This is a genomic window from Streptomyces sp. NPDC048507 (assembly GCF_043199995.1).
GTDB lineage: Bacteria > Actinomycetota > Actinomycetes > Streptomycetales > Streptomycetaceae > Streptomyces.
On the sequence record NZ_JBICWZ010000021.1, the window covers coordinates 56,252 to 108,992 of the forward strand.

The 52,741-nt window shown below is 74.5% G+C and carries 46 protein-coding genes and 2 pseudogenes (1 of these 48 only partly in view); 25 read left to right on the top strand and 23 right to left on the bottom strand.

Annotation, left to right across the window (positions count from 1 at the left end):
- On the top strand, positions 1-1,149 hold the 3' portion of the coding sequence (locus tag ACGFXC_RS33770; RefSeq protein ID WP_393718713.1) for an SWIM zinc finger family protein. 282 nt of this gene lie to the left of the window's left edge; 1,149 of the gene's 1,431 nt are visible here — the last part of the coding sequence; its start codon lies beyond the left edge, outside the window; the stop codon is at positions 1,147-1,149.
- The gene (locus ACGFXC_RS33775) at positions 1,146-3,776 is read left to right on the top strand and encodes a DUF6493 family protein (RefSeq protein ID WP_393718714.1); all 2,631 of its coding nucleotides are present in this window, start codon (positions 1,146-1,148) and stop codon (positions 3,774-3,776) included. The genes ACGFXC_RS33770 and ACGFXC_RS33775 overlap by 4 nt, the downstream gene beginning before the upstream one ends.
- A 77-nt stretch (positions 3,777-3,853) precedes the next feature.
- On the opposite strand, the gene ACGFXC_RS33780 is transcribed toward ACGFXC_RS33775, so the two are convergent.
- Entirely contained in the window at positions 3,854-4,702 is an 849-nt protein-coding gene (locus ACGFXC_RS33780; RefSeq protein WP_393718759.1) for a hypothetical protein, read from the bottom strand.
- 152 nt (positions 4,703-4,854) lie between these two features.
- On the opposite strand from ACGFXC_RS33780, the gene ACGFXC_RS33785 reads away from it, so the two are divergent.
- Positions 4,855-5,436: a TetR/AcrR family transcriptional regulator gene (locus ACGFXC_RS33785; RefSeq protein WP_393718715.1), complete on the top strand. Its 582-nt coding sequence runs from the start codon at positions 4,855-4,857 to the stop codon at positions 5,434-5,436.
- A 187-nt stretch (positions 5,437-5,623) separates the two neighbouring features.
- On the opposite strand, the gene ACGFXC_RS33790 is transcribed toward ACGFXC_RS33785, so the two are convergent.
- Positions 5,624-6,229, bottom strand: coding sequence for a hypothetical protein (locus ACGFXC_RS33790; RefSeq protein WP_393718716.1), 606 nt, complete (start codon positions 6,227-6,229; stop codon positions 5,624-5,626).
- A gap of 293 nt (positions 6,230-6,522) precedes the next feature.
- Here ACGFXC_RS33790 and ACGFXC_RS33795 point away from each other — a divergent pair, with 293 nt between their 5' ends.
- The 3 genes from ACGFXC_RS33795 (at position 6,523) to ACGFXC_RS33805 (ending at position 11,143) form a co-directional block, all read left to right on the top strand.
- A complete protein-coding gene (locus tag ACGFXC_RS33795; protein ID WP_393718717.1) occupies positions 6,523-7,404 on the top strand; it encodes a helix-turn-helix domain-containing protein in 882 nt (293 codons plus the stop codon).
- A gap of 194 nt (positions 7,405-7,598) precedes the next feature.
- Positions 7,599-9,668, top strand: a complete 2,070-nt coding sequence (locus ACGFXC_RS33800; protein WP_393718718.1) for a WD40 repeat domain-containing serine/threonine protein kinase — start codon at positions 7,599-7,601, stop codon at positions 9,666-9,668.
- Positions 9,665-11,143 carry a serine/threonine-protein kinase gene (locus tag ACGFXC_RS33805; RefSeq protein WP_393718719.1) on the top strand — a complete coding sequence of 493 codons (1,479 nt, stop codon included), beginning with the start codon at positions 9,665-9,667 and terminating at the stop codon, positions 11,141-11,143. The genes ACGFXC_RS33800 and ACGFXC_RS33805 overlap by 4 nt, the downstream gene beginning before the upstream one ends.
- 60 nt (positions 11,144-11,203) lie before the next feature.
- Here ACGFXC_RS33805 and ACGFXC_RS33810 read toward each other — a convergent pair whose 3' ends face one another.
- Positions 11,204-11,635, bottom strand: coding sequence for a hypothetical protein (locus tag ACGFXC_RS33810; RefSeq protein WP_393718720.1), 432 nt, complete (start codon positions 11,633-11,635; stop codon positions 11,204-11,206).
- A 287-nt stretch (positions 11,636-11,922) separates the two neighbouring features.
- Between ACGFXC_RS33810 and ACGFXC_RS33815 the strand changes: the two are divergent.
- Positions 11,923-12,480 (top strand): annotated as a pseudogene (locus ACGFXC_RS33815) (carbohydrate binding domain-containing protein); the annotation flags it as partial.
- A gap of 174 nt (positions 12,481-12,654) precedes the next feature.
- Positions 12,655-13,617 (top strand): annotated as a pseudogene (locus tag ACGFXC_RS33820) (chitinase); the annotation flags it as partial.
- A gap of 107 nt (positions 13,618-13,724) precedes the next feature.
- On the opposite strand, the gene ACGFXC_RS33825 reads toward ACGFXC_RS33820, so the two are convergent.
- Together ACGFXC_RS33825 and ACGFXC_RS33830 are read right to left on the bottom strand one after the other, a co-directional pair.
- On the bottom strand, positions 13,725-15,560 hold the full coding sequence (locus ACGFXC_RS33825) for a methyltransferase (RefSeq protein ID WP_393718721.1): 1,836 nt from the start codon (positions 15,558-15,560) through the stop codon (positions 13,725-13,727).
- Between the two features lie 68 nt (positions 15,561-15,628).
- A complete protein-coding gene (locus tag ACGFXC_RS33830; protein ID WP_393718760.1) occupies positions 15,629-16,798 on the bottom strand; it encodes a 4-hydroxybenzoate 3-monooxygenase in 1,170 nt (389 codons plus the stop codon).
- 515 nt (positions 16,799-17,313) lie between these two features.
- Here ACGFXC_RS33830 and ACGFXC_RS33835 point away from each other — a divergent pair.
- Complete coding sequence (locus tag ACGFXC_RS33835) at positions 17,314-18,489, top strand: serine hydrolase domain-containing protein (protein WP_393718722.1); 1,176 nt, start codon at positions 17,314-17,316, stop codon at positions 18,487-18,489.
- A gap of 24 nt (positions 18,490-18,513) precedes the next feature.
- Here the strand turns inward: ACGFXC_RS33835 and ACGFXC_RS33840 are convergent, their stop codons facing one another.
- Positions 18,514-19,119 (bottom strand): dihydrofolate reductase family protein, encoded by a 606-nt coding sequence (locus tag ACGFXC_RS33840; protein ID WP_393718723.1) that lies wholly within the window; start codon positions 19,117-19,119, stop codon positions 18,514-18,516.
- A 65-nt stretch (positions 19,120-19,184) separates the two neighbouring features.
- Positions 19,185-20,828 (bottom strand): phosphoglucomutase (alpha-D-glucose-1,6-bisphosphate-dependent), encoded by a 1,644-nt coding sequence (pgm, locus tag ACGFXC_RS33845; RefSeq protein ID WP_393718724.1) that lies wholly within the window; start codon positions 20,826-20,828, stop codon positions 19,185-19,187.
- Positions 20,829-21,042: 214 nt separating this feature from the next.
- Between pgm and ACGFXC_RS33850 the strand changes: the two genes are divergently transcribed.
- The gene (locus ACGFXC_RS33850; protein WP_393718725.1) at positions 21,043-21,546 is read left to right on the top strand and encodes a metallophosphoesterase family protein; all 504 of its coding nucleotides are present in this window, start codon (positions 21,043-21,045) and stop codon (positions 21,544-21,546) included.
- Positions 21,547-21,587: 41 nt separating this feature from the next.
- Here ACGFXC_RS33850 and ACGFXC_RS33855 read toward each other — a convergent pair whose 3' ends face one another.
- Both ACGFXC_RS33855 and ACGFXC_RS33860 read right to left on the bottom strand, forming a co-directional pair.
- A complete protein-coding gene (locus ACGFXC_RS33855; protein WP_393718726.1) occupies positions 21,588-22,016 on the bottom strand; it encodes a GNAT family N-acetyltransferase in 429 nt (142 codons plus the stop codon).
- Positions 22,017-22,155: 139 nt separating this feature from the next.
- A complete protein-coding gene (locus tag ACGFXC_RS33860) occupies positions 22,156-22,794 on the bottom strand; it encodes a MerR family transcriptional regulator (protein WP_393718727.1) in 639 nt (212 codons plus the stop codon).
- Between the two features lie 169 nt (positions 22,795-22,963).
- On the opposite strand from ACGFXC_RS33860, the gene ACGFXC_RS33865 reads away from it, so the two are divergent.
- The 3 genes from ACGFXC_RS33865 (at position 22,964) to ACGFXC_RS33875 (ending at position 27,287) form a co-directional block, all read left to right on the top strand.
- The gene (locus tag ACGFXC_RS33865; RefSeq protein WP_393718761.1) at positions 22,964-23,893 is read left to right on the top strand and encodes a hypothetical protein; all 930 of its coding nucleotides are present in this window, start codon (positions 22,964-22,966) and stop codon (positions 23,891-23,893) included.
- Between the two features lie 296 nt (positions 23,894-24,189).
- Complete coding sequence (locus tag ACGFXC_RS33870; protein WP_393718728.1) at positions 24,190-25,740, top strand: hypothetical protein; 1,551 nt, start codon at positions 24,190-24,192, stop codon at positions 25,738-25,740.
- 20 nt (positions 25,741-25,760) lie between these two features.
- A complete protein-coding gene (locus ACGFXC_RS33875) occupies positions 25,761-27,287 on the top strand; it encodes a hypothetical protein (protein WP_393718729.1) in 1,527 nt (508 codons plus the stop codon).
- 54 nt (positions 27,288-27,341) lie between these two features.
- Here the strand turns inward: ACGFXC_RS33875 and ACGFXC_RS33880 are convergent, their stop codons facing one another.
- The 4 genes from ACGFXC_RS33880 to ACGFXC_RS33895 form a co-directional block, all read right to left on the bottom strand.
- Positions 27,342-28,112, bottom strand: coding sequence for a lysophospholipid acyltransferase family protein (locus ACGFXC_RS33880; protein ID WP_393718730.1), 771 nt, complete (start codon positions 28,110-28,112; stop codon positions 27,342-27,344).
- 125 nt (positions 28,113-28,237) lie between these two features.
- Positions 28,238-28,759 carry a cupin domain-containing protein gene (locus ACGFXC_RS33885; protein WP_393718731.1) on the bottom strand — a complete coding sequence of 174 codons (522 nt, stop codon included), beginning with the start codon at positions 28,757-28,759 and terminating at the stop codon, positions 28,238-28,240.
- Positions 28,760-28,775: 16 nt separating this feature from the next.
- Positions 28,776-29,198 (bottom strand): DUF4267 domain-containing protein, encoded by a 423-nt coding sequence (locus ACGFXC_RS33890; protein ID WP_393718732.1) that lies wholly within the window; start codon positions 29,196-29,198, stop codon positions 28,776-28,778.
- A gap of 50 nt (positions 29,199-29,248) precedes the next feature.
- On the bottom strand, positions 29,249-29,932 hold the full coding sequence (locus ACGFXC_RS33895) for a hemerythrin domain-containing protein (RefSeq protein WP_393718733.1): 684 nt from the start codon (positions 29,930-29,932) through the stop codon (positions 29,249-29,251).
- A gap of 196 nt (positions 29,933-30,128) precedes the next feature.
- Here ACGFXC_RS33895 and ACGFXC_RS33900 point away from each other — a divergent pair, with 196 nt between their 5' ends.
- Together ACGFXC_RS33900 and ACGFXC_RS33905 are read left to right on the top strand one after the other, a co-directional pair.
- Positions 30,129-33,593, top strand: a complete 3,465-nt coding sequence (locus tag ACGFXC_RS33900; RefSeq protein WP_393718734.1) for a BTAD domain-containing putative transcriptional regulator — start codon at positions 30,129-30,131, stop codon at positions 33,591-33,593.
- 102 nt (positions 33,594-33,695) lie between these two features.
- Entirely contained in the window at positions 33,696-33,869 is a 174-nt protein-coding gene (locus ACGFXC_RS33905; protein ID WP_393718735.1) for a CsbD family protein, read from the top strand.
- Positions 33,870-33,940: 71 nt separating this feature from the next.
- Here the strand turns inward: ACGFXC_RS33905 and ACGFXC_RS33910 are convergent, their stop codons facing one another.
- Both ACGFXC_RS33910 and ACGFXC_RS33915 read right to left on the bottom strand, forming a co-directional pair.
- Positions 33,941-34,918 carry a hypothetical protein gene (locus ACGFXC_RS33910; protein WP_393718736.1) on the bottom strand — a complete coding sequence of 326 codons (978 nt, stop codon included), beginning with the start codon at positions 34,916-34,918 and terminating at the stop codon, positions 33,941-33,943.
- A gap of 131 nt (positions 34,919-35,049) precedes the next feature.
- Positions 35,050-35,682: a TetR/AcrR family transcriptional regulator gene (locus ACGFXC_RS33915; RefSeq protein ID WP_393718737.1), complete on the bottom strand. Its 633-nt coding sequence runs from the start codon at positions 35,680-35,682 to the stop codon at positions 35,050-35,052.
- Between the two features lie 63 nt (positions 35,683-35,745).
- Between ACGFXC_RS33915 and ACGFXC_RS33920 the strand changes: the two genes are divergently transcribed.
- From ACGFXC_RS33920 to ACGFXC_RS33930, 3 genes are all read left to right on the top strand, one after another.
- Entirely contained in the window at positions 35,746-37,374 is a 1,629-nt protein-coding gene (locus ACGFXC_RS33920; RefSeq protein WP_393718738.1) for an FAD-binding oxidoreductase, read from the top strand.
- Between the two features lie 105 nt (positions 37,375-37,479).
- Positions 37,480-38,268 (top strand): SDR family NAD(P)-dependent oxidoreductase, encoded by a 789-nt coding sequence (locus tag ACGFXC_RS33925; protein ID WP_393718739.1) that lies wholly within the window; start codon positions 37,480-37,482, stop codon positions 38,266-38,268.
- Between the two features lie 518 nt (positions 38,269-38,786).
- Positions 38,787-40,166, top strand: a complete 1,380-nt coding sequence (locus tag ACGFXC_RS33930) for a diacylglycerol/lipid kinase family protein (protein ID WP_393718740.1) — start codon at positions 38,787-38,789, stop codon at positions 40,164-40,166.
- Between the two features lie 86 nt (positions 40,167-40,252).
- On the opposite strand, the gene ACGFXC_RS33935 is transcribed toward ACGFXC_RS33930, so the two are convergent.
- Entirely contained in the window at positions 40,253-40,882 is a 630-nt protein-coding gene (locus ACGFXC_RS33935; RefSeq protein ID WP_393718741.1) for a hypothetical protein, read from the bottom strand.
- Between the two features lie 226 nt (positions 40,883-41,108).
- Here ACGFXC_RS33935 and ACGFXC_RS33940 point away from each other — a divergent pair, with 226 nt between their 5' ends.
- Positions 41,109-41,513 (top strand): GPI anchored serine-threonine rich family protein, encoded by a 405-nt coding sequence (locus tag ACGFXC_RS33940; protein ID WP_393718742.1) that lies wholly within the window; start codon positions 41,109-41,111, stop codon positions 41,511-41,513.
- 31 nt (positions 41,514-41,544) lie between these two features.
- Here the strand turns inward: ACGFXC_RS33940 and ACGFXC_RS33945 are convergent, their stop codons facing one another.
- On the bottom strand, positions 41,545-42,015 hold the full coding sequence (locus ACGFXC_RS33945) for a MarR family winged helix-turn-helix transcriptional regulator (RefSeq protein ID WP_393718762.1): 471 nt from the start codon (positions 42,013-42,015) through the stop codon (positions 41,545-41,547).
- A 401-nt stretch (positions 42,016-42,416) separates the two neighbouring features.
- On the opposite strand from ACGFXC_RS33945, the gene ectA reads away from it, so the two are divergent.
- From ectA to thpD, 4 genes are all read left to right on the top strand, one after another.
- Positions 42,417-42,965 carry a diaminobutyrate acetyltransferase gene (gene ectA / locus ACGFXC_RS33950; RefSeq protein ID WP_393718743.1) on the top strand — a complete coding sequence of 183 codons (549 nt, stop codon included), beginning with the start codon at positions 42,417-42,419 and terminating at the stop codon, positions 42,963-42,965.
- 65 nt (positions 42,966-43,030) lie between these two features.
- Positions 43,031-44,299 carry a diaminobutyrate--2-oxoglutarate transaminase gene (gene ectB / locus ACGFXC_RS33955; protein ID WP_393718744.1) on the top strand — a complete coding sequence of 423 codons (1,269 nt, stop codon included), beginning with the start codon at positions 43,031-43,033 and terminating at the stop codon, positions 44,297-44,299.
- Positions 44,300-44,372: 73 nt separating this feature from the next.
- Positions 44,373-44,777 carry an ectoine synthase gene (locus ACGFXC_RS33960; protein WP_393718745.1) on the top strand — a complete coding sequence of 135 codons (405 nt, stop codon included), beginning with the start codon at positions 44,373-44,375 and terminating at the stop codon, positions 44,775-44,777.
- Positions 44,778-44,836: 59 nt separating this feature from the next.
- A complete protein-coding gene (gene thpD / locus ACGFXC_RS33965) occupies positions 44,837-45,739 on the top strand; it encodes an ectoine hydroxylase (protein WP_393718746.1) in 903 nt (300 codons plus the stop codon).
- Between the two features lie 28 nt (positions 45,740-45,767).
- On the opposite strand, the gene ACGFXC_RS33970 is transcribed toward thpD, so the two are convergent.
- From ACGFXC_RS33970 to ACGFXC_RS33980, 3 genes are all read right to left on the bottom strand, one after another.
- A complete protein-coding gene (locus ACGFXC_RS33970) occupies positions 45,768-46,388 on the bottom strand; it encodes a hypothetical protein (RefSeq protein ID WP_393718747.1) in 621 nt (206 codons plus the stop codon).
- Positions 46,389-46,583: 195 nt separating this feature from the next.
- On the bottom strand, positions 46,584-46,847 hold the full coding sequence (locus ACGFXC_RS33975) for a hypothetical protein (protein WP_393718748.1): 264 nt from the start codon (positions 46,845-46,847) through the stop codon (positions 46,584-46,586).
- A gap of 88 nt (positions 46,848-46,935) precedes the next feature.
- Positions 46,936-47,376 (bottom strand): hypothetical protein, encoded by a 441-nt coding sequence (locus tag ACGFXC_RS33980; protein WP_393718749.1) that lies wholly within the window; start codon positions 47,374-47,376, stop codon positions 46,936-46,938.
- A gap of 168 nt (positions 47,377-47,544) precedes the next feature.
- Here ACGFXC_RS33980 and ACGFXC_RS33985 point away from each other — a divergent pair, with 168 nt between their 5' ends.
- Positions 47,545-48,111, top strand: coding sequence for a GNAT family N-acetyltransferase (locus ACGFXC_RS33985; protein ID WP_393718750.1), 567 nt, complete (start codon positions 47,545-47,547; stop codon positions 48,109-48,111).
- 99 nt (positions 48,112-48,210) lie between these two features.
- Here ACGFXC_RS33985 and ACGFXC_RS33990 read toward each other — a convergent pair whose 3' ends face one another.
- Genes ACGFXC_RS33990 through ACGFXC_RS34000 form a run of 3 tightly spaced genes read right to left on the bottom strand, consistent with a single transcriptional unit; the run spans position 48,211 to position 51,775 of the window.
- Entirely contained in the window at positions 48,211-49,737 is a 1,527-nt protein-coding gene (locus ACGFXC_RS33990) for an AMP-binding protein (protein ID WP_393718751.1), read from the bottom strand.
- A complete protein-coding gene (locus ACGFXC_RS33995; protein ID WP_393718752.1) occupies positions 49,737-50,957 on the bottom strand; it encodes a DUF5938 domain-containing protein in 1,221 nt (406 codons plus the stop codon). Before ACGFXC_RS33995 ends, ACGFXC_RS33990 begins: the two co-directional genes overlap by 1 nt.
- 8 nt (positions 50,958-50,965) lie before the next feature.
- Entirely contained in the window at positions 50,966-51,775 is an 810-nt protein-coding gene (locus ACGFXC_RS34000) for an SDR family NAD(P)-dependent oxidoreductase (RefSeq protein WP_393718753.1), read from the bottom strand.
- 173 nt (positions 51,776-51,948) lie between these two features.
- On the opposite strand from ACGFXC_RS34000, the gene ACGFXC_RS34005 reads away from it, so the two are divergent.
- Positions 51,949-52,584, top strand: coding sequence for a TetR/AcrR family transcriptional regulator (locus ACGFXC_RS34005; RefSeq protein WP_393718754.1), 636 nt, complete (start codon positions 51,949-51,951; stop codon positions 52,582-52,584).
- The last annotated feature ends 157 nt before the right edge of the window (positions 52,585-52,741 follow it).

Genomic DNA, 52,741 nt, shown 5'->3' on the forward strand with positions numbered 1-52,741 from the left:
TTCTCCGGATGCTGCGGGGTCTACGCCCGCCTCGATGTGCTGCCCGAGGGGCTCGGCGGGGCGGACACCGGTCACGGCACCACCAACGTCGACGTCAACAACCCGCTGCGCCAGGCGCTTTCACGGCTCACCGACGATGATCCGCTGCACCTGCGCGTCGGGCCCGACGAGCTCGCGGTGACCACCCTCGACGGGCCGGTCGTCGAGAAGAAGGTGCCGCTGCCCGACCGCTGGTTGCGCGGCTTCGCCGAGGCCCAGGCCATCACCACCGGCTTCGACCTCCGTGCGGAACTGACCGCCACCGAAGCCGTCCGGTTCCTGCGCTCCCTCCCCCGCGGCTCCGCCACCGGCGGCGCGGCCGGCGGCCCGCTGTGGGTGGTCCCCGCGGGCCGGACCCTGCGCCCCACCACCCGCCCGGTGCCCGGGGCGGTGTGCCTGCCCGGCCCCGAACGGCTCGCCGCCTTCCAGCGGGTGCTGCGCCAGGCCACCGCCCTGCGCGTGTACGGGCCCGTACCCGACGGGGCCGCGCCCACGGCCTCCGCGTGGGAGGTCGCCCTGCCCGGCATGCGGCTCACGCTCACCCTCTCCCCCGAGGCCGACCGCGGGTTCTCCGGCGAGGGCGGCGTGCTGGAGGCCCTCGCCACCGACACGGCGGCCGACGACGCCGACCTGGTGGCCGTCCTGCTCGCCTGGGAGCCGCGCGTCGACCCCGGTGACCTCGCCGAGCAGTCGGGGCTGCCCGTCCAGCGGGTCCGCGCCGCCCTCACCCGGCTGGGCACGGCCGGCAAGGTCGGCTACGACCTGTCCGAAGCCGCCTACTTCCACCGCGAACTGCCGTACGACGCGCGGCGCGCCGAGCGGCACAACCCGCGGCTGGTCGCCGCCCGCGCCCTGCTCGCCGAAGGGGCCGTCACCTTCGACGGCCCGGCCACGGCGTACGTGGCCTCCGGCGAACGGCGCTACCGGGTGCGGGAGTCGGGCGGCGCGTTCAGCTGCACCTGCCAGTGGTGGGCCGACTACCGCGGGCGGCGCGGGCCCTGCAAGCACGCCCTCGCCGCCCGCATCGCGCGCGGCGCCGCCCCCATCGCCATCGCCAACGCCCATGCCCAGTCCACCGCCACCGCCACCGTCACCGGAGACGCACGATGACCAGCCCGCTCGACGTCCTCACCGCCGTCCGCGCCGGACATACCCGCCGGATACCCGCCCTGCTGGCCCGGCTGGACCGGGTACAGCGCAGCGACCTGCTGGCCGGGCTGAAGGAGCTGCGCGCCGAGCTGCGGGCCTCCGGCTGGGAGCGCTGGCAGGAGCGCGGGCTGGTGAGCCCCGCCCTGCTCGTCGCGGGCGCCGCCTGTCAGACCGGCGCCGCCGCCGCGGCCTCCTGGATCGGCGGCCGCGACATGCGCCGCGGCGGGCGCACCTGCGACGGCGAACTCCTCCAGGTGCTGGCGGACCGCGAACCCCGATGGCTCGGCGACCTCGCCCAGCGGCTCGCGGCCCGCCCCGCCACCGCCCAGGAGGACTACCCGCTCATCGAGGAACTCGTCCGGCGGGCCGGCTGCCCCATGCCCACCAGCGACGGCTGCGTCGAGGGCTGGGCGACGGCCGCCTGGTCCGAACGGGGCACGCTCACCGACGCGCTGCGCCGCGATCCCCACCTGGCCGTCTTCATCCCCCGCCTGTTCGAGACGGCGGAACCGGTGGCCGCCTTCGCCTGGCACAGCGAGCCCGGCGCGCAGCACCACTGGCCCGCCACCCTGACCCGCCTCGCGGCCGAGGGGCGGCTCGACCGCGCCGCACTCCTCGACGGCTGCACCGCCCGCCTGGTGCGCGGCGGCCCGGTCCAGCACCTGCGGCCGTACCGGTCCGTCCTGGAGGCCCTGCAGCCGACCGTGGAGGAGGAACGGGAGCGGACCGCCGACTGGCTGGCGCTCGCCGCCGACGCCCCCTCCCCCGTCGCCGGGCACGCGCAGGAGGTGCTGGCCCGCCTCGCCACGGCAGGCCAGGTCACGCCCGCGCTGCTGGCGGAGATGTCCGGCGCGGTGTTCTTCCGCCCGGAGAAGAAGCTCGTACGGGCCCAGCTGACGCTGCTCGGCAAGGTGCTCGCCCGGGAACCGGACGCCGCGCCCGAGCTGCTGCCGGTGCTCGGCGAGGCCTTCGGCCATCCGGACACGGATGTCCAGGAGCGGGCCCTGAAACTGGCCGCCGCACACCTCGGTGACGATCCGGCCCTGCGCGCCGAACTCGCCGACCGCGCCCATCTGCTCAGCCCCGGGCACCGGGCGCGGGCCGTGGCCCTGCTCGGGGCGGACGCCGCACCCGAGGAGGAAGAGGGCCCGTACCAGGAGATCCTGCCGCCGCCCCCGCTGCCCACGCCGCTCGCCCCGTCCCCCGAGTCGGTGGAGGAGACCGTCGAGCTCGTCTCGGCCGCCGTCCACGCCCGTACTCCGTCGGTCGAGGACTTCGAACGGGCCCTCGACGGACTGGTCCGCCAGGCCCACCGGGACCGCGCCGCCCTGGCCGCGGCCCTGCGCCCGGCCCTGGCGGACCGCTACTGGCTCGACCCCGCCCGCCTGCACTACTACCGCGACGAGCTGGGAGGGCTGGAGGGCGTCGCCGCCGCCGTCCTGGACGCCCGGCCGGCCGGGCCGAAGCAACAGGCGCTGATCAGCTGGCGCAGCGACTGCCACCACAGCGACGCCTTCGCCGCCCGCAACGCCCGCGTCGCCGAAGCCGCCCTCGGCATCGCGGCCGGCCCGCCGCCCTTCCTGCTCGCCACCCCCACGCTGACCGACGGATCCCTGGACCCCAACGTCCTGGTCGCCCGGCTCGCCGAGTACGTCCGCGTGGGCGCCGCCCCCGGCCCGGCGGACTTCGCGCAGGCCCTGCTCCGGGTCGACCGCGACGCGTCCGCCCTGCCCGGGGCGGCGGGCCTGGGCACCCCCGAGGGCGAGCGGCTGGCGGCGTGGATCGGCGGGGCGGGCCGGCCCGCCTCCGTCACCCGCCGCAACGCCCCGGCCGAGCACCACCGCTACGACGGCCATCCGGAGCGCCCCGTCCTGGACACCGGCGAGCGGCCCGTGGTCGTGGCGGAGTTCCCCGCCGCCTTCGGCGAGCTCGGGCGGGCCCGGAAGGGGGCCGGCCGCTGCTGGGACGGAGAGGGGCCCGAGGAGCTGATCGCGGTGCTGCCCCAGGACCGCGAGGTGCTCGCCGCCTGGTCGCTCGCGGCCGTCACCTCCTGCGCCCTCGACGACGAGCGCGGTGGCACCGACATGCTGCCCGGACTCGCCGCCGCGGGCCCCGCCGGACCCGCCCTGCACCTCGCGGTCGCCCTCGGCCTCGGCTCCCGGCACCCCGAGGACCGGCTCCGGTCGGTCGACGCACTGCTCATCCTCGCGGGACGCGGCGAGCTGGACACCGTACGTCTCGGCGCGGATCTCGCCGAGCTGCTGGAGCTGGGCACCGTCAAGCCCGGCCGGCTCGCCGACGCACTGCGTACGGCGGCCGCGACCGGGGCCCACGCCACGACCTGGTCCGTCCTCGCCGCGGTGCTGCCCGCACTGCTCACCGGCTCCACGGACCCGCGCGGTACGGGGGAGCTGCTGGAGACCGCCGCCGTGTGCGCCGAGCAGTCACGGGCGGTGGCACCGGAGCCGCCCGCCGCGCTCGACGCCGTCGCGTCCCGTACCGGCCGCTCCCGGCTGGTCACGCAGGCGGCCCGGCTCCGCGACGCCCTGCACCGCAACCGGGAGGCGATGGCCACGGCCGCGGGGTGAGACGGCCGTGACGGCGGCGCGGATCGAGGATCCACCGGCCGCGCCGTCGACCGCGGATGACGGGGCGGGCGCGGGACTCACGCGTGGTCGTACTTCAGGCCGATGCCGAGGGTGCTCTGCGCGGGGAGGAGCCCGGTGGCGACGATGTCGAGCACCGGCGGCACGAGCAGTTCGGCCAGCCGGGCCGTTTCCGCGGGCGTGAGCGCCTCCCAGGGGGCGGCCGCGAGCTCGTCGGTGAGCTGCTCCACCGCGCTGCGGACCCGGAGCCCTTCGGGGGTGGCCCGGCCGTCGGCTTCCAGCAGGCCACGGGCGGCCAGGCGTTCGCGCGCGGCGGTCCAGTCCTCGCCGGTCCACCGCCTGCTGGCGAACACCTCGTCCGGTGCGGCGCCGGCCGCGGCGTGCGAGACCAGGGACTCGGCGGGGCCGAGGCCGTGGGTCTGGAGGGCGGCGATGTGGCCGTCGCCGCGGTGCTCGCGCAGGATGGTGGCGGCCTGCCAGAGCACCTCGTGCGGCTCGTCGGGCCAGGGCAGGGCGGCGTTGGCGGCGGCCATGGGGCGGCCCGCGGTGTCCGCGGCCTCGGCGGCGCGACGGGCGAGTTCCGCGGCCTCGCGCAGCTCCGGCGAGCCGATCCGGTCGCCGAGGAGCCGGCGCAGCGCGCGGTCGACCGCCGTGTTCCGGGCCGCCAGGACCCGCTCGGGGGCCGCGGTCCGCCAGGCGGGCGCGGCGAAGCGTTCCACCATCCGCGGGCTGAAGCTGTAGAAGAGGGCGTTCACCACCCCCGGGACGGCCGGGCCGAGGGGCGCGGCGCGGTAGGCGAAGTAGCCCGGCCAGCGCTCGTCGGTGGCGTAGCCGAGGCTCGCGGCTTCCTCGGAGGCCTCCGCCGCGTAGTAGAGCGTGGCGTGCACCGGCTCCAGCAGCTGCCACATCTGCCGGACCGTTCCCAGATTGTGCTTCACGTCGTTTCCTTCGCTGTCTCGGCGCACATCCCCATGAACCTGACAGTGACTAGATTCCGCCATGACCTTCATCTTGTCAATGGCTACTTGTCGGCGACTAGATACGGGGTAGCCTGCTGTGCATGGCCGCCCCACGCACGTACCACCACGGCGATCTGCGCCGAGCCGTCCTCGCCGCCGCCGTCGAGGTCATCCGGAGCGACGGCGTCGCCGCGATCAGCCTCCGTGACCTCGCCCGCCGCGCCGAGGTTTCGCACGCCGCCCCTGCCCACCACTTCGGGGACAAGGCGGGGCTGCTGACCGCCATCGCCACGGAGGGATTCGACCTGCTGGCCGCCGCCCTGGCCACGGTGCCGGCCGACGCAGCGCACCGGCTGCGCGAAATGGGCGCGCGGTACGTGGAGTTCGCCCTGGGCCATCCGGCCCACTTCGAGGTGATGTTCCGGCCCGGGCTGCTCCACCACGACGATCCGGAACTCGCCGCCGCGAAGGAACGCGCCTCGCGCCCGCTGCACGCGGGCGCCCGCGACCTGCCGGCGAACGGGCGCGCACCCGATGCGCGGCGCACCGCACTGGCCGCCTGGTCGCTGGCGCACGGCTTCGCCACCCTCCAGCTCAGCGGCAGCCTCCCGGCGCCGGAAACCGACCCCGTCGAGACCTTCCGCGCGCTGGTCGACGACTCCCCGGCAGCGCCGGCCACCTAGGCCGTCTCTTCCGGACCTTGCCTGACCCGCGCCGACCGGCAAGATCCGAAAGAGGCGACCTGGCCGCCCCGCCCCGGAGCACGGCGGGGGCCGACGGGCCCGCCACACCCGTGCCCCTCCTACGGATCCGCCGGGGCGACGTACCCACCCTGCCGTTTCCGGCGGGTCCGGCCGGCCCCTCCCGGGCTCAGGCGTACGGGCTCCACCGGCCGAAGCGGGCCATCAGCCGCTTCGCGGCCTTCTCGTCCAGGCCGAGCGCGGCCGCGGCCTGGGCGGTGGTCAGGTCGGCGCGGGTGCCGCGGGCGGCCCAGTACCCGGCCCGCTCCGCGGTGACCTCCAGCCGGCGGGCCGCGCGCACCCCGGCCACCGGGGACGTGGTGGTCAGCCTGTCGATCTCCTCCTCCAGCTGCGCCAGGAGTGCCGTCACCGAGTCCGGCAGCGGGACCGCACCCGCCTCGACCCGGGCGGTGTGCCCGTCCCAGTCCCGGTCACAGGCGTCCGCCTGCTCGTCCCCCGCCTCCTCCAGGTCCGCGGCACCGATCAGCGCCCAGTCGAGACGGTGCTCCGGGCCGTTCCAGCCGCAGGAGCACACCGCGCGCAGCGCGGCGGCCCGGGGGATGCGCGCGGAGCGGCCGTCGTAGACGCTCCACTGCGTCACCGACTGGCCGGCCGAGCCCGAGCCGGTATCGAAGTACACCGGTCCCGGAACGCTCCCGTCGTCCAGGAGCACACCGACCCAGCCCTCGTGCGAGGCGCCGAACTCCTCCGTCGTCCACGTATCGCGACCCTCCACAACACCCTCCCGCCACCCGGCCCCCGGGCGGGTCCGGCCGGACCCGCCCGGCTCCGACCATGCCGCAGCCGCACGGGGACGCGGGCCCGAATCCACGGACGAGCGACTCAACGCCCCTACGGGCCGGCTTCCACGGGCCTGGACGCGTAGTGCCGCGGCCGGTGGGGGGCGCGCGGCCGGCCGGTCGCGGGCGGGGCGCCGTAGCATCGGGCGGAGCGGTACCGACCGGTGCGGCCACCGGCCGGAGCATGGCGCCCCGCACCCGGCGGGCCGCCGATTTCTGGGGGCGTCTCGTGAACCATCGCGCCGGACGCGGCAGCACTACAGGTCAGGGCGCCGGCGGTCCGGCGGCGGCCGGTGGGCTGCGGCAGGTCACCCGCCCGCTGCACCCCGCGTTGCGGCCGTACATGTGCGGTCGCATCGGTTACTCGCACCTGGCCCCGCCCTACCGGGTGCAGATGGTCCCGACCGGGCACGTCGTCGTGACGGTGAACCTGGCGGAACCGTTCAGCCAGGTCCGCCGCCTGGGGACGCCCGGGCCGGGCACCGGGCGGATCAGCTCGCTGGTGGTCGGGATGGAGGACCGGCCCGCACTGTGCGATCACCCCGGGGGCCGGCAGGAGGTGATCCGGCTCGCGTTCACGCCGCTCGGCGCCTACCGGCTGTTCGCCCTGCCCATGCGGGAGTTGACCAACATGGTGGTGGGGCTGGACAGCGTGCTGAGCCCGGAGACCGACGCCCTGGTGGAACGGCTGGCGGCCACCCCCGACTGGGACGCCCGGTTCGACCTGCTCGACGCTGTGCTGCTCGGCCGGCTGGACCGGGGGCCCGCGCCCGCGCCCGAGGTCGACCACGTATGGCACCTGCTGGCCGCCTCGGCCGGCTCGGTCCCCATCGTCGGCCTCGCCGAGGAGGTGGGCTGGAGCCGCAGCTACCTGGTCCGCCGGTTCACCCAGCAGGTCGGGCTGACGCCGAAGACCGCGGCCCGGGTGCTGCGGTTCCGTCGCGCCACGGAGATGCTCGCCGGCGGAACCGTCAGCCTTGCCGGGCTCTCGGCCGCCTGCGGCTACTACGACCAGGCCCACCTCAACCGTGAGTTCCAGGCCCTGGCCGGGATCACCCCCGGCCGGATGACCACGGCCACCCGGCCGGTCGAGGACGCCCTCGCCCTCTGAGGCGAGGTCACATTCGTCCAAGCCAGGTCCCTGCGCACCCTCCTACGCTTCCCCGTGCGGTGCCGGTCGTCACCACGTCGGCCGTGCCCGCGGGCGCGCCGGGGCGGGAGCAGGGGCGGGCGGCGTGACGGCACCGCGGGGGTGTGGCCCACGACGGGCCCGGGTGTCACGGGACGAGCGGGGAGGGGACTGCGATGACGGCGCCGTTGCGCGCGGGTGACCCACGCGAGGTGGGCGGCCATCGGCTGCTGGGGAGGCTGGGGGGCGGGGGGCTGGGGACGGTGTTCCTCGGCCGCTCGCGCAGCGGACGGCTGCTCGCGGTCCGGGTGGTCGCGCCGGAGCTGACCGCCGACGTCGGGTTCCGGCGCCGGTTCGAGGAGATGGTGGCCTCCGCGCGCGCCGTGAGCAGCTTCCACACCGCGCAGGTGGTGGACGGTGCCGCGGACGGTGCCGTGCTCTGGCTGGCCGGCGAGTACATCGCGGGGCCCTCGCTGCGGGAGACGGTGACGGTGCACGGGCCCCTGCCGGTGGCGGCGGTCCGGGCCCTGGGATCCGGTCTGGCGGAGGCGTTGGCGGGGGTGCACGCGGCCGGCCTGCTGCACGGTGGCCTCACCCCGGGCGACGTGATACTCGCCGGCGACGGTCCGCGCCTCACCGACTTCGCCCTGGCCCGGTTGTGGGACGCCGCGCACCCCTCCCGCACGGTCGCCGCCGCAGCGGGCGGCACCTTCCTGGCACCGGAGCAGGTGCGGGCCGGCACGACGCTTCCGGCCTCGGACGTGTTCGCGCTCGGCGGGGTGCTGGTCTTCGCCGCCACGGGGCGCAACGCGTTCGGCTCCGCGTCCGGTTCGGACGCGCTGATCCGGCTGGTCGACGGGGAGCCGGACCTCGACGGAGTGCCCGCCGAGCTGCTCGGCCTGGTCCGGGCCTGTCTGGCCAAGGACCCGGAACGGCGGCCGGCCGTCGGCGAGGTCCTGCGGAGCCTGGCCGGGAACCCTCCGGACGCGTGGCTGCCGTCGGCCGTGGCGGGGATGGTCGGGGAGCGCCAGGCGCAGGCGGGGGCGCACGGCGCGGCGCGGCCGCCGGGGCGGCGGGCGCTCCTGCTGGCCGCGGGGGCCGGGGTCATCGGGCTGGTGGGCGTACCGGTCGGGATCCGGCTCGCCGCGGGCGACGCCCCCGGGACGCCGGGACCGGCGGCCACACCCCCGGCCGCGCCACCGGCCACGGACGGAGCTTCCGGGCCCGGGGCCGTGCGGCTCGGCCAGGCCACCACGATCGAGCTCGGCCCCAACGACACCGACTCCCGGAGCCTCGCCTACAGCGCGGACGGCAAGCTCCTGGCGGTGGGTGCGCTGAACAAGGTGGTCCTGATCGACCCGGCCACGCGGACCAAGGTGGGAGACATCACGTTCAAGCGCGCCGTGAGCCACGTGTCGGCGGTCGCGTTCAGCCGCACCGCGGGCATGCTGGCCGCCGCCTACACCCTGCCGCCCGACCTGACCAGCAAGGAGCCGGACGCCCATCAGAACGGGAGGGTGGCCGTCACGTTGTGGGACATCGCCGCCCGCCGTGAGGCGGTGATGCTGTCCAGCCCTTCCGAGGGAAACCTGCTGGGGCAGGCGCACACGTTGGCGTTCAGCCCGGACGGACGGCTGCTGGCGCTCGGCCGGGACGGGCGCGACAGCATCGGCAAGGCCATCGTGTGGGAGGTGAGTTCGGGCAGACAGGTCGTCTCCCTGCCGGTCGGCCCCGGCTCGAACGGAACCTTCGGCCGGGCGGGCAGCGTCGTGTTCAGTCCGGACGGCAAGGTGCTGGCCGTCGGGTACGGGAGCGACCTGAAGGGGGCGGTCGACCTCTTCGACACCGCCTCCTTCGCCCCGGTCACCACCATCGGCCTGGAGGAGACGGACATCTTCGGTGTCACCGCCCTCGCCTACGCCCCGGACGGCCGGACGCTCTACGGGGCGTACGGCGGCATCGCCGGGTGGGACACGGCCACCGGAAAGCTGAGCACCACCTTCGCCGAGCTCAAGTCCCGCTACCAGTCGCTGTCCCTCAGCCCCGATGGGAAGATGCTCGCCGGGTCCGGCTCCGCGGGCCGTGGGGTGGTGCTCTGGGCCCTGCCCTCCGGTCGGCGGACGCCGGTGCCGACGGGGCGCACCGGCGCCGCCCTCGTGGCGTTCGGCCCCGACAGCAAGACGATCGCGGTGTGCACCGACACCCCCGAACTGCTGGCAGCGGTCCAGATCCGGTCGGTCGGGTGACCGAGGCGCCGGACGGGACGGATCCCCGTCACGTCGGGCCGTACGAGCTGGTACGGCGGCTCGGCCGGGGCGGGATGGGCGAGGTGTTCCTCGGGCGTTCGCCGGGCGGGCGGCTGGTCGCGGTCAAGGTGGTGGCCGCCGGACTCGCGCACGACGCCGAATTCCGCCGCCGGTTCGCCCTGGAGGTCAGCGCGGCGCGGAAGGTGGGCGGCTTCTACACGGCGCAGGTCGTGGACGCGGACACCGACGCCGTACGGCCCTGGCTGGTCACCGCCTACATCCCCGGGCCCTCGCTGCACCAGGCGATCCGGGACACCGGACCGCTGCCCGAACGGGCGCTGCGGGTGCTCGGCTCCGGCCTGGCCGAAGGACTGGCCGCGATCCACGCCGCCGGCCTGGTCCACCGCGATCTGAAGCCCGGCAACGTCATCGTCGCCGACGACGGCCCCCGCGTCATCGACTTCGGCATCGCCCGTGCCCTCGACGGCGGCCAGCACACCGGCACGGTGATCGGCACACCCGGCTACATGTCGCCGGAGCAGGCACGGGGCGAGCCGACCGGGCCGGCCTCCGACGTCTTCGCGCTCGGCTGCGTCCTCGCCTTCGCGGCCACCGGGCACAGCCCCTACGGGCAGGGCCGCCCGGACGTCATCCTCTACCGGACGGTTCATCAGGCCCCCGATCTGGACGGGGTTCCCGAGGAGCTGGCCGCCCTCGTCCGGATCTGCCTGGCCGCGGATCCGGGGAAACGTCCGCCGGTGTCGGAGGTGCTGCGCCACCTGGCGACCTCGGCCGAGGACACGCAGTGGCTGCCCGCCGGGGTGGCCGCGATGATCAGCGAGCTGCGCGGCGAGACGCTCGTGCTGCCGGAGCGGGCGACCGTCAGGGCGCGCACCGCTGACCGGCCGGTGCGCCGTCGGGCCCTGGTGGCCGCGGCCGCGTCGCTGGCCGTCGGCGGCGCCGTCTGGGCCGCGCTGTCGTTTCCGCTCCCGTTCCGCGGGGGCGGCGCGGGAGCGGTGGGAGCGGGGCCGACGAGCACGGTGGCGGCCTGGAGCGGCGACCCGTGCGACCTGGCCACCTACGAATTCCTCCAGCACAACCACCTCACCAGCGTGGGGCAGCACGACGACTTCACCGACGGCTCCGCGGCGGTTCAGACCTGCACCTGGAGGCTGGGGGCGGCGACGGCGGGCAACCACCGCTCGATGACGCTCGCCTACTCCAAGGCGCCGTTCCGGATGATTTCCGACCGCAAGGCGCCGCAGGACATGAGCAAGATCGACCTGACCGCCCTGGAGTCCGGCTCGGCCTACGCGGACCGGTACGACCGGCAGTGCGAGGTGAGCTGGCGCACCCCCGACGGCTACGCCGCGGTCGTCCAGGACAGTCCGGACGGTCCTACCGACTGTTCCGGCGTCGCCGCCCTCGCCGTCTACCTGTCGCCGAGGCTGGCCGGTGGAACGAAGCACACCTAGGACCCGCGCCGTTCAGTGGGGCGCGGGTCCTGCCGGCGAGCCGGCCCAACGGCGTCGGCCCTAGATCTCGTAGTCCCGCGCGAATTCGTCCCAGGGGGTGTCACGGAGTGCGGGGTCGGCTTCCTGGCCCGACGGGACGTGCGGGAGGTTCTGGAACCAGGCCACGGTGAGGGAGGAGCGATGCAGCACCGGGTCGAGTCCGGGATCGACCGGCGTCGAGCGGAAGACGCCGATGCACGTCACGTGAGGCAGCAGTTCGGCAGGGCCGAAGGCGCCGGCGAAGTGGTCCGGGTACTCGCGCGAAGGCTGCACGAGATGGACCGGGGCGAAGGTGAAATCGCGTTCGGCTTCCCGCCGGAGGCGCTCGACCTGCATGTCGTTGACCCGCTTGAACGGGTAACCCTCGATGAGCCCTCCGTAGGTCGAAGACATCCGCAGCTCGGTGAGCTCGATCGAGCGACCGGACGAGAGGACCACGTGACTCAGCGACATGCCGTCACCCTATGCTCATGCGCCACTTGCGCCACACCTGATTTTCAACGCCCCGGGGTGCGCGGTGAACTCGGGGTCCTGGAGCGGGAGCGGGAGCGGGCTTCGGCGGACGCTTGCGGTCCGACTGCACGAGGATTGGTCCATACCTATTGACCGCCCCCGTCGGCCCTCATACGATCCGGACCGGCACAGCCCCACCTGTCCCCCCACCCCACACACCCGGAGCCGGGCGTCGCATCCCCATGCGTTGGTCATGCCCATGACGCCCAGCGGGAAGGGAGCACCACATGCTCCGTCGGCGGTCACGCACTCCACGCCCCACGAGCGGGCCCCGTCCACCCGAGGATCCCGGCCGCGGAAACGGTGGCGGCCGGGCGTACGGGGCCCACCGCGCCGGGCGCGGGCCGTCCGCCCTGGCGCGTTCCCTGGCCGGAGTGGGGGCCGCCGCCCTCATCGCGGCGGGGATCGCGGTGTCCGGCACCGGGCCGGCCGGTGCCGCCGACGCCGAGCCGGTGGCCAACTCCGGTTTCGAGAACGGGCTCTCCGGCTGGACCTGCTCCGGCGGCTCCGGCGCCGCCGTCGGCAGTCCGGTCCACTCCGGCGCCGCCGCCCTCAAGGCCACGCCGAGCGGCTCCGACAACGCCCAGTGCAGCCAGACCCTGAGCGTGCAGCCCAACTCCGCGTACACGCTCAGTGCCTACGTCCAGGGCAGCTACGTCTATCTGGGGGCGAGCGGTACGGGCCTCGGCGGCGCACAGTCCACCTGGACGGCGAGCAGCCCGTCGTACGGCCGGCTCAGCGTCGGCTTCACCACCGGCCCGAACACCACCTCGGTGACGGTCTACCTGCACGGGTGGTACGGACAGCCCGCGTACTACGCGGACGACGTATCGCTCGTCGGCCCCGGCGGCAGCACCCCCACGCCGACGCCGACGCCCACTGCGACCCCGACCCCGACCCCGACTCCCACGCCGACCGCCACTCCCCCGACCACGCCGCCGCCCACCACGACGCCCCCGCCCGGTGAGACCTGTCCCACGAAGCCCAAGCCGTCGGGGAAGGTCCTCCAGGGTTACTGGGAGAACTGGGACGGCGCCGCCAACGGCGTCCACCCCGGCATGGGCTGGATCCCCCTCACGGACAGCCGGATCGCCGCGCACGGGTACAACGTCATCAACGCCGCCTTCCCCGTGATCCTTTCGGACGGCACGGTCCTGTGGCAGGACGGCATGGACGCCGGCGTCAAGGTCGCCACCCCTGCCGAGATGTGCCAGGCCAAGGCGGCGGGAGCGACCGTCCTGATGTCGATCGGCGGGGCCGCCGCGGGGATCGACCTGAGCTCCAGCACCGTCGCCGACAAGTTCGTGGCGACCGTCGTCCCGATCCTCAAGAAGTACAACTTCGACGGGATCGACATCGACATCGAGACCGGGCTCTCCGGCAGCGGCAACATCAACACCCTGTCCGCCTCCCAGTCCAACCTGATCCGCATCATCGACGGCGTCCTCGCCCAGATGCCGGCGGGCTTCGGTCTCACCATGGCTCCCGAGACCGCCTACGTCACCGGTGGCAGCGTCACCTACGGATCCATCTGGGGCTCCTACCTGCCGGTCATCAAGAAGTACGCCGACAACGGCAAGCTGTGGTGGCTCAACATGCAGTACTACAACGGCAGCATGTACGGCTGCTCCGGAGACTCCTACCAGGCCGGAACGGTGCAGGGCTTCACCGCGCAGACCACCTGCCTCAACAACGGTCTGACCATCCAGGGCACCACCGTCAAGGTGCCCTACGACAAGCAGGTGCCGGGCCTGCCCGCCCAGCCCGGCGCGGGCGGCGGCTACATGGCCCCCGGCCTCGTCGCCCAGTCGTGGAACGCGTTCGGCGGCTCGCTCAAGGGGCTCATGACCTGGTCGGTCAACTGGGACGGCTCGAAGGGCTGGTCCTTCGGCGACGGCGTCAAGTCCCTCCAGGGACGCTGACGTTCCACCGGCCGCCCCCGCGGGGCCCAGACCCCGGTCCGTACCGGGGTCCGGGCCCCGCGGCCGCGCGGTCCTCGCCCGCCGGGGCGCGGGGCGGGGATCCGCCGCTACGGGGTAGCGGCCGGCCGCGCGGTGCCCGGTCCGGTGGCGGGCGCCCTGCGGGCGTGCAGGACGTGCGCCTCCAGCGGCAGGGGGCTGCGGTCGAGGAGCTCCAGGCCGGCGTCGGCGAGCAGTCGGGCGTAGTGCTCGGCGCTGCGTTCGCGGCCGCCGACGTTGCACCTCATGTGGAGGTCCCAGGCCGTGGCCAGTGAGGGGGAACCGTCCGTCGGCAGGAGCCGCTCGACGATCAGCAGGTCGGCGTGGTCCGGCATCGCGCGGGCGCAGTGCCGCAGGATCTCGCCGCACCGGTCGTCGTCCCAGTCGTGCAGGACGCGGGAGAGGACGTAGACGTCACCGCCGTGGGGGACGTCGGCGAAGTCGCCGCCGCGGTAGTCGCAGCGGGCCCCGCAGCCCAGGGCGTCGAGCGAACGGCGGGCGGCCTCGATCGCGTGGGGGCGTTCCAGGAGCACGCCGCGCAGTCCCGGGTGCGCGGTGAGGATGCGTCCCAGCAGTTCTCCGTTCCCGCCCGCCACGTCGACGACGGTACGGGGGGCGGGGGCCCGCGCCGCCTCGGTGATCACCGGATGGGCCGGGACCGGGTGGAACATGCGCGAGCTCGCCGCCATGGACCGGTCGAAGAGGTCGGCGAGCGCGGGGTCGCGCGCGAAGTGGTCGAAGTGGTTCTCGCCGAAGAGGTGGTCGAAGGCCGGCTGCCCGGTCCGTACGGTGTGGTCGAGGGCGGCGAAGGAACGGTAGAAGGGGCCCGCGTACATCAGGGCCAGCGGGCGCATCGTGTCCGGGTGGTCGGCGCGGAGCAGGGAGCCGAGCGGGGTGAGCCGGAAGCCGTCCTGGCCGGCGGCGTCCTCGGTCACGACGCCGAGCATCGTGAGGTAGCGCAGGAGCGCGGCGAGGCCTTCGGGGTGGGTCGCGGTGCGCCGGGCCAGCTCCCGGGTGTCGGTGGCGGCGGCGGTCTCCATGGCTTCGGGCACGCGCAGGTGCGCGAACGTGGCGAGGGCCTGGGTGGTCCAGGCCCCGGTGAGGAGGTGAAGGAGCGTTTCGGCGGGCCGGTTCACGGCGGGGCGCTCCACATGGGCGGCGAGGGCCTCGCGGTGGTCGCCCGGCGCGTAGAGCTCCAGACGCCGGTAGCCGCACGTCGCGTCCGCGGGGGTGGTGAAGTACAGGACGGTGCCGTCCTCGTGCGGGTTGTAGCCGCCGCCGTCGGGCCGTGCCCCGTACCGGGTGAGCACCGCGCACAGGCCGCGCAGCACCAGCGGGTCGGGGCGTTCCAGTTCGAAGGCCACATGGGCCTCGTGGCCGAGGGCGCGCTCGTGCGCCGCGACCGGTTCCAGGTCCGACCGGTCGGGCACCGTGAGGGCGAACACTTCCACGGCGCGGCGCTCCCCCGCCCGTCCGTGGACGCGGGGGCGCAGGATGCGGACGTCGAGCTCGGCCGGGTCACGGCGGTGCCGCCGGGCCAGCCGGTCCCGTACGACGACGCTGGGCTGGGAGGGGGTGTCGGCGGCCAGTCCGCAGGCGGCGAGCTGACCGCGCAGGTGCTGCGCGTCCGCCGGGAAGAGCAGGATGCCCACGTGGGCGAACCGGCAGTGCGCGGCGAGCGCGGCCAGCTCCGGGCCGCGCAGGCCGGGCAGCAGGCGGGGCAGCAGGGTCGCCGTGCCGTGTTCCCGTACGAAGGCGGCGGCGGCGCGCAGGCGCACCGTGTCGTGCGCGCGGTCGCGGCCGGGGGCGTGGTCGTGGGAGGGGGCGTGGTCGTGGGAGGGCGGCGTTTCGCCTGGCGGCGCCGGGTCGGCGGGGAGGGTCGCTTCGTCGGGGAGGGTCGTCGTCATCGCGGAACTGTCCTCGGGTGGGTACGGGGGTGGGGGGACGGAGGAGCGGAGGGCGCCCGGAGGCCCGGTCACACGCCGACGTAGTTCTCGGCGAACCAGTCCTGGTGCGCCCGGGAGGTGCGCAGGGAGTCGAGGCGGGCGTGCCGCAGGGAGGTGTGGAAGAACGATCCGCCTGATGTCTCCCGGTCGGGGATCTCGTGCAGCAGGCCGGTCATCCACGCGGTGAATTCCTGGGCGCGCCAGATGTGCGCCAGGGAGCGGGCCGAATAGCGGTCGAGCGCGGCCCCGTCTCCCCGGACGAGGGCGTCGGCGAGGGCTCCGGCCAGCAGCTCCGCTTCCAGGACGGCGAGGTTCGCCCCTTTCGCCGCGGCCGGCGCCGTCAGGCTCGCCGCGTCTCCGGCGAGCAGGAGCGTGCCGTGGCGCAGCGGTTCGACCACGTCGCAGGTCAGGTCGACGACCGCGCGCTCGGTGATCGGCCCCCGGTGCAGCGGGCCGTGCTCCACCGCCCCCATCCGCAGGTCGAGTTCGTCCCAGATCCGGTCCTCGGGCCAGGCGTCGGCCCGGGCGCCGCGCCGGCATTGGAGGTAGTAGCGCGTGACCTGGGGAGTGCGGGCCATGTGGCCGGCGAAGCCGCGGTCGTGGACGGCGTAGCCGACGGCGTCGAGGCTGGGCGGCGCCTGCGCGAGCAGGCCGAGCCAGCTCACGCCGTGGTCGTGGTGGTGGCGGGGTGTGCCGTGCGGCAGTGAGCGCCGGGCCGCCCCGTGCCGGCCGTCGCAGCCGGCGACGAAGCGGGCGTCCCACCGGGCGGGACGGCCGTCCGCCTCGCGGGTGGTGACGTAGGGCCGGTCCCCGTCGGCGTCATGGACCCGCAGGGCCTCCGTACGGAACCGGATGCGCCCACCGGCGGCGAGGTAGCGCTCCAGGAGGTCGGTGACCAGGTGCTGTTGCGGGTAGACCGTGTGCTGCTCGCCACGGCCGAGGGCTCCGTAGTCGAGGCGGAAGCGGCCCAGCGCCGTGCGGAACTCGCACGCGCCGTGGGTCCGGCCGTCGCGGTGCAGGCCGTCGGCGAGGCCGTGGCGCTCCAGGACCCGGACGGTGTTCGGCGCGAGGAAGCCGGCCCGGGCCCGGGTCTGGACGTGGGAGCGGGTGGCGCGTTCGAGGACGACGCAGTCGATGCCGGCGGCGACCAGGAGATTGCCGAGCAGGAGGCCCGCGGGCCCGGCCCCGAGCACGACCACGTCGGCAGATTCACGCAAGGGTTGGAGATTTCGGTGATTTCGGCTCTCGTTCATGGCGCGGGAATCATAAGCACGGAAAAACGCGTAGACGATCATGAACAATCCGGATGCAGTATTAGAGTGAATTACGCAATAAGCTCGCGCTCGCCGCCCCGGGGCGCACCGGCGAACGCCGCAGTGCGCTCGACCCTCCGGGGTCCCGGCCAGGTCAGGGCAGGTGGGCGGGGCGGAAAGGACCGGGGGTCGGGTCTGCGGATGAATGAGGTTCCGGGGCGCGAATGCCGGGAATTCGCGCGGATGTGCGCCGGGTCATACCCCGGCGCACAACGGTCGGACCAGGGCAGGCCGCGCACGCGCCGGAGCGTATGCGGAAGGGTCTCCCGCGGGCAGTCGGCGACCGTCGGCCGCTGCGGGCGAAGGGCGGCCCCGGTGGGTTGTCCATCCGGCTGGCACCCCTTCGACGTCGGGCGCGTTCCGGATGGCCCGGGCCTGCCGCGGTCTCCTAGCCTCCCGTCATGCTCCTTCTTCGTTCGTGGTCATCAACCGCGGTGCTGACACTGGCACTGTCCGCTCTGGCGCCCGTCCCGGCTTGGGCCGCGCCGGGCCCGCCGGACGCCGCCCGGTCCGTGCAGCGCGACGCCGACGCCCTGCGGGACACCGGGGTCACCGGGGTGTCGGCCCGCCTGGAAACCGAGCGCGGGACGGTGTCGGTCCGCTCCGGAGTGGCGGACCCGGCGACCCGCCGCCCGGTCCCCCGGGACGGGTACCTGCGACTGGGCAGCACCACCAAGACGTTCGTCGCCACCGTCGTCCTGCAACTGGTGGGAGAGAAGAGGATCTCCCTCGACCAGTCGGTCGAGGAGTTGCTGCCCGGGGTCGTGTCCAGGGCGGGGAACGACGGCCGGACCATCAGTGTTCGTGACCTGCTCCAGCACACCAGCGGCCTGTCCGACTACGTCCACGACGTCTTCCCCGAGCCCACCGCCCAGACCTACTTCACCCACCGGTGGCGCGCCTACGCCCCCGAGGAGCTGGTGGCCCTGGCCCTGCGCCACGAACCCGCCTTCCCGGCGGGCGGCGGCTGGGCGTACTCCAACACGAACTACGTACTCGCCGGAATGATCATCGAGAAGGTCACCGGCCGCACCTGGGACCAGCAGGTCCGCGACCGCATCCTGCGTCCGCTCGGCCTGCGGGACACCGACACCCCCGGCACGTCGCCCTTCCTGCCCGCCCCGCACGCCTCCAACCACCAGCAGTTCTCGGTGAACGGACCGCTGGTCGACACCACGCTCCCCTACCGCCCCTTCGACAGCGGCGCCGACGGCTCCATGACCGGCACCGCCGCCGACCTGAACCGCTTCTTCCGCGCGCTGGCGGGCGGGCGGCTCCTGGCGCCCGCCGAACTCGCCGTCATGCGGGACACCGTGCCGATGCCGCCGGACAGCGGTCATCCGGCCGGCACCCGGGACGGACTGGGGCTGTTCTTCACGCCCTTGTCCTGCGGCGGCGGCTACCTGGGGCACGGAGGGAACGGCTTCGGATACGTCACCCGGGCGGCGACGACCGCCGACGGCCGGCGCACCCTCACGGTCTCCGTACACAGCCGCTCCGCGGACCCGCGGACCGCGGCCCGGCAGGAGGAGGCGCTCAACACCCTCATCGACCACGCCCTGTGCCGAGCCACGTGAACCCGGCCCGGCCGGGCGCCCTCCTCAGTAGCTGTCGTAGACGGGCTTGCCGTTCGGCCGGTAGACGGCGAGGACGGTGCCGCCCTTGGTCGTCGAGACGCTGACCGGCTCCAGGGCGGTGGGCACCGCTCCGTCGGCGAACAGCCGCTTGCCGGTGCCGACGATCACCGGGTGGATGGTCAGCCGGTATTCGTCGACGAGGTCGTGCCGCATGAGGGTCTGGGCCAGGTCGCCGCTGCCGACGACGTTGACGTTGCCGCCGTCGGAGGCCTTCAGCGTACGCACCGCACCGACGACGTCGTCCCCCAGCAGCGTGGAGTTCTGCCACTCCACGGACGTCAGGGTCCGGGAAGCCACGTACTTGTGCATGCTGTTCATCCGCTCGGTGAACGGGTTGGCGGGATCGGCGTGCGGCCAGTACGACGCGAAGATCTCGTACGTCTTGCGGCCGAGCAGCATCGCGTCGGAGTGCTCGTACCAGGCGGCGATGCCCGCGCCGACCTCGTCGTCGGAGGCCTGCTTCTGCCAGCCTCCGTGCTCGAAGCCGCTCTCCGCGTCCTCGTCCGGACCGCCCGGCGCCTGCATGACGCCGTCCAGCGTCAGGAACGTGCAAACGATGATCTTGCGCATGGTGTGCTCCCTCGGTCGTTCTGTTCGTCGGTGGGTAGACCCCGCGGCCGCCGGAAAGTCATCGGTCACCGGGCGGAGAGTGCCGCCGAGACCACCGAGCGCGCCGCTTCCTGGACCTCGGCGAGGTGTCCGGGGCCGTCGAACGACTCCGCGTAGATCTTGTAGACGTCCTCGGTGCCCGAGGGGCGGGCCGCGAACCAAGCGCGGTCCGTGCTCACCTTGATCCCGCCGAACGCCGCGCCGTTGCCCGGGGCGCTCGTCAGGATCGCGGTGACGGGGTCGCCCGCCAGGGTGTCCGCGGTGACCTGCTCGGGGGAGAGCCGGGCCAGTACGGCCTTCTCCTCCCGGGTGGCCGGGGCGTCGATGCGCGCGTACGCGGGCTCGCCGAAGCGGGCGGTGAGGGCCGCGTACCGGGCGGAGGGGCTGTCGCCCGTGACCGCCAGGATCTCCGAGGCGAGCAGGGCGAGCAGGATGCCGTCCTTGTCGGTCGTCCACACCGAGCCGTCACGGCGCAGGAAGGAAGCGCCCGCGGACTCCTCGCCGCCGAACCCGAGGGTGCCGCCGGCCAGCCCGTCGACGAACCACTTGAAGCCGACGGGTACTTCCACCAGTTCGCGGCCCAGCTCGGCGGCCACCCGGTCGATCATTCCCGAGGACACGAGCGTCTTGCCGATGCCCGCGGCGGCGGGCCAGCCCTCGCGGTGGCGGTAGAGGTAGTCGATGGCGGTGGCGAGGTAGTGGTTGGGGTTCATGAGCCCGCCGTCGGGGGTGACGATGCCGTGCCGATCGGCGTCCGCGTCGTTGCCGGTCGTCAGGTCGAAGCGGTCCCTCCCCTCGATCAGCGAGGCCATCGCGTACGGGGAGGAGCAGTCCATCCGGATCTTCCCGTCCCAGTCCAGGGTCATGAACCGCCAGGTGGGGTCGGTCGCCGGGTTGACGACGGTCAGGTCCAGGCGGTGCTCCTCGGCGATGCGCCCCCAGTAGGCGACCGAGGCGCCCCCCAGCGGGTCGGCGCCGATGCGGACGCCCGCCGCGCGGACGGCGTCCAGGTCCAGTACCGAGGGGAGGTCGCGGACGTAGCTGCCGAGGAAGTCGTACCTCCCGGTGGTGGCCGCCGCGAGGGCCCGCGCGTACGGCAGTCTGCGCACGTCCTTCGAGCCGCCGGTGATGATCTCGTTGGCCCGGTCCTGGATCCAGCCGGTCGCCTCGGAACCGGCGGGTCCGCCGTGCGGCGGGTTGTACTTGAACCCGCCGTCGCCGGGAGGGTTGTGCGAGGGAGTGACGACCACTCCGTCGGCCGGGGCGCCGGTGCGGCCGCGGTTGTGGGTCAGGATGGCGTGGGAAACGGCGGGGGTGGGGGTGTATCCGTCGGCGGTGTCGAGCAGGACGCGCACGCCGTTGGCGGCGAACACCTCGATGGCGGTGACCCGGGCCGGTTCGGACAGGGCGTGCGTGTCGGCGCCGAGGAACAGCGGGCCGTCCACGCCCTGCCGGGCCCGGTACTCGCAGATGGCCTGGCTCGTCGCGGCGATGTGGTCCTCGTTGAAGGCCGTGTCGAGGGACGAGCCCCGGTGCCCCGACGTCCCGAAGGCGACGCGCTGGCCCGGATCGGCGGGGTCCGGGTGCAGGGCGTAGTAGGCGGTCACCAGCCGGGGCACGTCGACGAGGTCCTCCGCTCGCGCCTGCTGACCCGCTCGCTCGTTCGGCATCCGTTCGCTCCTCCGTCGTGGCCGGGACTCCGGGTGGGGCCCGCGCCGCTCCATGGTCCTGCGGGCGGCGCCCGCGGCCGGGGCCGACGCCCCGCCGCCGCGCCGGGTCCCGCGCACACGGCCTACCCCGCGCGAACCGCACCTACCGGCCGATCTCGGTTCCGGCGTCCACGTCCGGCAGGACGCCCCGGGCGGAGCACCGTAGCGTGACGGCATGCGCCTGCTGCTGACCTCCGACACGCACCTGCCGAAGCGCGCCAAGGTGCTCCCCGCCGCACTGCTGGAGGAGTGCGCCCGGGCGGACGTCGTGATCCACGCGGGCGACTGGACCGACGAGGACGCCTACGCGCTGGTCGCGGAGCACGCCCGCGAGCTGATCGGGGTGCACGGCAACAACGACACCCCGGGGCTGTGCGCGCGGCTGCCCGAGGTGGCGAGGGCGGTACTGGAGGGGGTGCGGTTCGGCGTGGTGCACGAGACCGGAGCCTCGGCGGGGCGGGAGGCGCGGTGCGCCCGGCGGTTCCCGGACCTGGACGTCCTGGTGTTCGGCCACAGCCACATCCCCTGGGACACCACCGCTCCCGGGGGCCTGCGGCTGCTCAACCCCGGCTCCCCGACGGACCGGCGCCGCCAGCCGTTCCACACGTACATGACCGCCGTGGCCTGCGGGGGCGCGCTGACCGAGGTCCGGCTGCACCGGCTGGCGCCGCCGCCCTGACGCGGGGCGGCCGCCGAGCCCGCGCGGTCGCTCCGCCGCGGTCAGAGCAGCCGGGCCATGCCCACGGAGGCGGGCGCCGTCTCGACGAAGCCGTACTGCGCGTAGAGGTGTCGCGCGGGGCCGTCGGCGATGAGGGACACGTAGGTTCCCCGCGGCGCCCGTCGCTCCAGCTCCGCCGTCAGCTCCTCCATGACCCGCTTGCCGAGGCCGCGGCCCTGGTGCTCCGGGAGCACGCAGATGTCGACGATCTGGAGGAAGCAGCCGCCGTCGCCGATGATGCGGCCCATGCCGACCGTGCGTCCGCCGTGTTCGACCGTCACGCAGTGCCAGGAGTTGGGCAGTCCGACCGCCGACCCCTCGACGCTCTTCGCCCCGAGGCCGGTGCCGGCCCGGAGCCGCCGGTACGTCGCGATGTCCGGCAGAGCGGCGCGCACGGTGTATCCGTCGTGGTCGTCCTCGGGCGTGGTCATGGCGATCTTCTCCTGTCGATCGGTTGCTCGGTCATGGGGGGGGCGGTCCGGCCTCGGTCGAGGGCCGCCAATATCTTCGCGCGGGATCGCCACCGTGTTGCGGGCGGGGCGGCGCACCGCTCGACGGCGCCGGCGCCGGTCAGCCGGCCCCCGGGGGCTCCTGGGCGCGGGCGGAGGCGTCCGTCTGGGCGAGACGGCGCAGCGCGGCGAACATCCGGTCGCCCATGACGGTGCCCACGGCCACCGATTCGACGAGGTCCTCGCGGGCGGTCTTGCCGGCCAGTGTCGCGAGGTCGGCCCGCGCCACCCGCACCGCCGCCTCGGCATAGGTGTCGAGCACTCCGGCGAAGTCGCCGTGTCCGGCCCGCGCCAGGACCGCCAGGGCCGCTGCGAGGGCCTCGCCGGCCGGCCCCTGCGGGGACACCCGCCAGCCGCGCTCCTCGACGAGGCGGGCCACCCGCTCCCGTGCGCGTACGGTCTCCTCGTCCGCCTCCCCGCCGTACTCCGGCACCAGCCGGTCCGTCACGGCCCCGAGGAGTTTGTGGACGGGCCGCTCGGTGTCGTCGACCGCCGCGAGCACCTCGCCGATGGCAGCGACGGAGAGGCCCCCCACCTCCAGGAGGCCGCGGACCAGGCGCAGCCTGCGCACGTGGTCGTCGCCGTAGTTGGCCTGGTTCGGGCTGCTGAGCTCACCGGCCGGGAGAAGTCCTTCGCGTACGTAGTACTTGATCGTCGGTACCGGCACGCCGGTCCGTGCGCTCAGCTCGCCGATGCGCATCCTCGCGCCCGTCCTTCCGTCATGAAGCCTTGCCACCGCTGCGCACATCATAGATAGTGGCGCTACCAGATAGCGGCGAGTGCCGCTATCCATTCATTTCCGGGGGTATCCGATCGTGTTCGCTTCCTTAAGGACCTGGCACCGCCCGCTGGTGCTCTTCGCCGCCCTGATGGCCTGCTGGGCGGCCGCTTCCGGCGTGGGACTGCTCGTCGACGACCGGTTCCTGATGGGTGCCCGGATCTGGGCCAAGCCCTTCAAGTTCGCGGTGTCCTTCGTGGCCTACGCCCTCAGCCTGGCGTGGATGACCTCCCTGCTGGTGCGGGCCCGGCCCCGGCTGCGCCGTCAGGTCCTGTGGGCGGGCACGGTCGTGGCGGCGGCCAGCACCACGGAAATGATCCTGATCACCTGGCAGGTGGTGCGCGGCCGCCAGAGCCACTTCAACCGGGCCACCCCCTTCGACGCGGGCCTGTACCAGGCGATGGCGACGACCGTCGTGGTGCTGTGGGCGGCAACACTGGTGATCGCGGTGCTGCTGTTCCGGGCGCCCCTCGCCGACCGGGCCGTCACCTGGGCCATCCGAATATCGGCGCTCCTCGCCCTCGCCGGGGCCGGCCTGGGCTTCCTGATGACCCGTCCGACCTCCGCCCAGGTGGCGGCCGCCGGGGGCGGGACACCTCCCGTCTCGGGGGCGCACGCGGTCGGTGTGCCCGACGGAGGGCCGGGGATGCCGCTCACCGGCTGGTCCACGACCGGCGGGGACCTGCGCGTCCCGCACTTCTTCGGGATGCACGCCCTCCAGTTGCTGCCGCTGTTCGTCACGGCGCTGACCGCCCTCGCCGTCCGGTACGCACGGCTGCGCGAGGAACGCGTACGACTGCGCCTGACGCTGGTGGCCGGCGCCGCCCAGGCGGCGGTGCTCACGCTGCTCGTCGCACAGGCCCTGCGGGGCGTGCCGCCGGCCTCCCCGGACGGCCCCACGCTGCTCGCGGGCGCGCTGATCGCGGTGGCCGCGGGCCTCGGCGCGCTGCTCGCCCTCCGGCTGCCGGCCCCCGTCCCGGCGCCGGTCCTCGCGGTCCACCCCGGCCGGACCGGGGCGTAGCCGTCCGGCCGGGCAGGCCCGGACCGGTGCGCGTCAACGGCGGTCCGCGGTGTCAGTCTCCGGGGTGCGGGGATCTCCGGCTCCCCGTACGACTACCGTGAGTGAAGCCCTCCTCCGCGTGTTTCAGCGGGCTGACGCGGCCGCAACTCGCCGTGCGGCAGGCGCCATCGGACCCGCCGGCGCGGGCCGACGCCCGGTTTCCACATCCGCGTGATCACGGCGGCTGTCACCATGTGTCACGACCAACGGGCAGCGGGACGGTGTGCGCCGTCCCCTCAGCGACGAGAGGTTGCTACGTGACACCCCAGGCGACCGGGCATCCGAATCCGCAGCTCCTCACCGGGCAGCGAAAGGCGGCCGACGCGGCACCGGCCGGGGACGGGCACCGGCCCGGCCCGGCAGCGGTGTCGGAGACGGCAGCGGAGGCGGCAGCGGAGGCGGCAGCGGAGGCGGCGACCGGCACGGCCGGGCGTTCCGCGGCGCCGGGCACCGCCCGGGCCGGGGCGACGGAGCCCGAACTGCTCGTCGCCGCCTCCCTGTTGCTGGCCGACGCCGCGCTGGCCGCCCGGCAGGCGAGCGCCGAGCTCACCGGAGCGCTCAGCAGCTGGCGTTCCGGCCTGCGGGCCCTGCGCGACCCGGCCTGGGCCCTGGGCAGCGTACTGTCCTGCGCCCGCGCGCTGACCTCGGCGCAGGGGCTGGGCTTCGGTGCGAACGGCGGCGTCGCGGGTGAACTGGCCCGCGTCGTCGGGAACCTCACGCACCGGCGGCCGGCCGCGGTGGCCATGGCGGTGGACGCCTTCGCCCTGCGCATCGCGGCAGCCGCCGCCACCCACCCCGCCCTGGACACCCCGCACGCGCGGCGGCTCACCGACGCGATGGTGCGCGGCGACCGTCTGGAGGCGCTGCGGGCCCTGTTCGCGCTGGTCGAGCGGCTGGGCGTGACGCGCACGCTCACCACCGTCAGTCCCGTCATCATGGAACTGCTGGCACTGACCGGTCTCCTCGACGAGAACCCCGTCAACGACGGCTTCTCCTGGGTGACCCTGGCCGGCGGAGTTCCGGCCACCGACCCCTTCCTCGGTCTGCCCAGCTCGCTGCTGGGGCGCCTCAATCCCGGGCCGGGCCGGGCGGAGCGCGCGGAGGCCGACCCGATCCTGGCCTCCGTGCTGGCCGGCTCCGCCAACGACCTCGTCAGCTACGTCAACGACATCGGCGCACTCGGCAACCACGGGCTCGTGCTGCTGCGGCGGATCGCGTGCGCGGACGGCGCCGTCCGGTACGTCCTGCTGCTGCCCGGCACGAGCTTCGGGCTGCTCAGCAACAGCACGCCGCAGGACGTGATCGGCGCCTTCGACGGCCTCCTGCGGGACGACACCACCTACACCAGAGCCGTGAAGGCGCTCCTGACCCGGGCGGGGCTGCCGGCCGGAGCCGAGCTGATGCTGGTCGGTCACAGCCTCGGCGGGCTGACCGCCATGAACCTGGCCTCGGACGTCACGGTGGCCTCCGAGTACCGGATCACCCATGTCGTCGCGATCGGTTCGCCCATCGACGCGAAACGGCCCGCCGACCACACGACGCGGGTCATCAGTCTGGTCAACGAGCACGACGTGATCCCGACCCTGGACGGCCGCGGTCCGGCCTCGCCCAATGACATCCCCGAGCACTGGCTGGAGCTCGCCTGGCGCGACGAGACGTACGACTACCCGCTCTCGCACGCCCCGCAGGCGTACTCCGACAGCCTCCGCGGACCGCAGGCCCCGCTGCGCGAGCAGGTCAACGCACTGCTCGGCGCGTACGACGGTGACATCACGGCGAACCAGCCCTACATGCTGCGCGACAAGTGACCCCCTTGAGGACGCCTCCCATGAACAGCACCATGAGCAGCACCCTCCCCGGCTCCACGGCCACCCCGGCCGCCCCCGGCGCCGCCGGGACGACCGGGTCCGCGCACGTGCCCGGAGCGGCGGGACGACGGCCGCGCACCGCCCGGCCCCTGGAGAACGCCCTGTTCAGCGCGGCCATGCTGGGACACCGGCTGCCCTGGGCGGACGCCCCGGCCCGTCTGCTGGGGCTCGACGCCCTCACCCAGGAGGGCGCCACCCGCCAGCTCCTCGCCCACCTCAGGCGCAGCCGCGGCGGCGGGCCCGTGCTGATCAGTACCCTGTCCGGCAGCTTCCTCGTCCCGTTGACCCCCGAGGACACCGCGGCCCTGCTCGCCCGGGGGGCCGCCTGCGACGCGCTCGGTCCCGGGGTGCTGCTCACCCGCTCCGGACACCGCCGGGGCCTGTACCCGCACACCGACGCCCCGTTCGGGGCGCCGGAGGCCGTCGGCGAGGTCGGCGGGCTGCTCGCCGACGAGTTGCGGGGCGTCCTCGACAGGCGGCTCGGCGACGGCACCCTCAGCCGCGCGGACTGGGTGGCCTGGAGCGCGCGGGCGGTACGCCGGGTGGTGCTGGGCGCCGCGGCGGCCGAGGACCGGCTGCTGAGCGAGGTGCTGCGGCGCGCGGGCGGGGCGGTCGACCGCCGGGAGCGGGACCGTTACGACGCGGCGCTGATGCGCAGGCTCGCTCCGTACCTCGACGAGCCCGACCCCGCCTCGGTGGCCGGACGGATCGGCGCCGACCGGGCCCGAGGCGCCGGCCCGGCCGTCGCGCACCTGCTGGACACGGCGTCCCGGGCGGCGGGCGACACGGCCGTCCAGGCCCTGGCCCTGCTCGCGGCGGAGGTCGCGGACACCCCCGGCCAGGCGGTGGCCACGGCGCTGCTGCACTACCCGCCGGTCGATGCCGTCGCGCACCCCGTCCGGGCGGACTTCGTCTGGGAGGGCCTCGCCGTCGCCTCGGGAACCGAGGTCCTGGCCATGCCCGCCCGGCTGCGCGCCACCGCAGCGGCCGTCCCCGTCGGCCGTGCGGTGCCGGGACCGTCCGGCGCCGGGGCGCCCTCGCCGCTGTGCGGGGCGCCGACGCCCTGCGCGGCCGGCGCGTTCGCCGCACGCGTCGCCGAGGAGATCGTCGCGGGCATCGCCGCCGGTTGCCGGCCGGTGCTCCTCGAACCGAGGATTGCGCGCGACCGGCTGCCGCAGCGCCTCGACCCGGACGCCCTGCGCGTGGTCCTGGGGCCCGTGCCCGGACAGCCGCGCGACGCCACAGCGGCGGCCCGGGCCGCCGTCACCGGGCGCGGCCGCGCCCCGGCCGCGTACGGCACCCTCGCCTCGGCCAGCGCCGATCTGCTCGACCGGCACGCACGGGAGCTGGAGAACTGCGCGCTGCACGGCGGCTGGAGCTCCGACGGGGCGGGCGAGGAGTTCCGGGCCGTCCTGCTGGGGCACGCGGAGCGCTGCGCGCGGGCCGCCTCGGACGTACGGCGCGCGGCGCGCCGGCTCGCCGACTGACGGGGCCGGGGCCCGGGGCCGTGCCGGCCGGGCACGGCCCCGGGCCCCGGAGCGCTACCCCTCGGGCGGAGCCCACCGGCCGCGTTCGCGATCGATCATCTCCTGCACCGTGTCCTGCACCTCGACGCACAGTCGGCGGGCGGCTTCGGAGCGCGCTCTGATCCCCTCCGGCCGGGCCGGCGCCGCCATCGGCTCGCCGATGACGATCTGCCACTTGGAGGGCAGGGGGAAGGGCGAGGTGAGGGGGAGGTAGGGGAGGTCCAGCAGCCGGGCCAGGGCCGGCATCTCGCCCAGTTTCGGGCTGGATTCCTCCGCGCCGATGATGGCGGCGGGGATCACGGGCGCACCCGAGCTGATCGCCGCCACCGCGAACCCCGCGCTGAACGGCTGGAGCCGGTAGCGGTCGCGGTAGGGCTTCTCCAGTCCGGAGATGCCTTCGGGGAACACGGCGACCAGCTCGCCGTCGTTCAGCCGCGCCGTTCCCACGCGGGGGTCGATGGGCACGGCGCCCTTCCTCGCCGCGTACGCGCCGAGCACGGGCAGCCGGAACACCAGTGGCGCGGCGAGCACGCTCAGCGGACGCCGCAGCGCGCGGGCGAGGGCCTTCTGGAACACGAAGGCGTCCAGCCCCCAGGCTCCGGAGTGGTTGGAGACGACGACGGCCGGGCCCTCGGCCGGAATGTTCTCCAGCCCCAGCAGGTCGAGCCGGAAGTAGTCGTCGATGAACCATTCCAGCAGCCGCTCCCACGCCTCCTGACCCGCCCCGCCCAGCAGTCCGCGCAGGAAGCGGAGCTCGGATCCGGCCACATCGAACACTTCGGTCATGTCTGTCGGCACCCGTCTTCCGCCTCTGTCCGACGGCGGGTGCTGCCCACACCCGCCCGGACCTGTCACGGGACCAACGGCCGTGACAACCGTTGATCACGAAGATCGGTCCGATCGGGCATTCGCTACTTCGTTCGTCGCTGTCCCGCTCCCCCGCCCGCCCGTCCGGTCCAGGCCTCGCTGCGGGTGAAGTAGGTGTCGTAGAGCTCCTGCACGTCCAGGAGCGACTCCGGCGCGGCCTTCCCGTAGGCGATCCGTTCCAGGTGGCGGAAGTACTCGAACCGCTCGATGCCGGGGGTGATCACGATCAGGATGTCGGCGTTCTCGCCCGGCGCCGCGGCGAAGGCGTGGTCGGTGCCGGGCGGCACGATCACGAGGTCCCCGCGCTCGGCGGTCACCAGTTGGTCCCCCGACAGCAGCTGCGCGGTGCCGTCGAGGAGGTAGAACATCTCCGCGGACCGGGAGTGGTGGTGGGGCGCGGCTCCGTTCGCGCCGTCCAGCAGGGTCACGCGCTGGGTGGACAGGGCGCCGCCCGTGGCACTGCTGTCGGCCAGGAGGCGGATGGTGGCCGGAGCGGCGCCGATCGTCTCGGCGGCGGCTGAGCGCACGACCACGGAGGCGTCGAAGGAGGGATCGATCAAGGACATCTGGGTTCTCGCTCTCTCAGTGGGTGACGGCGACGGGTGAGGGGATCGCGGGGGCGGCCGGCCGCTCGCGCAGCAGCAGGGCGGCCGTGACGGCGACGGCCAGGGCGGTGGCCCCGTGCACCCCGTACGCCGTGCCCGCCGGTCCTCCCTCGGACAGCACGATCAGCATGTCACCGGCGGGGACGCAGACGACGGCCGCCATGGCCCAGCCCAGGGCCCGGCGGTGGCCGGTGACCAGCAGGGCCACGATCACCAGGCCGGTCGCGATGTCGCGGACGCCCTTGACCCGGAGGAAGGCGGCGCCGTCCTGCCGCGGCCAGCTGGGAAGGCCGAAGTCGGGCGCCATGGACTGCGGGGCGAACAGGTATCCCAGGCCGATGCAGAGGATGAACGCGGCGCCGACGGCGGCGAGGACGGTGGTGAGGTGCCTGCGGGACATGGCTGGTCTCCTGGATGTGGTGGGTGGGACGGGGGACAGCTGGTGGGACGTCAGCGGGACCGCCGGACGGTCCGCGTCCGGTGGAGGTGGACGGGCCGCCCCACGACGTGCCACCGCAGGCGCACCCCTCGCGGCAGGACGGCGAGCAGCGCGGCGCGCTCGGAGCGGTCGGCGTCCTCCAGGACCATGCCGAGGAGGAGCGGCAGTTCGGATTGGGGAGTGCTCGTCATGAAGTGCTCTCCCAGCGCCGCCCATTCGTACGCGGTGACGTGGCGGGCGGCCAGCGGGAGCAGGGCGCGCTCCTCCTCGTCCACGTGCGCGAGGAGGACGGCGCGGTGCTCCGCGAGGACGGCGACCAGCGTGTCGCGCTCCGCCTCACCGGCCGTGCCCTCCCAGGCGGGCAGGGCCCTGCCGGCGGCCGCGAGGGTGGCGGCGACCCGCTCGTGCTGGGCCTCCATGCGCAGGACCAGATCGGCTTCGAGGTCGACCCGGGCCAGCAGCAGGGGCCACAGCACCTCGTCCTCGCCCCGGTGGTGCCGGTGCAGGCCGAGCCGGTAGCCGCGGAAGTGGTCCGCCAGGACGCGCGCCCGCGCCGTGTCCCCGGGGGCCACCGCCGCGACCAGCTCGACGAGGAGCCGCGCCTCGCGGCGCAGAGCGCGGTGGACGACCACCATCTCGTGCGTGCCGGGCGCAGGCCCGGGGGCCCGGGCCCCTCGTGTCCGTGGCGTCTTCATGACCCCAGGCTCGGCGGCGGCTCATGGAGGACGCATGGAAGGTGCTTGGAACGTGCCGGGAAGGCTCTTCGCGACGGGCCCGCCGGGGCTGCGTCACCCGGCCCGGAACTCGCGCGGCCCCCGCCGCCGGCGGAGCACCCGCCGATCGCCGCCATCCGCAGCGCAGTTGACCGAGGTCGTCTACGTTGGGCACGTCATGGTGCACATACGCGTACTCGGCTCCTTCGCCGCCGAACGGGACGGCGAGGCGGTCCCGCTCGGGGGCCACCGGCAGCGTTCCGTCCTGGCCTTGCTGGTCTCGGCCCGCGGCCGGGTGGTCTCTGTCGACCGGATGATCGAGGAACTCTGGCAGGGGGCGGCTCCCGCCCGGGCGGTGGCCTCGCTGCAGGCCTACGTCTCCAACCTGCGGCGGCTGCTGGAGCCCGGCCGGGCCCCGCGCACCCCGGCACGGCTGCTGGTGAGCGCGCCGCCCGGCTACCTGCTGCGGCTGGACGAGGAGGCCGTCGACGCCTGGCGCTTCGAGCGGCTGCTCGGCCGGGCCCGCGCACTCCTGGCCGCCGAACCGGACACCGCCCGGGAGCTGTTGCGCGAGGCGCTGGCCCTGTGGCGGGGAGCGGCGTACGCGGACACCGCCGACGAACCGTGGACCCACCCGGAGATCATGCGGCTCGGGGAGCTCCGCCTGGCGGCCCGGGAACTGGACGTCGCCGCCGGGCTCCGCGTCGGCGACATCGCCGGAGCCGTTGCCGACGCAGCCCTGCTGGCCAGGGAGGAACCGCTGCGGGAGGAGGGCCGGCGGCTGCAGGCGCTCGCACTGTGGGCCGCCGGGCGGCAGGCCGACGCGCTGGCCGCGCTGCGCGGGGCCCGGGCGGTCCTGGCCGAGGAGGCGGGGCTGGACCCCGGCCCCGCCCTGGTCGCGCTGGAACGGGCGGTCCTGACTCAGGACGACCGGCCGCTGCGCGAGGCCACGGCGCCGCCGCGGCCGGACCCCGGGCCTTCGCACCGCGCGTCGGACCCCGGGACGGACGCCGCGTCAGGCGCCGGGGCGGACTCCGCAGCGGGGCCCGGGCCGGGGTCCGGATCCGGGAACGGTGAGGGGGGCGAGCCGTTCGTGGGCCGCGAGGCGGAGGCGGCGCGGCTGGCGGAGGCCGCCGACCGGGCGCGGGTGGCGGGGCCGGGGGTCGTCCTGGTCACCGGCGAGGCGGGGCTCGGCAAGTCGGCGCTGCTGCTGCGGCTCGGCGAACGGCTGCGGGCCGACGGCTGGCTCGTCGCGGCGGGCCGCACCACCGACGCCGAAGGAGCCCCGCCGGCCTGGGCCTGGGTCGAGGCGCTGCGCGCCCTCGCCGCCGCCGCGCCGCCGGATCCCGGCACGGCCGCCCTGCTCGCGCCGCTGCTCGGCGAGGGCTCCCCCGCCCCCGGACCGGCCGGCGCCCCGGGCGGGGAGGCCGCCGCCGGGCGGTTCCGGCTGCACCGGGCGGTCTGGCGGTGGCTGGCCGAAGCGGCGCGCGGGCGGCCCCTGGCCCTCGTACTGGACGACCTGCACTGGGCCGATGCCGAGACCCTCTCCCTGCTGGCCGGCGCGGCCGAACTGCCCCGGGGCGCCCGGCTGCTGGTGGTCGGCGCGTACCGGCCCGACGAGGTGCCGGGCCGGCTCGGCGAGACCCTGGCCGGGCTGGCCCGGCACTCACCCACCCGGATCGCCCTGTCCGGCCTGTCCGAAGGGGCCGTGGCCGAGCTGATCCGGGCCGTCGGCGGCGCCGGGGCCGATCCGGAGACGGTGGCGGCGCTGGCGGCCCGCACCGGGGGCAATCCGTTCTACGTCCGCGAGAGCGCCCGCCTGCTCGCCGGCGAGGGGTCGCTGGTGGCCCTGTCCGAAGTGCCCGACGGCGTACGGGACGTACTGCGCCGGCGGCTGGGACGCCTGCCCGAGCCGGTCGTGGCGGTGCTGCGGCTGGCGGCCGTCGCGGGCCGGGAGGCGGCCGTCGAGGTGCTGGTCGAGGCGGCGGACGCCGACGAGGACGGGGTGCTGGCCGCCTTGGAGGCCGGGCTGCTCGCCGGGCTCCTGGACGAACCGGGGCCCGGGCGGGTCCGGTTCGCGCACGCCCTCGTACGCGACACGCTGCTGGCCGATCTCAGCGGTCTGCGGGCCGCCCGGATGCACGGCCGGATCGCGGCCTGCCTGGAGCGGCTGGAGCCGGACGACGTCTCCGCCCTGGCCCACCACCACGTACGGGCCGTCTCCTCGGCGACCGCGGCCAAGGCGGTGCACTACTGCCTGCGCCGGGCGGCCCTGGCCGAGGCCCGGTACGCCTACGACGACGAGGCCCGCGTCCTGGCCGAGGCGGTGGCCTGCGCCGAGCGCATCCCGGCGGACCCGGACGGCGGCACCGGCGGTGGGGAGGGGGACGGCCGGGGGCGGGACCGGGATGCCGAACGCGTGGACCTGCTGGGCCGGCTGGTCCGGGCGCAGATCCGCGCGGGGGCGGTCGCGGCGGCCCGCGGCACCCGGAGCGCGGCCGTCGAGCGCGCCGTCGGCTCGGGCCGCGACGACCTGCTGATCCGCGCCTTCACGGCCTGGACCGAGCCGACTCCGTGGCAGACCCGCCCGTACGGCGTGGTCGACGCGCCCGTGGTGGCGCTGCTGGAACGCCTGTTGGAGCGCGCCGATCTCGCGCCGGACGTACGGTGCCGCCTGCTGGGTGCCTACGCCGCCGAGCTGTCCGACGCGAAGGTGCCACGGGCCCGGGCGGCCGCGCGCGAGGCGCTCGCCCTGGCCGTGGGGCTCGGCGATCCGGTGGCGCGGGCCGGGGCCCTGGTGACGCTGGCCAAGGAGCTCGACGCCGACCGGGAAGCGCGCGAACGCGGCGGCCTGGGGGTCGAACTGGAGCGGCTCGGAGCCGCCCACGACCTGCCGGCCCACCGCTGGTACGGGATGCTGGTGCACTCCACGGCACTGGCCGCCGAGGGGGACGCGGACGGCGCCCGCCGGGCCGTCGCCCGGTGGACCGAGTTCGCCCGCACCTACCGGATGCCCGGCCCGTCGGCGGTCGGCGCGGGTGCGGCGGCGACCCTGGCGCACCTGGAGGGCCGGTTCGAGGAAGCGGAGCGCGGGTACGCGGCGGCCGCGCGGGCGATGGACCGGCAGGGCTCGCCGCACGCCCGGGGGCACCCGGCGCTCACGACGGCCGCGCTGCTGGCGAGCCGTGGACGGGAGGGGCTCGGGCGGTCCCTGCCGTGGGCCCGTCAGGTGTACGCGGGCTTCGGACCGCTGGCGGGGGACATCCTCGCGGCGTCGCTCGCCGCCTCCGGGCAGGCGCGGGACGCACGGGAGGCACGGGATGTCCTCGCCCTGGCGGGCCCGCTGCGCACGGACTACCTCTTCAAACTCTTCGCCACCCTCCGGGCCATGACCCTCGTCATGCTGGGGGAAAACACGGGCGCCGAAGAGCTGTACGCGGCCCTGCTGCCCTACCGGAACGCGCCGCCGCCCACGCCCGGCTTCACCGTGGCGGTGCGCCCGGTCGCCCGCACGCTCGGCGAATTGGCCCTGCTCCTGGGGCGCCCGCAGGAGGCCGCGCCGCACTTCGCCCGCGCCGCGGAGATCGCCGCGCGGTGGCGCAGCCCCTGGTGCGCTGCTCCCGTGGAGCCCGGCGGCGGCTGATCCCCGCCGGGCCGGACCGCCGCGGAACCGGGGTGTTTACGGGCGCCGGATGTGAGCAGGCGAGGAGTCACGACCGATCCGGTACAACACGAGGAGGTCCCCATGTCGGGCACCGAGAAGAGCAAGGCCACCGCCGAGCAGACCAAGGGCAAGGCGAAGGAGGCCATCGGCCGCATGACGGGCAACGAGCGGATGGCCGCCGAGGGCCGCGCGGAGCAGGCCAAGGGCGACGCGCGCGAGGCCAAGGAGAAGACCAAGGACGTCTTCCGCCACTGAACCCGGCGGCAGGCCCCTTCCACGGCGAGGCCCCCGACCCACTCCCCCGGGTCGGGGGCCTCGCCGCGCCCTCAGGCCGGGGAGGGCGACTCCGGAGCCGGGAGGGGTGCGGGGAGGGCGCTCGGGACGCGGCGCAGGCGCAGGGCGTCGAGCAGGAGGAAGGCGATGCAGGCCAGCGACACGTAGATGCCGAAGCGGGCGCTACCCACCCCCTTGAGCTGTAGGAACACCGTGAACGACGCGGCGAAGAGGGATCCGACGGCGATGTCGGTGAGCGTGGCGCTCCGGGCGCGCAGGCTGGCGCCGCCCGCGAGGATGGCCAGCAGGGCCAGGGGGACGAACCGGTCGCCCAGCCCCTCGGGTACCGCCGCCCTGACCCGCGCGGTGTAGAGGGTGCCGGCGCACACCGCCAGCAGGAACGCGGGGACGTAGAGGACGAGTGCGACGCGGACCCACCCCGTGCCGCCGCCGCCGAGGAGCGCCTCTTGCCGGGGCGCGCACCGGGCGACGAGCGCGAACAGGGCGGCGGCGACGAGGAAGGGGACGGGTACGGGCGTGACGGTGCCCAGCCCGGCCAGCAGGCCCGCGTCCGCGTTGACGCTCTGCGGGGCCACCTCCGAGACCAGTTGTCCGGCCCCCACCAGCACGGCGACGGCCGCGGCCATCGCGTACCCGAGGTCCGCCTTCACCGCGAGGAAGGCGCTGACCAGTGCGAAGGGCAGGCACAGGAGGGCGGCGAGGAGGATCCCCTGGAGGGCTCCGGCGTTGCCGTGGGCACTGTTGACTCCGATGACGGCCGCGCTCAGGCCCGCGACGCCGACCACCGCGAGCTCGACCCGGCCGGAGCGCACCAGGACGTACTGGCTCAGGGCGATGACGCCCGGGACGGCGGCCTCCGCCAGGATGTCGGCGAAGAGCCCGGGCAGCAGCTCCGGCCAGGGCCTGCCGATGCCCGGGAGCGCGGTGAGGGGCAGGACGACCGCGGCGGTCGCGGCGATGGCGAGCCAGGCGGGTTGTCCCCGGCGGACGACGGTCGTGGCGGTGGCCATGTTCCCCCCGGTGTCGGCGCGAGCGCCCACGCCGGCGCGGGCTCAGGAAGCGCCCACCGTACGGGAGGCGCCCCGCGGCTGTCCGGCGTTCGCGGCGGGAGGCACTCCGGGCCCCCGGACGGCCGGCCCGGTCAGCCGGGGTGCGCGTCGGCGGTGAGGGTGGCGGCGGCCGCGAACAGGCGGGCGCAGCGTTCGGTCATGGCCGCCGGGGTCTGGTCGGGGTGCTTGACCCACCAGCGCACCAGGGTGGAGACGAGGCCCTGCCAGACGTAGGTGAGCGCGTCGGCGTCCAGCGGATCGGCGGACCCGGCGGCGCGCAGCAGTTCGGCGGTGCCGCCGGCCGCGAGGCGGTCGATGGCCGACCGGTACCCGGCGGCCCGGCGCGCAGCCTCGCCGCCGGGCGGCAGGGCGGGCTCGTACAGCACGAACCAGGCCTCCCGCTGCCCCTCCAGGGCACTGAAGAGGGCGTGCAGGACGCGCAGGGGCATCTGCGCGGTGGTCCCGTCCGGGCCCATCGCCGTGCGGATGGTCTCCAGGAGCCGGTCGCCGACGGGGACCAGGCAGGCGATGTAGAGGTCCTCCTTGGTGCCGAAGTACTGGTGCAGGAGCGTCTTGGTGACGCCGACGTGCTCGGCCATCGCGGGGAGCGAGGCGGCCGGGTAGCCGCGGGTGCCGAACTCCCGCGTGGCGGCCGCCAGGATCTGCTGCCGACGGTGCTCCCGAGGGACTCCCTTGGTGCCGGCTTTCGGAGAGGGGGTTGCCATGAACGGATATTATCAGTAGGTAATTTACCTCTAGGTAAGTTACTTCGAGCACCGGAGCGCCCCATGGCCGACGCCACCCCGCATCCGACGTCCCGCACGCGCTCCTGGTGGGGGTGGGGCTGGGCGGACGCTCATCCCGACGACGCGGAGTGCGTCGCGATGGGATCCCTGCTGCCCGGCACCCTCGCCCGCCCGCTCCCCGTGCCGCGCGTCGGCGACCTGCGCGTCGGCGCCCCCGCGGTGGAGCCGCCGCGCAGCCTCGCCCGTCTGGTCCGCGCCGATCCGGCCGACCGCGCCGCCCATGCGCGGGGCAAGGCGTACCGGGACGTCGTACGGACCCTGCGCGGCCGGCCCGGACGGATACCCGACCTCGTGGCCCGTCCGGCCGACGACCGGGACGTGGCCGATCTGCTGGAGTGGGCGGGCGGCCGGGGGGTGGCGGTCGTCCCGTACGGCGGCGGGTCCTCCGTGACCGGGGGCGTGGAGTACCGGGGCGACGCGCACCGGGCCGTGCTCTCCCTCGACCTGACCGCCATGGACCGCGTCCTGGAGGTCGACGCCGTGGGCCGGGCCGCGCGCATCCAGGGCGGCGCCCTCGGACCGGGCCTGGAGGCCCGGCTCCGGCCCCACGGCCTGACCCTGCGGCACTTCCCGCAGAGCTTCGAGTTCTCCTCGCTGGGCGGCTGGATCGCCACCCGGGCGGGCGGGCACTACGCCACCGGCCGTACCCGCATCGACGATTTCGTGCAGTCGCTGAACGTCGTCACCCCGGCCGGCACGAGCCGTTCGTGGCGGCTGCCCGCGTCCGGGGCGGGCCCCTCCCCCGACCGGATGTTCCTGGGCTCGGAGGGCGCCCTCGGCGTCATCACCGAGGCATGGGTACGCCTTCAGGAACGCCCCCGGCACAGGGAGTCCGCCTCGGTGACGTTCGCCGGCTTCCACGACGCGCTGCGGGCCGTGCGCGCCCTGGCGCAGAGCGACCTCTCCCCCGCCAACTGCCGTCTCCTGGACGCCGGGGAGGCCGCGCTGGCCGGCGCGGGCGACGGTGCGCGGGCGGTCCTGGTCCTGGGGTTCGAGTCGGCGGACGAACCGGTGGGCGCCCGCCTCGAACGGGCCCTCGACCTGGCCCGCTCCCACGGCGGCCGCACCGCGGCGCGGCCGGGCGGCGGGAACGGCGGGAGCGGTGGCGGAGCGGACGGGGGCTCCGGGGACGCCGCCGTGGGCGCCTGGCGCGCCGCCTTCCTGCGGATGCCCTACCTCCGCGACGGCCTGGCCCGGATGGGAGCGGTGGCGGAGACCTTCGAGACGGCGGCCACCTGGGACCGGATCCCGGAGCTGATCGAGGACGTGCGCACCGAGGTCGGCCGGGCCGCGCTCAAGACCACCGGCCATCCGGCGATGGTCAACTGCCGCCTGACACACGTGTATCCGGACGGGGCCGCGCCCTACTTCACGGTGCTCGCCGCGGGCCGTCCCGGGGACGAGGTGGCCCTGTGGGACGACCTCAAGGCCGTCGCGGTCGAGGTCCTGCACCGCCACCGGGCCACCATCACCCACCACCACGCCGTCGGGCGCGACCACCGCCCGGGCTACGACCGCCAGCGCCCCGAACCCTTCGCCCTCGCCCTGCGGGCCGCGAAGGGGGCCCTGGATCCCCACGGGATCCTCAACCCGGGCGTACTGATCGACTGACCGGCTCCCGGGCCGGGGCCCGTGATGAATCCGCGCCGACGGGGAAGCCGTGGGGGGAGGGGGAGATCCGACGGCCGCACGGCGGCAGAACAGGCGGGTACGGGCATGCTCATCGACCTTTCCGGCAGGACGGCGCTGGTGACCGGATCGACGCAGGGGATCGGCGCGGCCATCGCGGCGGGGCTGGCCGCCGCGGGCGCCCGGGTGGCCGTCAACGGGCGCTCCGTCGCCTCCGTCGAGAAGGCGGTGGGCCGCCTGGAGCCGGGCGGCGGATCGTTCCTCGCGGCGCCCGGCGACATCACCACCGACGACGGGGCCCGGGCGGTCTTCGAGGCGGTCCCGCGGGTGGACATCCTCGTCAACAGCCTCGGCGTCTTCGGAGCGGCGCCGGCCCTGGAGATCGACGACGCCGAATGGCGGCGCTACTTCGACACGAACGTGCTCACCGCCGTCCGGATGATCCGGCACTACCTGCCGGGCATGAAGGAGCGGTCCTGGGGCCGGATCCAGAACATCGCGAGCGACTCCGCGGTGGCCGTCCCGGCCGAGATGATCCACTACGGGATGTCGAAGACCGCGCTGCTGTCGGTGTCCCGGGGGTTCGCCAAGGAGGCCACCGGTACCGGGGTGACAGTGAACTCCGTCATCGCCGGCCCCACCCACACCGGCGGAGTCGAGGAGTTCGTCCGCGAGATGGTGGGCGGTGACCTGCCGTGGGACGAGGCGCAGCGGGAGTTCATGCGGGTGCACCGGCCCCAGTCGCTGCTCCAGCGGCTGATCGAGCCGGAGGAGATCGCCCACATGGTGGTGTACCTGGCCTCACCGTTCGCCTCGGCGACCACCGGCGGGGCGCTCCGGGTGGACGGCGGGTACGTGGACTCCATCCTGCCGTGACCCCCGGGCCGCCGGCGCCCGCCCGCTCACGGCGAGGGCGGCGGCGGAGGCGGCGCGCGGGTACCGGGAGACGGCCGCTCCGCCGAAGAGGTCGCCCGCGATGCCGGCGGCTCCGTGGAGGAGCGGCGGGGTGGGGCGGGCCATGGGCATGAGGACCGTCCGGTGGTGGGGAGCACGGGTGATGTGATCACCACTCCGGCGGGGGCGGCGGCCGCGGTCCGGCGCAAGCGCGACGTCAACGGCGCACGCCCGGGCCGCTGTCGCGTGGCGGCGGCGTCGCGTGCTCGCGCGGCGGGCTTCGGGGGGGCGGACCCGTAGGATCTTGCCGGCGGGCACACCTGCTCACGCGCCCGCTCCGTACCGACAGCCGACCGGCCGACCGGCGTGCGCGGGCGGCGTTCCCGGCGGTGGCTGCCGTGGCGGCGTACGGTCCCCGGGCATGCGTACGGGGCGGTGCGCACGCGTGCGGGCAGGGCAGGGCGTGGCAGGGCAGGGCATGGGCGAACTGGGGGCAGAGCGTGGCAGAAGACGAGAACCGCACCGGCACCTCGGCACGGCCGGGGCGGGGCGAGGGTGCTCCGGGCCGGTGGGCGGCCCGGGCGGCCGTGCTCGCGGCGGCCGGTGTGGTGGCGGCCCTGGTGTCCGCGGGCGGCGGCGGGGGGTTCGCTGTCGTCGCCGTCGCCTTCGTCGCCCTGGTGGCCTGCGCCGCCGGGGTGTGGTGGTTCCTGGCCCACCGGGGGCCCGTCCGGGTCCTCGGCGCCGTGGTCGCGGTCGCGTCGCCGAGCGGCGTGCTGGTGCTGCTGAGCGTGTCCGGCATGTGGCAGTGGGCCCTGCTGCTGGGGGTGTGCTGGGCCGCGATGGTGGGTGCGGCGCGGGAGGCGCTGCGCCGCTCGCGTCCGACGCGTCCGCCCCGCACCCGAGCGGCCGCGCGGCCCCGCCGACCCGTGTTGATCATGAACCCGAAGTCGGGTGGCGGGAAGGTCGAACGGTTCGGCCTCGTCGCCCGCGCCGAGGCGCTGGGCGCCCGGGTGATCCTGCTCGACCCCTCGCAGCCGGCGGACGTGGCCGGGCTGGCCCGTACCGCCGTCGCCGAGGGCGCGGACCTGCTCGGGGTCGCCGGCGGGGACGGCACCCAGGCGGCGGTGGCGGCCGTCGCCGCAGAACGCGGCCTGCCCTTCCTGGTCATCTCGGCGGGCACCCGCAACCACTTCGCCATGGACCTCGGCCTGGACCGCACCGACCCCGCGCGCTGCCTCGACGCGCTGACGGACGGCGAGGAACTCCGGGTCGACCTGGGCTTCGTCTCCGGCCGGCCCTTCGTCAACACCGTGTCCTTCGGGGTGTACGCGGACGTGGTGCAGCGCCCGGAGTACCGGGACGCCAAGGCGGAGACCGCCCTCGGCCTGCTCCCGGACCTGCTCGCCGGGAGCGACGCGTACCACGTCGAAGCCCGCGTGGACGGGGTCGCGGTTCCGCCCCGCCAGGCCCTGCTGGTCAGCAACAACCCCTACCGCGCCCCCGACGTCCTGGGGGGCGCGAGCCTGCGGCCCCGCCTCGACACCGGGGTGCTGGGCGTCCTCGGCATCCATGTGGAGACCGCGGCCCAGGCAGCCGACCTGGCGGTCCGGGGCGCCCAGTCCCCCGGGCTGCTCGTCACCACGGGGCGCCGCGTCGAGGTCGTCTCCGGCAGCGGGAGCGGCAGCGGCGGTGAGGTTCCGGTCGCCGTGGACGGCGAGGCCCTGCTCATGCCCTCGCCCGTCGTCTGCGTGCTCAAGAGCCGCGCCCTGCGGGTGGTCGTGCCCCGCACGCGGCCCGGCGCCGTACCGCCCCCGCCCGCCCTCGACTGGCGCCACGTCCTGCGGCTCGCCTTCACCCGTCCCCCGGGCCCCGCGGCCTGAGGGACGGCCCCGGCCCCGCCCCCCCCCGGCGGCAGTCGGCCCCCCACGGGGCGGACGCCGGGCGGGGGGGGCGGCGGGCACGCCGTTCAGCGGTTGCGGATGAGGTCCACGATGTCCTTGCGGCCCGAGACCGCGATGAGCGCCTTGTCGTCCCGGGAGGCGAGCGCGATGCTCACCCGCGCCGCGACCACGGCCAGCACCACGGGGTTGTCCCCGCCGCCGGTCTCCGCCTGCTTGGCGGCGAACTGCTTCGGGTCGAGGTAGTCGTACTTGTCCTTGCGCGTCTGGCGGGTCGTGATCGCCTCCTCGACGCGGCGCACGTCGCGGGCGGCGACGTAGTCGGCCTGCGGGATCTTCGCCCATACGCCGTCGCCGCCCGTGACGAAGAAGTGGTTGGGCGAACCGTTGGGGTTCAGGGCGCTGTTGTCGACGAGGTAGGTGCGGCGCGAGCCGACCGTGAGGGTCTTGCCGAAGAGGGAGGCCCACTTGCCCCCGGACTTCAGCAGCAGGCCCTCGATCTGCTCGCCGACCTCGACGGCCTCGGCGATGATGGTGGCGTCGTCGACCTCCGAGTGGAGAAGGCTGTTGAGCGCCCCGGACGCGCTGTTGGCGCAGTGCCGGTAGGAATGGCGTTGCAGGGACATGCCCAGTCGGAGCGGTGTGGTGCCCTCGACGTCGACGTTGACGACGTTCCCGGTGATCGATGCGGTGGCCATGGCGGATCCCCCTCGCGGTTCGTCACCGGCCCTGCCCCTGCCGGGCCGGTGACGGCGGCTTCACGACACCACGAGCGTGCCGGAATCCGGTGGACGTCCTCTGAACGGCCACTGAACGCGCACCCCGGCGCCTGCCGGTCCCGGCCTTTCGGCCGATACGTGCGGGCCTTCGCCTCCCTACGGTGGAAGGGGTGCAATCGATCGCTCCGACCACGGGAGGACGTCCATGTCCGCACACCCCTCACCGCCCTCCGGCCTGCGCGCCGCGATCCGCCACATGACGGACCTGGTCAACTCGCGGCTCAGCCGCCCCGACGCCGCCGTGCTCCTGGCCGCGGACGACCTCCTCGTCGAGGTGCCGGCCGCCGGCACGGTGTGGACGGCCGGCGCGGACCAGCGCGTGCGCTGGATGATCACCGGCCCGGTCGACCCCGTCGACATCCACCTGGTGCAGCGCGACGGCGGTTCCATCGTCACCCGGGCCGTCCTCGCCCGCGAGCTGCCGGCGCACGGGACGTCGGTGACGGTGACCGTGCCCGCGGACACCGCCCCGGGCGAATACCTGGTCCTCGTCACGAGCCAGGGCCTGCTCGACGCCTACAGCCGGCCCTTCCGCATCACCCGCGGCTGACTTCCGCCACGAGCCCCGCGGGCGGGGCGGGTCATCCGAGCGGGAAGAGCGGCTCCTCCCCCTCCGGTGCTACCGGGCCCGCGCCCGCGGCGCCGAACGCCGACAGGGCTCCGAGCAGTGCGGAGCGCTCACCGGGCTCGATGCGGGCGGCGATGGCCGCGATCTCCTCCCGGCGCCGGGCCGTGACCTCCTCCACGAGCCGCAGGCCTCCCCGCGTCACCGTCAGGATCGTCTCGCGGCGATCGTCCGGGTTGGGCCGCCGGTCGGCCAGTCCGACCGCGATGAGGCGGTCGACCATGCGCATCGCGGTCGACGGATTGACCCCCATCGCCTCGGCCAGTGCCACCAGCTTCGCCGCGCCCCGGGTCGCGAGGACCACCAGCATCCGGAACTGCGCGAGGGTCACCTTGGCCCCGGCGGCGGCCAACGAGCGGGCGGAGACCGCCACGAGGACCTGGGACGCGGCGTACAGGGCCCGGATCACGGCGTCCGCGTCGTCCACGGCGTTGACCGAGTTGACGGCGCTGACGGCGTCCGCGTCGTTGTCGGATGCCTCGGCGCTCGGGTGTTGGGTCATGTCCCTTTCTATCGCCTGCCCTCCCCGGACGTCCCGGCCGTGCTCATGTCCCCGCCGCGTATGTCCGGCCGACCGGAGGTGAAACCCCCGGTCCGGCGACAACAAATGAGATTGAAGTCGCAAATTTGGCACAGGGCAAAGACGTTATGCGCTCGTTACATTCGGCGGGGTGCGGGTAAAATATCGTACTTTTTAGGGCCAATAAGGCCCCGCTCAGCCTCTTCCACCGGCCCCCGAGGGGCTCACGCTAATACCACGTGACACCCCTCCACCGGAAGCCTTCAGCGCCATGCAATTTGCTCCGATGGTGGGTAGCTTCGGCCCGCATGACTGCTCATGCAGAACTGGCCCATTACCGAAAGACGTTCACGCCCACCCCCTTCACCGTCCACATCGACCGCCCCGGCCCGGGTGACGGCCCGCTGCTGTGGCGCCTCGCCCGCGATTCCGAGACGCTGGACCTGAACTCCTCGTACAGCTACCTGCTCTGGTCCCGGGACTTCGCCGGCACCTCCGCGGTGGCCCGCGACGCCTCGGGCCGGACCGTCGGCTTCGTCAGCGGATACCTGCGGCCCGACGATCCCGGCACCCTCTTCATCTGGCAGGTCGCCGTCGACGCGTCCGTGCGCGGTCTCGGCATCGCGGGAACCCTGCTCGACGGCCTCTCCGCCCGGGTGGCCGAGGAGCAGGGACTGCGTTTCCTGGAGACCACCATCTCGCCGGGGAACCTCGCGTCGCAGCGCCTGTTCGCCTCGTACGCGGAACGCCACGGCGCCGCGCTCACGCGTGAAGTGCTCTTCGGGGACGACGCGTTCCCCGACGGCGGACACGAGCCCGAGGTCCTGCACCGGATCGGGCCCTTCCGCGCCGCCTGAGCGCTTCCCCCTACGCATCGCACCGCAGCACCACCAGCACATCCAACGCACCATGGAGGTTCACCTTGACCATCACCGAGCCGGCCCTGTCCGTCTTCGAGACCGTGGAGTCCGAGGTGCGCAGCTACTGCCGCGCCTGGCCCGTCGTCTTCGAACGCGCCGTGGGGAGCCGGCTGTACGACGAAGCCGGCCGCGGCTACCTTGACTTCTTCGCGGGCGCCGGGTCGCTGAACTACGGCCACAACAATCCGGTCCTGAAGCGGCCCCTGCTCGACTACCTCGGGCGGGACGGCATCACCCACGGGCTCGACATGTCGACCACCGCCAAGCGGGCCTTCCTGGAGACGTTCAAGTCCCACGTCCTCGAACCCCGCTCGCTGCCCTACAAGGTGATGTTCCCCGGCCCCACCGGGACCAACGCCGTCGAGGCGGCGCTGAAGCTGGCGCGGAAGGTCAAGGGCCGCGAAGCCGTCGTGTCCTTCACGAACGCCTTCCACGGCATGTCGCTCGGCTCGCTCGCCGTCACCGGCAACGCCTTCAAACGCGCCGGGGCCGGCGTCCCGCTGGTCCACGGCACCCCGATGCCCTTCGACAACTACCTCGGCGGCAGGACCCCCGACTTCCTCTGGCTGGAACGCCTGCTGGAGGACCAGGGCTCCGGCCTGAACCATCCGGCCGCCGTCATCGTCGAGACGATCCAGGGAGAGGGCGGCATCAACGTGGCGCGCCCCGAGTGGCTCCGCGCCCTGGCCGACCTGTGCCGCCGCCGCGACATGCTGCTGATCGTCGACGACATCCAGATGGGCTGCGGCCGGACCGGCGAGTTCTTCTCCTTCGAGGAAGCGGGCATCACGCCCGACATCGTCACGCTGTCCAAGTCCATCAGCGGGTACGGACTCCCCATGTCCCTGTGCCTGTTCAAGCCCGAACTGGACCTGTGGGAGCCGGGCGAGCACAACGGCACCTTCCGCGGGAACAACCCCGCCTTCGTGACCGCGACCGCCGCCCTGGAGACGTACTGGGGCGACGGGCTGCTGCGCGAACAGACCCTCGCCCACGGCGCCCGCGTCGAGAGCGCGCTGCGCGAACTGTGCGCCGAGCACACGCGGCTCGGTGCCACGTACAGGGGACGCGGGCTGGCCTGGGGCCTGGAGTTCACGCGCGAGGAACATGCCGGCCAGGTGTGCCGGCGGGCCTTCGAGCACGGACTGCTGCTGGAGACCTCGGGCCCCCGGGACGAGGTCGTGAAGCTGCTCCCGCCGCTCACCGTCACCCCGGACGAACTCGACGAGGGGCTCGCCATCCTGGCCCGCTCGGTGCGCGAAGCCATCTGACCGGCACCGGGGCCACCACGTACCGCGTACCGCGTACCACCACGGTCCGCCACGGACCACGAAAGGAAACACCATGATCGTCCGCTCGTTCCGGGACATCGAGGGAACCGACCGGCACGTCAGGTCGCAATCCGGCACCTGGGAGAGCAAGCGCATCGTCCTGGCCAAGGAACGCGTCGGCTTCTCCCTGCACGAGACCGTCCTGTACGCCGGCACCGAGACGTCCATGTGGTACGCGAACCACGTGGAGGCCGTGGTGTGCACGGAGGGCGAGGCCGAGCTCACCGACGAGGAGACCGGCCGGACCTACACGATCACGCCCGGGACCATGTACCTCCTCGACGGTCACGAGCGGCACACCCTGCGCGTCAAGCGGGAGTTCCGCTGCCTGTGCGTCTTCAACCCGCCCGTGACCGGCCGGGAGGACCACGACGAGAACGGCGTGTACCCGCTGCTCACCGAAGCCGACGGCAGCTGACCCGCGGCACGGCACGAAGGACAGAGCGCAGAACACAGAGAGGAGAGGCAGGCACCACCATGACCTACGCATCCACCCGCACGGTGACCGACCTGTACCCGACCCGCGGCGCCGAGGAGGTGCTCATCAGCCGCAAGGACCCCGTCGTCTGGTCCGAGCCCGGCACGCCGGGCCCCATGTGGGCCCACGAACTGGACAGCTTCGAGCGCGACGGCTTCCTGTCCGTCGCCGAACTCATCACGCCCGATGAGGTGGACGTCTACCGCGCCGAGATGGACCGGCTGCTGCGGGACCCCTCGACGCTGGCGGACGACCGGTCCGTCGTGGAGCCCACCTCCCGGGAGGTGCGCTCGGTCTTCGAGGTGCACCGGATCAGCGAGGTGTTCGCGGCGCTCGCGGCCGATCCCCGCGTGGTGGGACGCGCACGGCAGATCCTGGGCTCCGACGTGTACGTCCACCAGTCCCGGATCAACGTCAAGCCCGGCTTCGGGGCCAGCGGCTTCTACTGGCACTCCGACTTCGAGACCTGGCACGCCGAGGACGGGCTGCCGCACATGCGCACCGTGTCGGTGTCCATCGCCCTGACGCCGAACCGCACCACCAACGGCGGTCTGATGATCATGCCCGGCTCCCACAAGAGCTTCCTGGGCTGCGCCGGCGCGACCCCGCGGGACAACTACAAGAAGTCCCTCCAGATGCAGGACGCCGGCACGCCCTCGGACGAGGCGCTGACCAAGTTCACCTCGGCCTGCGGCATCGAGCTCTTCACCGGCGAGGCCGGCTCGGCCACCTGGTTCGACTGCAACGCGATGCACGGCTCGGGCGACAACATCACGCCCTATCCGCGCAGCAACGTCTTCCTCGTCTTCAACAGCGTCGAGAACCGCCCGGCGAAGCCCTTCGCCGCTCCGGTGCGACGCCCCGGTTACATCGCCTCGCGGGACTTCACCCCCGTGCCGTGACCGCTCCGGCGGACCGGTCCGGCCACCCTCACCGGGCCGGTCCGCCGGGCCGCAGGCCGGCCCTCCTGAGCGCGACCGCCGAGAGGTCGGCGATGACCTGCGGGTCCCCGCGGCGCCAGGCGTCGGCGAGACCGCCCGCGGGCGCCGCGAGTGCGGCGAGGTCGCCCGGCGGGCCGGTGAGGGCGCGCAGGGCGAGCAGGTCGGCGCCGCCGGGCCCGTCGAAGAGGTGCCGGAGGGTGGCGCTGCGCCGGATCCAGCGCAGGCGCGGGGGAAGCCACAGCAGCAGGACGAAGGCCACCGGGACGGCGATCAGTGCGGCGGTGGTCAGGTCGGCGATCTGGCCGACGGTGTCCTGGAGCGACTGCCCGGCGTCGGCGAAGCCGGTACTGGCGTCGGCCGCCGACTGGAGCGGCTTCTTCAGGACGTCGCCGACGAACGGGACCCGCGAGGCCGCGTCACCCGCCTTGGCGAGCTCGGAGGCGAGGCCGTCGCCCGAGCTCTCCACCTTCCGCCCCGGCTCGGCGAGCAGCATGATCAGTTCCCGGACGGTGAGGGCGAACCACACGGCGGCGGCCACCAGGGCCGCGGCGATCAGGTCCCCGAGCAGCTGGCGGTTGCGGCGTGCCGGAGTCTGGGCGTAGAGGCGCATCGGCGGGCTCCCGTTCGGGTCATGGCGTCGAGGAGGGCCGGTCCCGGCCGGATGATGCCCGGCCGGCCGGTCGCCCGTACGTCGGAACCGACTCTTCCACCGGATCCCGCGGGTAAACGTCCGCGACGCGACGTCCACCGGTGCGGCGGCGGGCCCGGCGGGCCGCCCCGGCGGGCGGGGGCCCGGTCCGCCGGGTCAGGGCGTGTCGCCGTCCCAGCAGAACGTGCCGTCCGGGTCGGTCTCCGAAGGGCTGTACAGCGCCCGGCCGCCGGGGCCGTAGAGCCCGCGGTCGGTCATCAGGAGCACTCCCTCCGTCCGCTCCTGCTCGGGCAGGCTGGTCACGTCGAGGAGCTGGCCGTCCAGGGGCCCGCCCGTCAGCCGCACGTACAGCCGGCCCGGGGCCGGCCGGACCCAGTAGCCCTCGTCACCGCAGTACACCCGGTCATCCACCGTGCTCATCCCACCTGCCCGCCCTTCCTGCCCTTCCCCCGGGACCACAGCACGGGGCGGAAGAATTCTACGAGCCGCTCCACCCCGTCGCCGCCGTTCAGGCGGGGCGCGCGGTGTGATCGGGGTGACCGGTGGTGCGGCGGGCCTCCTTCATCTCTGCTTCGTACAGGTGTCCGCGGCCCGCGGCCAGGGCGTCCACGGCGCCCCGTTCGAGGTCGCGGAAGGGCTCGTAGTAGGTGTGGTCGTACGCCTCGACGATCTGGAAGGTCCAGTGGCCCGGGATCACGTTGCGGCCCAGCACCTCCTCCTGCACGCGGTCGGCCCACTGCGCGTGCCCCGCCTCCCGCAACAGCCGCACCGCCCGGTCCAGTTCCAGGTCCGCCGTGCCGGTCAGCTGGTGGAAGCCGTAGAGGTGGCCCCGGGCCCGTTCCACCGTCTCCAGCGCTTTCGACAGCGAGCCCAGGGCTTCGACGGTCAGGTCGCCGACTCCCTCGGGGCGCTCGTGTGCCCGGTCGGGGCGCTCTTCGTTCGACGTCATGCTGCGCACATGCCCTCCGCGGGCCGTTTCTTAAGCCGCGCGGGCCTCCCGTCCCCCGAAGGAACGACCACCGCGCGGACGCGGCGGTCCTCGGCGGGCCGGGAGGCGCGGGCCGGAAACCGCCCTCGTCCGGGCGGGGAGGAGCCGGCCCGGCCGTACCCTCGGGGCATGACCACGACCCACGGCGCGGCGTACGCGCTGCGCGACGCCCGCCCCGGGGACGCCGGGGCCATCGCGGCCGTCGACGGATCCTTCACCACCGGCACGGTCTTCGAAGTGGCCGTGACCGAGGACGGATTCGCCCTGCGCGAGGTCGCGGTGGAGCCGCCGCTGCGCAAGGTGTTCCCGGAGGAGGACGACGGCCCCGGCGCGACGGACGAGGACGACGGGCGGCGCACGTGGGTGGCCGTGACGGACTGCGGTGGCGGCGCGGTCGCGGGGTTCGCCACCGTCTCCTACGCCCCGTGGAACCGGCGGCTGACCGTCGAGGACATCGAGGTGGCCCCCGGCCACCGGGGCCGGGGGCTGGGCCGGGCGCTGATGGGGCGGGCCGTGGACTTCGCCCGGGAGCGGGGCGCCGGGCACCTCTGGCTGGAGGTGAGCAACGTCAACGCCCCGGCCATCCACGCCTACCGGCGGCTGGGCTTCGCCTTCTGCGGCCTGGACACCGCCCTCTACGAGGGCACCGGATCGCGGGGCGAGCAGGCGCTCTTCATGAGCATGCCCTGCCCTTGAGGGGACCCGTCGAGGGGACCCGTTGAGGGCACGCCGTCATGCCGCCGGCGGGCGGGGCCGGGCGCGATGGCCGCGTCGTGCCGCGGCCATCGCGTCCGCTCATGCGAGGCGCTGCCTGACCTCGTTCCTGAGCACCTTGCCGACCTTGGAGCGCGGCAGGTCCGGCCAGATCTCCACCTGCTTGGGCGCCTTGACCGGGCCGATGCGCTCCTTGGCGAAGCCGATGGCCTCGGCCGCCTCAAGGCGGGCACCCGGCCGCAGTTGGAGGACCGCCGTCACGCGCTCGCCCCACTTGGGGTCGGGCAGTGCGACGACGGCGCAGTCGGCGACGGCCGGATGCTCCATCAGGGCCTGCTCGACCTCGGCCGAGTACACGTTGAACCCGCCGGTGATGATCATGTCCTTGGCCCGGTCGACGACGTGGAGGAAGCCCTCGTCGTCCAGGAAGCCGATGTCACCGGTGTGGTGCCAGCCGAAGCGGGACGCTTCGGCGGTGGCCTCCGGATCCTTGTAGTACCCGGCCATCACCAGCGAGCCCCGCACCACGATCTCCCCGCGTTCCCCGGTGGGCACCGTGCGCCCTTCGGCGTCCATGACGGCCACGGTGACCAGCGGGCCGGGCCGGCCCGCCGCCGAGAGCCTGCGGTTCAAGGCCCTGCCGTCCTCGTCCACGTGGTCGTGCGGGTGCATCGAGGCGATCATCATCGGCGCCTCGGTCTGGCCGAAGAGCTGCCCCATGACGGGCCCCACCCGTTCGATGGCCTCGGCCAGGCGGGCCGGGGACATGGGCGCCGCGCCGTACCAGAAGCACTGGAGCGAGGAGTAGTCCGTCGTGGGGGCCCGCTCGTGGTCGAGCATCCCGTAGATGACGGTCGGAGGCAGGAAGGTGTGGGTGACCCGCTCGGTCCCGATCAGCCGCAGGAACTCGCCGACGTCGGGGGTCTCCATGACGACGATGCGCCCGCCGAGGGCGAGGACCGGGAAGCACAGCACCCCGGCGGCGTGGGTGAGCGGCGTGAGCGCGAGGTAGGTCGGGCGGCCCTCGAACGGGTAGCCCATCAGGGTGAGGGCCGTCATGGCCTCCAGGTTCCCGGAGGTGAGCATCACGCCCTTGGGCGCGCCGGTCGTCCCGCCGGTGCCGACGAGCATGGCCAGGCCGTCGGGCGAGGGCCGGGCGGCGTCCGGGTGCGGGCCGGCCGCCGTCCACCGCTCCAGGGACACGTGCCCTTCGACGCTGTCGTCCAGGCACACGTACGTGGTCACCTCCGGCAGGTGCGGGGCCATCTCGGCGACCTGTGCGGCGTACGCGGGGTGGAAGACCAGGGCGCGGCAGTCGAAGAGTCCGAGCAGTCGCCGGGTCTCGCGCGCCGTGCCGCGCGGGTCGACCGGACACCACACCGCGCCGCGCCGGGCGATGCCGAACATCGTCGCGAACGCGCGGACGTCGTTGTGGGAGAGGATCGCCACGGCGTCGCCGGGCTCGACGCCAAAGCGGGCCAGTGCCGCGGCGACGGCGTCCGCGTGGGCCTGGACGGCGGCGTACGTCATGCTGCGGCCGGCTCCGGTCAGACACACCTCGTCGGGGCCCAGGGACGCCCCCTTGTCCAGGTGGTCGACGGGCGACATCACGTGTGCGCCGTGACGATCGGGTCCATCACCAGGCCGAAGTTCTTGAGGACGCCGAGCAGTTCGCGGTGCCCGAACGCCTGGCAGGCCGAGGCGAATCCTGTGCGGCGCGGGGGCTGCTGGAGCAGGGAGTAGGCGCTGTACGCCTGGAGCAGGCCCGTCTGCTTGTAGTTGGAGTTGCCGTGCAGGGCCACGTGGACCCGGCCCAGCGGGCCCGAGGCGTACACGGAGTCGACGGAGGTGTTGGTACGGGGGTTCTCGCGGGGCGGCATCTCGGCCTGGAGCCCGGACGCGATCTCGGAGAGGGCCGCCTCCCGGGCCGCGGGGTCCAGCGGGCGGATGCGTTCCTCGAACATCGCGGTGGTGGCGACCACGCCGTCCATCACCGTACGGTCCAGTACGCCGCCGGTGACGGTGCAGGTCGCGACGCGGGGGTCGTCCTTGAACCAGACGGGGTGCAGGGTGCCGCCCCAGGGGACGGTCAGCGCGGTGCCGTGCCGGCCCGGGACGACGCACTCGCGGGTGGCCCGGTGGTCCCAGGCGACGTACTCGTTGTCGACCAGGTGGTACCAGTCGGCCTTGAGGATGGTGAAGATGGTCTGGGTGGAGGCGTAGGTGGGGAAGCCCTTCCACAGCGCCAGCATGTCGAGGGTGTCCAGGCCGGGGCCGGCGTCCAGGGCGATGTTCGCGGCGATCTCGCCGGTGGTGTACATCTGTGCGACGCCGGGCGAGAGCAGGAGGCCGGCGTCGGCGAAGCGGCGGCCGAACTCCCGCTGCGCGAGCAGCGTCCAATCCTGCTCTCCCGTGGTGTCGAGGAAGTGGCAGCCGGCCCGGAGCGCGGCCAGGGCGGTGTCGGGGCCGTACTTGATGAAGGGGCCCACGGTGGAGCACACCACGCGTGCCCCGCTGAAGAGTGCGGTGAGCGCGTCGAGGTCGTGGGGCACCTCGGCGATCTCGTAGTCGGCGGTCTCGATGCCGGGGATCTTCTCGACCACGTCCCGGACCTTCTTGCCGTCGCGGCCGGCGGCTGTGAAGGGGACGCGGTATTCGCGCAGGTACTCGCAGATCAGGCGGCCGGTGTAGCCGGATGCGCCGTAGACGACGACGGGCTTCTCGGGTGCGTCCTGCCGGTTCTCGCTCATGTGGGTGCTCTCGTCCACTCGGGTACGGGTGAGGGGGCTGGTGCGGCCGCTGCCGGCCGTGCGGGGGATCCGGGTCATCCGCGTCGTCACATGCCCATGCCGCCGTCGACCGGCAGGCCTGCGCCGTTGACGAACCGTGAGGCGTCCGAGGCGAGGAAGACCACGGCGTCGGCCATGTCGGCCACCTCGCCCAGGCGCCCGGCGGGGGTGAGCGCCACGACCGCCCCGACGGCGGCCTCGGGGCCCTCGAACAGGCCCAGCCGGGAGGTCTCGACGGCGAGTTTGGTGCCCATGTCGGTGGCGACCAGGCCCGGGTACACGCAGTTGACGCGGACGCCGTAGCCGAGCCGCCCGGACTCGGCGGCCGCGACGCGCGTGAGCCGGTCGACCGCCGACTTGGTGGCGGAGTATCCGGCGATGCCGGGGAAGGCGATGGTCGCGGCGACGGAGGACACGTTGACGATCGCCCCGCCGTCGCCGCCGGCCCGGCCGCCGCGGCGCATGGCCCGCAGCCCGTGCTTGATGCCGAGCATGGTGCCGACGACGTTCACGTCGAGCATCCGGCGGATCTCGTCGGGTTCGGTGTCTACGAGGAGCTGGGTCACCTCGATGCCCGCGTTGTTGACGACCACGTCCAGTCCGCCGAACTCGGCGACGGTGTGCGCCACGGCCGCCGTCCAGTCGTCGTCGCAGGTCACGTCCAGCGCCGTGGCGCCGACGTGCGCGCCGGTGGCCGCGGCGATGTCCGCGGCCCGCTGCCCGGCGTCGTCCTTCAGTACGTCGCCGAGCATCACGGATGCCCCCGCCGCCGCCATCGTCCGCGCCATCCCGGCGCCCAGCCCCCGCGCTCCCCCGGTGACGAGTACGCGCTTTCCCGCCAGATCGAACGTCCCCATGGTGCCGGTCCCTTCACGTCGGAAGTGATGCGCGGCACAACGTAGGACTGGCTTTGGACAGTCGTCAAGATATTCTTGGACAGTCGGCCAAACTTTCTTGGACAGTCGTCAAACACAGGCGGTCGGTTACGATGCGACCCCACAGTGCACGTCCGGAGGGGGACAGCAGCCCGATGACCACGGCCGATCGGCAGGGCGAGCGCGTCGCGCGCCGCCAGGTCGACAAGTTCGAGGAGCGGCGACGCGAGCTCGCCGGGGCCGCCCTGCAGACGCTGTCCGAGCTCGGGTACGCCCGCACGAGCCTGCGGGAGATCGCCCAGAACTCCCCCTTCTCGCACGGCGTGCTGCACTACTACTTCCGCGACAAGGTCGATCTGATCACCTACTGCGTACGGCAGTACAAGGCCGACTGCGTACACCGCTACGACCGGATCGTCACCGACAGCGACACGGCCGCGGAGCTGCGCGCGGGGCTCGCGGCGGGGCTCGCCGAGACGCTGGTCGAGGACGCCGCCATGCACCGGCTCTGGTACGACCTGCGCGCGCAGGCCCTCTTCGAGGAGTCCTTCCGCGCGGACGTCCTGGAGATCGACGGCACGCTCCAGGACATGATCTGGCGGATCGTCACCCGGTACGCCCGGCTGTCGGACGCCGAACCCGCCCCGTCACCGGCCGCGGCGTACGCGATGCTGGACGGCCTCTTCCAACAGCAGCTCCTGCACCACCTGGCCGGGGACGCGGAGGCGAGGACGCGGCTCGCCCGGGACGCGGCGCTCCTGCTGGGCCTGGCGGTCCCGGGCGGCGGCTGAAACCGCCGCCGTGCGGCGCGGGCGCGCGGTGCGACGGGCGGTCGATCGCCCTTCGAGGAGTCCTCTTTTCCGTGGTGCCAGCATCACTGCTCCAGGCTCCACTCGGGACGAAGGGACCAAGAAAATGACCAAGTCGGGACGCAGGCTCGGTATCGCC

Excerpts from the sequence above, each read along its gene's own strand:
- ACGFXC_RS33775 (WP_393718714.1), top strand. The coding sequence starts at position 1,146 with ATGACCAGCCCGCTCGACGTCCTCACCGCCGTCCGCGCCGGACATACC.
- ACGFXC_RS33780 (WP_393718759.1), bottom strand. The coding sequence starts at position 4,702 with ATGTGGCAGCTGCTGGAGCCGGTGCACGCCACGCTCTACTACGCGGCG.
- ACGFXC_RS33785 (WP_393718715.1), top strand. The coding sequence starts at position 4,855 with ATGGCCGCCCCACGCACGTACCACCACGGCGATCTGCGCCGAGCCGTC.
- ACGFXC_RS33800 (WP_393718718.1), top strand. The coding sequence starts at position 7,599 with ATGACGGCGCCGTTGCGCGCGGGTGACCCACGCGAGGTGGGCGGCCAT.
- ACGFXC_RS33810 (WP_393718720.1), bottom strand. The coding sequence starts at position 11,635 with ATGTCGCTGAGTCACGTGGTCCTCTCGTCCGGTCGCTCGATCGAGCTC.
- ACGFXC_RS33825 (WP_393718721.1), bottom strand. The coding sequence starts at position 15,560 with ATGACGACGACCCTCCCCGACGAAGCGACCCTCCCCGCCGACCCGGCG.
- ACGFXC_RS33835 (WP_393718722.1), top strand. The coding sequence starts at position 17,314 with ATGCTCCTTCTTCGTTCGTGGTCATCAACCGCGGTGCTGACACTGGCA.
- ACGFXC_RS33840 (WP_393718723.1), bottom strand. The coding sequence starts at position 19,119 with ATGCGCAAGATCATCGTTTGCACGTTCCTGACGCTGGACGGCGTCATG.
- pgm (WP_393718724.1), bottom strand. The coding sequence starts at position 20,828 with ATGCCGAACGAGCGAGCGGGTCAGCAGGCGCGAGCGGAGGACCTCGTC.
- ACGFXC_RS33850 (WP_393718725.1), top strand. The coding sequence starts at position 21,043 with ATGCGCCTGCTGCTGACCTCCGACACGCACCTGCCGAAGCGCGCCAAG.
- ACGFXC_RS33855 (WP_393718726.1), bottom strand. The coding sequence starts at position 22,016 with ATGACCACGCCCGAGGACGACCACGACGGATACACCGTGCGCGCCGCT.
- ACGFXC_RS33860 (WP_393718727.1), bottom strand. The coding sequence starts at position 22,794 with ATGCGCATCGGCGAGCTGAGCGCACGGACCGGCGTGCCGGTACCGACG.
- ACGFXC_RS33865 (WP_393718761.1), top strand. The coding sequence starts at position 22,964 with ATGGCCTGCTGGGCGGCCGCTTCCGGCGTGGGACTGCTCGTCGACGAC.
- ACGFXC_RS33875 (WP_393718729.1), top strand. The coding sequence starts at position 25,761 with ATGAACAGCACCATGAGCAGCACCCTCCCCGGCTCCACGGCCACCCCG.
- ACGFXC_RS33880 (WP_393718730.1), bottom strand. The coding sequence starts at position 28,112 with ATGACCGAAGTGTTCGATGTGGCCGGATCCGAGCTCCGCTTCCTGCGC.
- ACGFXC_RS33885 (WP_393718731.1), bottom strand. The coding sequence starts at position 28,759 with ATGTCCTTGATCGATCCCTCCTTCGACGCCTCCGTGGTCGTGCGCTCA.
- ACGFXC_RS33890 (WP_393718732.1), bottom strand. The coding sequence starts at position 29,198 with ATGTCCCGCAGGCACCTCACCACCGTCCTCGCCGCCGTCGGCGCCGCG.
- ACGFXC_RS33895 (WP_393718733.1), bottom strand. The coding sequence starts at position 29,932 with ATGAAGACGCCACGGACACGAGGGGCCCGGGCCCCCGGGCCTGCGCCC.
- ACGFXC_RS33900 (WP_393718734.1), top strand. The coding sequence starts at position 30,129 with ATGGTGCACATACGCGTACTCGGCTCCTTCGCCGCCGAACGGGACGGC.
- ACGFXC_RS33905 (WP_393718735.1), top strand. The coding sequence starts at position 33,696 with ATGTCGGGCACCGAGAAGAGCAAGGCCACCGCCGAGCAGACCAAGGGC.
- ACGFXC_RS33910 (WP_393718736.1), bottom strand. The coding sequence starts at position 34,918 with ATGGCCACCGCCACGACCGTCGTCCGCCGGGGACAACCCGCCTGGCTC.
- ACGFXC_RS33915 (WP_393718737.1), bottom strand. The coding sequence starts at position 35,682 with ATGGCAACCCCCTCTCCGAAAGCCGGCACCAAGGGAGTCCCTCGGGAG.
- ACGFXC_RS33920 (WP_393718738.1), top strand. The coding sequence starts at position 35,746 with ATGGCCGACGCCACCCCGCATCCGACGTCCCGCACGCGCTCCTGGTGG.
- ACGFXC_RS33925 (WP_393718739.1), top strand. The coding sequence starts at position 37,480 with ATGCTCATCGACCTTTCCGGCAGGACGGCGCTGGTGACCGGATCGACG.
- ACGFXC_RS33935 (WP_393718741.1), bottom strand. The coding sequence starts at position 40,882 with ATGGCCACCGCATCGATCACCGGGAACGTCGTCAACGTCGACGTCGAG.
- ACGFXC_RS33940 (WP_393718742.1), top strand. The coding sequence starts at position 41,109 with ATGTCCGCACACCCCTCACCGCCCTCCGGCCTGCGCGCCGCGATCCGC.
- ectA (WP_393718743.1), top strand. The coding sequence starts at position 42,417 with ATGACTGCTCATGCAGAACTGGCCCATTACCGAAAGACGTTCACGCCC.
- ACGFXC_RS33960 (WP_393718745.1), top strand. The coding sequence starts at position 44,373 with ATGATCGTCCGCTCGTTCCGGGACATCGAGGGAACCGACCGGCACGTC.
- thpD (WP_393718746.1), top strand. The coding sequence starts at position 44,837 with ATGACCTACGCATCCACCCGCACGGTGACCGACCTGTACCCGACCCGC.
- ACGFXC_RS33970 (WP_393718747.1), bottom strand. The coding sequence starts at position 46,388 with ATGCGCCTCTACGCCCAGACTCCGGCACGCCGCAACCGCCAGCTGCTC.
- ACGFXC_RS33975 (WP_393718748.1), bottom strand. The coding sequence starts at position 46,847 with ATGAGCACGGTGGATGACCGGGTGTACTGCGGTGACGAGGGCTACTGG.
- ACGFXC_RS33980 (WP_393718749.1), bottom strand. The coding sequence starts at position 47,376 with ATGACGTCGAACGAAGAGCGCCCCGACCGGGCACACGAGCGCCCCGAG.
- ACGFXC_RS33985 (WP_393718750.1), top strand. The coding sequence starts at position 47,545 with ATGACCACGACCCACGGCGCGGCGTACGCGCTGCGCGACGCCCGCCCC.
- ACGFXC_RS33990 (WP_393718751.1), bottom strand. The coding sequence starts at position 49,737 with ATGTCGCCCGTCGACCACCTGGACAAGGGGGCGTCCCTGGGCCCCGAC.
- ACGFXC_RS33995 (WP_393718752.1), bottom strand. The coding sequence starts at position 50,957 with ATGACCCGGATCCCCCGCACGGCCGGCAGCGGCCGCACCAGCCCCCTC.
- ACGFXC_RS34000 (WP_393718753.1), bottom strand. The coding sequence starts at position 51,775 with ATGGGGACGTTCGATCTGGCGGGAAAGCGCGTACTCGTCACCGGGGGA.
- ACGFXC_RS34005 (WP_393718754.1), top strand. The coding sequence starts at position 51,949 with ATGACCACGGCCGATCGGCAGGGCGAGCGCGTCGCGCGCCGCCAGGTC.